This window comes from Glycomyces buryatensis, from assembly GCF_004912275.1.
GTDB lineage: Bacteria > Actinomycetota > Actinomycetes > Mycobacteriales > Micromonosporaceae > Glycomyces > Glycomyces buryatensis.
The window spans coordinates 1-57,302 of record NZ_STGY01000005.1 but is presented as its reverse complement, the minus strand read 5'-3'; the positions used below and the strand labels follow the sequence as shown (position 1 = coordinate 57,302).

Genomic DNA, 57,302 nt, shown 5'->3' with positions numbered 1-57,302 from the left:
GCGCAGCTCGGCGACCGGGTGGCCGAGCTGGCGGTGCGGGTGGCCGACGGCGAGCGGTGCCACGCCGTCGAGTGGCTGCACGCGTTCGACAACCGGCCCACGCTCCAGTTCGATCCGGTGAAGCCGCCGCCGGAGCGCGGGCAGCCGGGACCCCGGAAAGGCCCCGACCGCCCGACGCTGGACTTCGGTTAGCGGGCGCCGGCGCCTCCGCTCACGATGGAGGCGACGTTGGCGGGCGTGTCCAGCGAGAAGCTGTACGGGACGCTCCCGACCGACCCTCGGGAGGTCGGGGTCGGGGAGCTGACGACGTGGTTGTTGCGGGAGACGACGTTGCCCGCCGGCGAGGACCCCTGGCCGAGGTCGACAGTGCGGTTGCAGTTCTCGAAGTAGTTGCCTTCGACGATGACGCCGGCCTCCTGCGTGGTCGCCACGCAGTACGAGCCGATGTTCCGGTAGTAGTTGTTGTAGACGTGCACCGGGTTGCCGAAGCGGACGCGCGGCGTGCGCTGGTTGGTGCCGTTGAAGTAGTTGTGGTGGTAGGTCACCCGCAGGTGGCCCCGGTCCTGGCTGCCGTTGTCGTCGGAGTGGCCGAGCAGGCAGGTCTTGTCGGTGCCGTTGAACCGGTTCCACGAGACGGTGACGAAGTCCGAGCCGCGCTTGATGTCGCACGCGCCGTCGTATCCGGTGCCGAAGGTGTTGTGGTCGATCCAGATGCGGGTCGACCCGTCCTGGATGTTGATCGCGTCGTCGCCCCAGTTGTCGAACGTGAGGTTCTCGATGATGACATTGCTGACGCCGTCGACGTCGAGGCCGCCGCCGGTGATCCTCGCGCCGGAGTTGCCGATGATCGTGGTGTTGGAACCGACGTCGTTCATGCCGGACAGGTTGATGGTGCCGCTGACCCGGATGACTTTGGCGGAGTTGCCGCTCATCGCCGAGACCAGCGCCGAGGCCGAGGAGACCGTCTGCGCTGAAGCGTTGCCGCCGCCGGTGGTGCCGCCGTTCTGCGTGGCCCAGCCGACCAGGCCGGTCTGGGCGGTGCCGACCGGGACCAGCTGCCACTGCTGGTTCCAGCCGCCGGCCGGGTCGTACTGGGAGATGCGCGAACCGGCCGAGGTCGACCACTCCCACACGTCGAGCGCCTTGCCCGAGAAGCGGTTGACGAAGGTCGCGTAGCCGCCCGACTCGCTGACCTGCCACTGCTGGTTGGTGGCGTTGAGGTCGGTGTACTGGGCGATGACGGCCCCGTTCTCGGCGTTCCACTCCCAGACGTCGAGCACCTGGTTCGAGTGCCGGGCCTGGATGCGGTAGTAGCCGCCGCCGGAGTCGACGAAGCGGAACTGCTGGTTGGTCGCACCGGAGTTGGCGTACTGCACGATCTCCGTGCCGAGAGCGGTCCGCGACCCGTAGACGTCCAGGACGAGGCCGGAGTGGCGGGAGTGGATGAAGTACCAGGTGCCGGGGGTGACCGCCTGCGCCGGGGCGGCGGCCCACAGTCCGGCCGAGGCCGCCACCGGCACCGCCGCGGTGAGTCCGGCGACCTTCCAGAGGCGCCGCCGTGAGTACTTGGCGCCGAAGAGATTCGACATGATCGCACTGATCCTTTCGGAGGGAGGGGGAGTTAGGTCGACGTATCGACATAACTCGATATCAGCAGAGTAGACCCACCATCCGAATCTGTGCAAGCCTTTGCCTAGCGGTGCCTCAAAAAAGTCTCCAAAGTAGATACGAACGGGGCCGACGATGTCTCGTCGGCCCCGTCTGACGTCAGACGCCTTCAGTGTCCAGAGTGGCTAGGAGGCTCCCGCACCGCCGGAGACGGTATCGGCGATCCCCTCTGCCGATTCGACCGGGAAGTCGTAGGGCAGGTCGGTCGAGACCTCGCCCGCGGTCTCCGGCTCGCCGGAGTTGACGAGGAAGTTGTCGATCGCCACCAGGCGGCCGGGCTCCGAGTCGCCCTCGCCGATGTGAACCGGCTCGGCGACGTTCTCGAAGTAGTTGGCCTCCAGGATGACCCCGGCGTCCATCGTGGTCGCGACACCGTAGGAGCCGATGTCGAGGTAGTAGTTGTTGACCACGTGCACGCCGTCGCCGAAGCGGACCCGCGGGTTGCGCTGGTTCGTGCCGTTGAAGAAATTGTGGTGGTAGGTCACCAGCAGGTGGCCGGTGTCCTCGTCGCCGTTGTCGTCCGAGTGGCCGAGCAGCATGTTCTTGTCGTGCCCGTTGAAGACGTTCCACGACACGGTGACGAAGTCCGAGCCGTGCTTGATGTCGACGCAGCCGTCGTAGCCGACGCCGAAGGTGTTGTGGTCGATCCAGACGTTGGACGACTGCGACTGGACGTTGATGGCGTCGTCGTCCCAGTCGTCGAAGGTCAGGTTCTGGATGATGACGTTCGAAGCGCCGGAGACATTGAGGCCCCCGCCGGTGATCGTCGCGCCGGAGTCGCCGATGACGGTGGTGTCCGAGGCTACGTCGTTCATCCCGGAGATGGAGATCGAGCCGCTGAGTCGGACGATGAGGCCGCCTTCGCTGATGGCGGCCAGGAATTCGTCGGCGCTGGAGACCGGGGTCTCGGTGGAACCGCCGGTGACGCCGCCGTTCTGGCTGCCCCAGCCCAGCGGGCCTTCCTGCTGAACGCCTACATCGCTCTGAGTGGCGTCCGATTCCGTGGCGCCGGCCTCGTCGGCGCCGGCGTTCTGGGTGGCCCAGATGCCGATGCCGCTGGCTGCCGCCGCGGCGCCCGCACTGGAAGCAAGGAGCACGCGCCGCTTCATGCGCGGAACTGCCGGGTTGGTGCTCACGTTTCCGTTCCTCTCGTAGATGGACTAAATCTATTGAATTGTGTCGATATGTTACCGACGCCATCCATGAGATGCAAGCGGTTGCGCGAACTAATCGCCCGAAGGCATGCAAAATGGTTTGAACCGTATTGCCGCCCTTGGCGATCGCCCGCGGAGGTCCGTGCCGGGATGGCTCCGCAAGGGACATGTCGCTGACATATCGATCTCCTGTCTATCACATAACGCACAAACGTCACTTTTGCACACAGGGTGACGACGATCGGTGTTCATCGCTGTGGACGCCTTTGTTGGATCGTGATACAAACTCGACATGGCTCTTTTCGACCTCCCCCTTGAGGCCCTGCGCGAATACCGTCCTGACGTGCCCGAACCCGCCGACTTCGACGAGTTCTGGAAGCGGACCGTCGCGGAGTCCGGATCGCACGATCTCGCCGTGAAGCTCGAACCGTTCGAGACGCACCTGCCGACGATCGACGTCTTCGACCTCGAATTCGCCGGCTTCGGCGGCCACCCCATCAAGGGCTGGTTCCTGCGGCCCAAGGGAATCGAGGGCCCCCTGCCGTGCGTGGTCGAGTACATCGGCTACTCGGGCGGCCGCTCCTACCCGTGGGCGCACACCGCCGTTCCCGCGGCCGGCTGGGCCAAGCTGGTCATGGACACGCGGGGCCAGGGCTACGGCAACTGGCAGCCCGGCGACACCGCCGACCCGTACGGGACCACCGGCCCCACCAACAAGGGCTGGATGACCCAGGGCCTCGAATCGCCCGAGCACTACTACTACCGGCGGGTGTTCACCGACGCCTACCGCGCGGTCGACGTCGCCAAGGGCCTGGACGGGATCGACCCCGACCGGATCGTCATCGCCGGCGGCAGCCAGGGCGGCGGCATCACCCAGGCGGTCGGCGGCCTGCGCGACGACGTGGCGGGCGCGATCATCGACGTGCCGTTCCTGACGCACTTCCAGCGGGCGGTCGTGATCACCGATTCGTTCCCGTACCAGGAGATCGTGGAGTTCCTCTCCGGCCAGCGGCTGCGCGAGGACCGGGTCTTCGAGACGCTGAACTACTTCGACGGGCTGCACTTCGCCGCGCGCGGCACGGCTCCGGCGCTGTACTCGGTGGGCCTGATGGACGACGTCTGCCCGCCGTCGACGGTGTTCGCGGCCTACAACCGCTGGCAGGGCGACAAGCGGATCACCGTGTGGCCGTGGAACAAGCACGAGGGCGGCGGCGTCCACCAGCTCGGCGAGCACCTGAAGTTCCTCGCGGAGCGCTAGAGACGACGAAGACGAGCCGGACCGAGATGGTCCGGCTCGTCTTCGCGTTCGCAGGTTCTAGCGGATGCCGATCCGGTCGAGGACCGGTTCGTGGAGCAGTCCGTTCGTGGCGACCGCGGTGCCGCCGTCCGGTCCGGGCCGTCCCTTCAGATCGGTGAAGGTGCCGCCGGCCTCCTCGACGATGAGCGCCAGCGGGGCCAGGTCCCACAGGGCCACTTCGGGTTCGGCGACGATGTCGACGCAGCCCTCGGCGAGCAGGCAGTAGGAGTAGAAGTCGCCGAAGCCGCGCTCGCGCCAGACCTCGTGGAGCAGGCCGAGCATGGCGCCTTGGCGGTCGACCTTGTTCCAGTTGGTGATCGAGGAGTAGCTGACGGAGGCGTCGGCGAGCTTGGAGACGCGCGAGACCTGGATCTTCTTGCCTCCGCGCTGATCGCGTCCGGCCCAGGCCCCCGCGCCCTTCATGGCCCACCAGCGCCGGTTCAGGGCGGGGGCGCTGACGACGCCGACGACGGGTTCGCCGCGTTCGAACAGGGCGATGAGCGTGGCCCACACCGGGACGCCGCGGACGTAGTTGCGGGTGGCGTCGATCGGGTCGATGACCCATTTGCGGCCCGAGGCGCCCGGGTTGTCCCCGAACTCCTCGCCGTAGACGCCGTCGCGGGGACGGGCGCGCGACAGGGTCGAGCGGAGGACCTCCTCGATGGTGGTGTCGGCGTCGGAGACCTCGGTCATGTCGGGCTTGGTGGAGACGCGGAGGTCCGAGGAACGAAACCTGGCGTTGCCGATCTGGGCCGCCGAGTCGGCCAGCAGATGCGCCAGACCCAGGTCGTCGTTATAAGAGGAGGACATGCGCCCATCCTAATCAAGTCTTGCCGTCGGCCTCCGCCAGTGAGGCGAGCATGCGTCGGAACGAGGCGAGGCGTCCGGCCCGCGGGTCGTCGGGACCGATCGCCGCGTCGAGGGCGCAGTCGCCGATCTCGGGCGTGTGCGTGCAGCCCCTGGGACAGTCCTCGGCGATGGCCTTGAGCTCGGGGAAGGCCTTGAGGATCGAGTCGGGCGTGACGTGGGCGAGGCCGAAGGAGCGGACGCCGGGGGTGTCGATGACCCAGCCGCCGGCGGGCAGTTCCAGGGCGACGGTGCTGGTCGAGGTGTGGCTGCCCTTGCCGATGGAGCGGACCTCGGCGACGGCGCGGCCCGCGCCGGGCACGAGCCGGTTGATGAGCGTGGACTTGCCGACGCCGGAGTGGCCGAAGAACACGTTCTCCTTGCCGGCCAACAGGGCCAGCAGTTCATCGAGCGGCTCGTCGGGGCGGGTGGTGACGATGGTCAGGTCGAGCTGGGAGTAGTAGGAGCGGGCCTCGTCCACGATCTCGGGTGCGAGGTCGTTCTTGGTCAGGCACAGCACCGGGGCGACCCCGGCGTCGAAGGCGGCCACCAGGCAGCGGTCCACGAAGCCGTAGCGCAGGGGCGGGTCGATGACGCTGGCGACGATCACGAGCCGGTCGACATTGGCGACGACGACGCGCTCATGGGCGTTCTCGTCGTCGGCGGAGCGGCGCAGCTCGCCGCTGCGGGGCTCGATGCGGACGATCCGGGCGAGCGTGCCCGGGGCCCCGGACAGGTCGCCGACGAGGCCGGCGCGGTCACCGACGACGATCGACTGCTTGCCGAGCTCGCGGGCCTTCATGGCGGTGACCGGGTCGCCCTCGACTCGGCAGGTGTAGCGGCCGCGGTCGACGGCGGTGACGAGGCCCTCGCGCGCGTTCGCGTGCTTGGGCCGGATCTTGGTCCGGGGGCGGGACCGGCGCGAGGCCCGGACCCGTACGTCCTCCTCGTCCCAGTCCTGCTCTTCGTCCGCTTCGTCCCAGCCCTGCACCGGCACTAGGCCTCGGCCTCCTCGGCGTTGCCGCCGCCGCGGATCGTCTGCTCCCAGACCTCGGCGAAGTCAGGCCAGGTCTTGGACACGCAGGCGACGTCGGAGAGCGCGAGGCCGGGGGTGACCAGGCCGACGATGGCGCCGGCGTGGGCCATGCGGTGGTCGGCGTAGGTCTCCCAGGTCATGGGGCGCGTCTCGCGGCCGGTGATCGCCAGGCCGTCCTCGCGCTCGTCGACCTCGGCGCCGAGCTTGCCCAGCTCGGTCGCCAGCGCCGAGATCCGGTCGGACTCGTGGCCGCGGATGTGCGCGACGCCCGAGATGGAGGAGGTGCCGCGCGAGACGCCGAAGAGGGCGGCCAGGGACGGCGTGAGCTCGGAGGCGTCGGCCAGATCCAGGTCCACTTCGAGCGTGGAGGGCGCGCCGATGACGGTGAGGCCGTCGCGGCTCCACTCAACGCGCGAGCCCAGCTCGGTGAGGACGTCGCGGATGCGGTCGCCGGCCTGGGTGGTCCGGGTGGGCCAGTCGGCGATGGTGATCCGGCCGCCGACGACGACCGCCGCGCACAGGAACGGGGCGGCGTTCTGCAGGTCGGGCTCGATGACCCATTCGCGACCGTCGAGGGTGCCGGGGGCGACGCGCCAGCGGTTCTCCTCGGAGTCGTCCACGTCGGCGCCGGCCTGGCGGAGCATCTGGACGACCATGTCGAGGTAGGGGCGGCTGGGGACGGGCTTGTCGCCGGTGTGGCGCAGGTCGAGGCCGCGCTCGAAGCGGGGAGCGGCCAGGAGCAGGGCGCTGACCAGCTGGGAGGTCTTGGAGGCGTCCACTTCGAGGGCGCCCCCGGTGACCGAGCCGGTGGCGTTCACGGTGAAGGGGAGGGCCGGGGTGCCGCCGTCGTCCACCTCGACGCCGAGGTCCCGCAGGGCCTTGATGACGCCGTCGTTGGGGCGCTTGCGCGCGTGGGGATCGCCGTCGAAGGCGACCGGGCCGTCGGCGAGGGCCGCGATCGGCGGGAGGAAGCGCATGACGGTGCCGGCGAGGCCGCAGTCGACGTCGGCGCCGCCGCGGAGGGGACCGGGGGTGACCGTCCACTGTTCTGGGTCGCCGGTGTCGATGTCGGCGCCGAGCGAGCGCAGCGCGTCGACCATGAGGAGGGTGTCGCGCGCGACCAGGGGCCGCCGAATGGTCGAGGGGCCGTCTGAGATCGCGGAGAGGACGAGGGCGCGCGCGGTCTGCGACTTGGATCCGGGCACGCGCACGACGGCGTCGAGCGCGCGCTCGGCGAAGGGCGGCGTCCAACGGCGTTGCTTGGGAGCGGCGGTTGCGTTCACCCCGCCAGTCTAGTTTGCGGACCGTCCGGACCCGGAGACACGACCGGCCGGTACCTCATTCGCAACAGGAACGGTGCGGTGTCCCAGATTGGGGGTACGGAATGTCGGGGGTCGGGGTTAGCGTGGGGCCATGTGTGGGAGGTACGCCAACAGCAAGTCGGGCGCCGACATGGCCGCCCTGTTCGACGCGGACGACCTGATCGCCGGGGCATGGACGCCGAGCTACAACATCGCGCCCACGGTGCAGGCGCCGGTGGTGCGCCGCTCGGGGAGCCGGGAGTCCCGCGTGGTCGAGCTGGCCCGGTGGGGCCTGGTGCCGCCGTGGGCCTCCGATCCGTCGGTCGGCACCCGGATGTTCAACGCCCGCATCGAGACCGTCGCGACCTCGCGGGCCTACAAGCGCCCATTCGCCTCGCGGCGGGCCCTGATTCCGGCCGACGGCTGGTACGAGTGGCGGAAGCTCCCCGGCGGCGGCAAGCAGCCCTATTTCTTCACCCAACCGGGTGGAGTGGTGTTCGCGGGCCTGTGGGACACCTGGTCCCAGGGGGACGTCAGCATGCTGAGCTTCACCGTCCTCACCTGCCCGGCGCTGAACGAGGCGGTCGAGACCGTGCACGACCGGATGCCGTATGTCCTTCCGCCCGAACGGTTCGGCGCCTGGCTGGGTGAGGAGGACGCCGACGAGGGCGAGCTGCTGGCCGGCCCCGAGACGGCGCTGGAGGACCGGCTGGAGATCCGAAAGGTCGGTCGCGCCGTCGGCCGCACCGGCAACGACGGGCCCGAGCTCGTGCGTCCCATTGCTGAGCAAATGCCTGGCTCGCAAGCTTCGCCAGGTGGCGATTCGGGGTCTTCGACCATCCCAGGATTGTGAATTCAATCACCCCTACTGAACGGTATCTGTACCCACGCGCGTCGTTCTTTCGTGTACAAGCCGCCGACGGAGGTAAAGCAGCGCTCCATCCCCCGATTGAGGAACCCAGCTTGACGGGGTCGGACGGTGAAAGGAAGAGGAGGCAGTGATGCGGCGTATCCGCCCCGAAGAAGTTGACCGAGCCCGGATGGACCCCCGGTTGCTCGATGCCAGCGAATACCGCAATGAGATCCAAGGGAACTACCGCATGAGCGCGGACGACTGGCTGCGCGAAGGCAACTGCGCCGACGCCGAGCCCGACCTCATGTACCCCGAGCCCCGGGAACCCGTGGACGAGGCGCTGGCCCTGTGCGCTTCGTGCCCGGTCCGGACTCCGTGCCTGGTGCGGGCCCTGGAAGCGCGCGACCGGCACGGCGTGTGGGGTGCCACGGCGCCCCGCGAGCGTCGGGCGATGATGGAGGTCTGGAAGGACATGGCGCCCATCGACCCGCTGGCCGTGAGTGCGTAAGCGCGAGACAACTGAACCGAGTGCCCGGAAAACCGCGACGCGAGCCCGAAGGCGCCGCGGTTTTTCTGTGCCCGGAACGGGTCGGCGTTCAGCGGAACCGGTCGCCGGGGCGGATCAGGACGGCGATTCGCGGGACCGATCCGGTGGGGGAGTGGACCTCCCCGGGCCGACGGCGGTGTCAAGTCCGCCGACCCGGGGCAGGTACTGGGAGTTCACGCATCGAGTGTCCGACGCGATCAGGACCCTCGCGGGTCCACCCACGATAACGACCTCGGGCACCGAAAGTTACTAGTTCGCTCCATAAGGTAGCAAATTAGTACGAATACCCGAATTTCTCGCACTTCCCCCGCTTCGTGACCGACGTCGTGGGGCGCGCCGCGCGACGTCGAAATGTCGCACCGCGCGGGCACTGTTGCCGTTGGGGGGAGCGCAATCGCAACACGCCCGACCCCGGATACGGCGGGTGTGGCGAGGGCGACTGGGAGTCTTGGCGCCGACGCGGAATGAACCCGGGGCGGGCGGCGTTGTGAGGTTCGAGTCTCCCGGGAAGGAGAGCACCCGCATGATGATGACCGTTCGGCAACCCCGCGACGATGAGCGCGTGGCCGCGCTGCTGCGTGGGCCGGAATGGGCCCTTGACGCCAATGGCGAGACCTCCGCCGACGTCACTGCCGGAGGTATTTCCCCCGCCCTCTCGAACACCGCTGCCGTAGTCTCGGAAGTGATGCTCAACGAGAGGGAGACGGTGACAGAGCCAGGCGAGGAGACGGCCCAGGTGCGGCGCGAGCGCTTCGAGCGCGACGCGATGCCCCTGCTCGACCAGCTCTACGGCGCCGCTCTGCGCATGACCCGCAACCCCGCCGACGCCGAGGACCTGGTCCAGGAGACCTACCTCAAGGCCTACTCGAAGTTCCACCAGTTCCGCGAGGGCACCAACCTCAAGGCGTGGCTGTACCGGATCCTCACCAATACGTACATCAACACGTACCGCAAGAAGAAGCGCCAGCCGCAGACCTCGCCGACCGACGAGATCACCGACTGGCAGCTCGCCGACGCGGAATCGCACAGCCCCACGGGCCTGCGCTCGGCCGAGACCGAGGCGCTGGACCACCTTCCCGACTCCGATGTCAAAGAGGCCCTCCAGCGGCTCGGCGAGGACTTCCGCCTGACGGTCTACCTCGCCGACGTCGAAGGCTTCTCCTACAAGGAGATCGCCGACATCATGGGCACCCCGATCGGAACCGTCATGTCGCGGCTGCACCGGGGACGCCGGCAGCTGCGCCAGATGCTGAGCTCGTACGCCGCCGACCGCGGCCTGTCGCCTGCACAGGAGGGATAACGGTGACCAGCCCAGAATCGGACATGCCCGACCTCGACTGTCGTGAAGTGCTCGAGGAGGTCTACCTCTACATCGACGACGAGTGTTCCGAGGCTCGCCGCACCGTCATCAAGTCGCACCTGAACGAGTGCTCGCCGTGCCTGGCCGAATACGGCATCGAGCAGGAGGTGCGCGCGATCGTGCACCGCTGCTGCAGCGGCGAGCGGGCCCCTGACGAGGTCAAGGATCGCCTGCGCCGCAAGCTCAGTGCCATCGAGCAGGTCAGCGAGGTCTTCACCGAGGTCGCCGAGCGCGAACGCTAGTCCGGCATCGGGCCGTGCTCGGCCCGGCCGGCGCCGCGAGCGGCGACGCTCGCGCTCGCGCCCGGCTCGCTCGCACCCGAACGAAAAACCGCCCGGCAATGTCCCGGGCGGTTTCGCTTGTTCCCCTTTAGCTTTGGTGCTGCTCGCGCTGTTCCCGCGCGTTCGCCTCCAGCAGGCGGATCGAGATCGTCAGCGCCGATTCGCGCAGCTCCTGATCGGTGTCCCCGGACCTGGGGAAGGTGATCCAGTTGCTGTACAGCGTCGTGATCGCGTCCCAGGCCCGCATGCGGTGCAGCAGCAGGTCGTCCTCGTCGGCCAGGAGCGCGAAGAGCCGCAGCCTGCGTCGACTGAAGATCGAGCCGCGGTCCAGTCGCGTCAGCGCGGCCTGGTTGTACTGCTGGAATCGCAGGACCGGGACGTGCGCGCGAATGACCTCGGCATAGCGGCGCATCAGTTCGGTCCTGGTCTCCAGGCTCCGGGGCTGCGCCTCGCCCCAATCGCAGATGCGGTCGACGTCCTCGGCGTAGGAGTCGAAAAAGCTCGCCGCGATGTCTTCTTTGGTTTTGAAGTGGTAGTACAGGGCGGCCTTGGTGACGCCGAGGTGCTCGGCGATCTCACGCAGAGAGGTGTGCTCGTAGCCGTGCTCGCTGAACAGCGCGATCGCGGTCTGCTGGATGCGCTCGCGGGTGCTCGGCTGCGGCTGCTGTTCCGTTTCGCGCGCTTCGCGCGGCGGTTCGGTCATATGGGCAAGTCTCGTTCTTGTCCTGGTTCGACCAGTGCGATAGCGGGGCAGGTGCTCCTGCCCCGCAGGACGCTAGCTGTTCGGCCGCTTCCCGTGGTTCGCGGACTTCTTCTTGCGCGACTTGCGCTTGCGGGCTGCCTTAGCCACGGCATCCTCCTAGGTCGGTCTGAATATCCGCTCAACCATACCGGCATCATCCCCGTGGGTCAGAGGGCGTTGACTGGGAACACAGAGGTAGATGGGTGGACGCCGCGGGCCGGGGTCGACTAGGCTCATTATGAAGGTTTATTTAATATTTCGAGGCAACCGCGCATTAGGAGCGTCACGTGAACCAACCCCACGCCGGCGAAGCCGACGAGGCCACCCCGGCCGACCGGCCGGAGTCGTCCGCCCGACCCGGGCAGGGCATGGCCGCCGACATCGCCGAGCAGCCCGACGTCCTGGCGGGCCTGCTCGACCACGGCGCCGCCGACATCGCCTCGGTCGCCGCCCGCATCGCCGAGTACAAGCCCCGCTCCATCGTCTTCACCGCGCGCGGCACCTCCGACCACGCCGCCCTGTACGCCGCCTACCTCACCGAGATCCGGCTCGGCATTCCCACGAGCCTGGCCAGCCCATCGGTCGTCACCGTTTACGACTCGCGGCCCGACTGGTCCGACTGCCTGGTCATCGCCGTCAGCCAATCCGGCGGCTCCCCCGACCTCTCGCAGGTCATCGCGGCCGCTCGCGCCTCGGGCGCGCTCACCCTGGCCGTCACCAACAACCCCGCCTCGCGTCTGGCCGGCGAGGCCGAACTGCAGATCGACATCCGCGCCGGACACGAGCGGGCCGTCGCCGCCACCAAGACCTACACGGCCGAACTGCTCACCCTGCTGCTGCTCATCGAGGGCATCCGCACCGGCACCGGCCGGCTCGAAGCGGCCGAGAGCGCCATGCTCGACAAGCTCCCCGAGCTCGCAAGCGACGTCCTCGACGGCTCCACCTCCGCCGAACTGGCCGGGCGCTACCGCTTCGCCGAGCGCTTCGTGACCACCGGGCGCGGTTACGCCTACCCCACCGCCCGTGAGACCGCGCTGAAGTTGATGGAGACCTCGTACCTTCCCTCGCTTGCATTCTCGGGAGCCGACCTGCTGCACGGACCGCTCGCCATGACCGATGCGGGCGTGCCGGTGCTCGCCGTCGTCGGCGCAGGCCCCGGCGGGCACGCGATGTGGAACGTGCTGACTCAGCTGGGCCGCCAACGGGCCGACGTGGTCGTGGTCGGCGCGGCCGACCTCCCTGGTCAGACCGCTAGGCTCCGTACGCCCGCAGTGGACGAGCGCATGGCCGCTATCCTCGACATCCTTCCCCTGCAGCAACTCGCGCTCCACTTGGCGATCGGGCGGGGCGAGAACCCGGACGCGCCACGCGGTCTCAAAAAAGTCACTGAGACTACGTGAGCGCGCGGAGCCGTGCCCATCTGTAGTTGTTCACTTTTGATTCACCTCGGCGTTCCCCGATCTCGGTAGGCTCCGCTTATGCATGCCCCCCCGGCTACCTCGACCGGCACCACCGAGATTGTCTGGCACGAACGGCGTTACCGAGCGCGCTCGATCGCGGGCGGGGCGGCATTCGAGCTCTATTCGGACACCCAGGAACACGGGTTCCAACCCAGCGGCAAATCCTTCCACCGCTATGTGCACGCCTCCGAAGTCGAAAGCGGCGGAGGGGAACTGCTCCGGGCGGGAGTCGCACCGTTGTCGGTCCCGGTCATGCCCGGGGCCGACGCGCAGATCGTCCACCAGTACAGCCAGAACCCGCGTATCGACGCCTCCGAGCGGGCGCTGGTCTCGGCGGTGCGCGCCACCGCCTTCGTCACCGTCGGCACCCGCATGACCAAGCCGCTCAGCCGAAACCAAGTGGCCCGGCAACTCACCTCGGCGCCACTGGTCAGCGGGGTCTGCTTCCGCGAATTCGACGTCGCACACCTGCGGACCCCCGCCGACCGGGTGGTCCTCAACGGCGACCCCGAGAACGACCACGAGGTCACCTTCGCACTGCGGTGGAAGGCGATCTGCGCCCGCGACTACGTGAGCACCGAGGCCCAGCAATTCCCCGGGCTGGTCGCCATGCCCGGGCGCGAGCGGCGCGGATCGATGATCCTGGGAACCGGATTCGTCCCCAGCGGAAGCCATCTCCTCCCCGAATTCGCGACCGCCGACCTCGCCGACCTTCCGCTGACGGCGCGGGCCGAGATTCTGGCCTATACCGCCGACGGCAATGAGATCTCGCTGTTCCAATACCAACCCCAGACGAACGTGTGGGACCGCATGGCCGGCGCCCGGCACCGCGAACTGATCAGCCGGATTCCCGGCCTGGAGACGGGGCGGGCCCTGTTCAGGGTCGACCCGTCCGTGCACGCCGGCCTGGTGGGCCGGCACGAGGGCGAGCAGATCACGGTCACGGCCGATCCGGGACACGGATACAGCGCTTATGTGCGAGGCGCCGTAAGCCGCAGTCCGGTGACCGCGCCGCAGCGGTATTACACGAAGGCACGCTGGCGGGACACGGACATGCTGGTGCTGGGCCGCAACGAGGACTGGGTGCGGCTGCGCCTGGCCTCTCCGGACGTGGAATCGGTGGCGAACACCGGGGCGGCCTGCATCGAACGAGCGGTGTATGAATGCTGGGCCCCCAGGGCCGAACTCCAAGATCCCCAAACGATCTGGGTCGACTACCCGACCGCGACCACCAACTGCTAATCGCCCCAAGCCATTCGAGGCTGGGGGGCTCCCCGAATCGGCTCGGCTTCGGCTTGACCGTTGGGCGCCTTCGGCTTTGCTCGACCAGCGGCTATGCGACTCCTCCCCTCGATAGGCGCCACCTTCCCTCCATGAGCTCCACCCATCCGGCTTTTCGAAGGCTCCGGAGGGTTTCTGTCGCCGTCTCCACCGGGACTCCCGCCGCTGCCGCGAGTTGGGCCTCCTCGACCACGTAGCCCCTCGGCAGCGACTCCACCAGCCTCGCCTCGACCTCGTTCAGCCGGTCGAACGGCCGCTTCGGGATCGGCGGTGGCGCGGCCATTGGGCCGCCGATGCCGGTCAGGTCCTCGATCACCTCCTCCGCACGCGTCACCAGGCGCGCCTCCCACCCCTCCCGCGCCAGCTGGTGCACGCCCACCGACTGTGAAGACGTCACCGGTCCCGGCGTGAACATGAGGACCCGGCCGAGTTCGGCCGCGTGGCGGGCGGTGTTCCGGGCGCCCGACCTGCTGCCAGCCTCGATGACCACCGTTCCGGCCGACAGCGCCGCGATCACTCGATTCCTCGTCAAGAAGCGGTGCCGCATGGTCGCCGACCCGGGCGGCCACTCGCTCAAGATGAGCCCCCTCTCGAGCACCAGGTCGAACATGGACCGATTGGCCTTCGGATACGGCCGGTCCACCCCGCAGGCCAGCACCGCCACGGTCGGACCGCCGCGGGCCATCGCGCCCAGGTGAGCGGAGCGGTCGATGCCCAGGGCTCCACCTGAAATGACGGTCCACCCGGCTTCGGTGAGGTCGGCGGACAGGTCGTCGGCGAGGTGTTGGCCGTATTCGCTGGCGGCGCGTGCCCCGACGACGGCCACCGAGCGGCGGCAGATCGCGGCGAGCTCTCCGGTTCCTCGGATCCACAGGCAGCGCGGCGGGCGCAGATGCGGTTCGTCGGCGTCGCAGACCAGATGCAGGTCGCGGAGTTGTTCGGGCCAGGCCGGATCGCCGGGGATGAGGAAGCGTGCGCCGCAGGACTCGGTGGCGGAGGCGATCTGGTCGGCTCGGTCGGCGGGATCGGGAGTGCACGCGACCTGAGCACTGGTGAGGCGCCGCAGACGTTCGGGCACGTCTCCCTCCCAGATGCGCCCCACGACCTCGACGGGCCCGACCTCGCCGAGCAGCTCATCGAGCTCCGCGTCGCCGGGTTCGACGATCGAGGAAAGGAGCATGAGCGCCAGGCGCGGGTCATCGGGAAGCTGAAACACGGTTCCTCCAAAGGTGAACGGTCGGACGGTCGGACAAAACTGATGGGGCCGCGGCGGGATTGACGGTCGGTGGTCGGGCGGAGAAACTGCCCCGGTCCGGACCGGTGCGGTGCGGTGCGGTGCGGTTCCTCCCTTGGCGGTCACGTCATCGTGTAGCCGATCCTCAGTTGGCTGGCCGCCGCCACGTCCTCCTCCCGCGGTCCGTCGTGCTCCGCCAGATCGGCGATCGTCCACGACAGCTTCAGGATCCGGTCGTACCCTCGAGCGGTAATACGCTCCTTCAGCAGGAGCTCATCGGCGCTCCTAGTCACCTTCGGGGACAACCTCCACTCCGGCGACCGCAGCGCCGGGCCCGGCACCTCGCTATTGAGCCGCCAGCCCTGGCCCGCCTCCGCCCAGCGGGCCGCGGCCGCCTCCCTCGCCCGGGCCACCCGCTTCGCCACCGTCTCCGACGGTTCGGCCTTCGACTGGTCGGTCAAGATCACCGAAGCCGGCGGCGTCGAGACCTCGACCCGCAGATCGATTCGGTCGAGCAGTGGTCGGGAGAGGCGACTGAAGTAGCGCTTCTTGTCCCCTGAAGGGCACTTGCAATCGATTGGTCGATTAGGGGCGCATGGACAGGGGTTTGCCGCCATCACCAGCAGCACCTGAGCCGGGTATCGCACCGTGTTTTCCGCGCGGCGGACTAGAACCTGCCAGCTCTCCAGTGGCTGTCGCAGTGAATCAAGGACTTCTCGGCGCCATTCTGGAGCTTCGTCGATGAATAGGATTCCCTTATGCGCCAGAGCCAATGAGCCTGGTCCGGCGATGCGTCCTCCGCCGATGAGCGCTTGGATCGTCATAGAATGGTGGGGTGCCTCGAACGGGGGGGTGGCGGATCAGTGAAGCGGCCCCGCCAGTGAATCGTCCTCGAATCGAGTGCAGCGAGGTCACCTCCACCGCCTCGGCGTCGGTCAGCGGCGGCAGGATCGACGGCAGCCGTTCGGCCAGCATCGTCTTTCCGGCGCCGGGAGGGCCGATCATCAACATGTGGTGTCCTCCGGCCGCCGCGATCTCCAAGGCGTGCTTGGCCCCCGCCTGCCCGACCACATCCGCCAGGTCGGGCAGCGGCGGCCCGGGGGCGGCGGGCGTGCGCGCGGCCGGTTCCAGGGCGGTTTGTCCGTACATCCACGCCACCAGTTCGGCCAGGTTCCTTGGGGCCAGGACCGTGAGGCCGTCGACCAGCACCGCTTCGGCCGCGTTCGCGGGGGAGACGATCGCCGTCGTCATGCCCGCCCGGCGGGCCTCCATGAGGGCGGGCAGGGTGCCCGGCACCGCCCGGAGGCTGCCGTCGAGACCGAGCTCGGCGAGGAGGACGGTATCGGCCAGCCGCTCCGCGGGGAGGGTCTCGTCGGCGCACATGATGGTGATCGCGAGCGCCAGGTCCGCCGCCGAACCGGTGGTGGGCACCGAGGCCGGCCCGAAGTTGACGGAGATCGAGCGGTCTGGGAACTTCAACGCGGAGTTGGCCATCGCGGAGCGGACGCGGGTCTGGGCCTGGTTGACGACATTGTCGGGGAGGCCGGACATCCGGACCGTGTCGGCGCCCTTGGACGAGGACTTGAAGACCGATGCCTCGACGGTGACGATGGTGCCGACGGCGCCGATCATGCAGACGGTGAAGGTGCGGCTGTAACCCATGGCGGGTCCCCCAATGGTGTTCGAGTGCGATGCGGGCGGTGCCGGTGACGGTCAGGGCGAGCCGGTCGACCCGCCAGGGCTGGTCATGGCGGCAGTGCTCGTGCAGCCAGGCCCGGGCGAGGCGTTCGACGCGGTGGAGTTTCTCGCCGTCGACGGCACCGAGCGGGCCGCCGTGCCGCTCGGAACGGCGGGTCTTGACCTCGCAGAAGACCACCGTGTCGCCTTGGCGGGCAATGAGGTCGATCTCGCCGCGCCGATGGCGCCAGTTGCGGGCGAGGACCTGCATCCGGTCCCGCTGGAGGTGGGCGGCGGCGAACAGTTCGCCGATCCGTCCGAGCTGGTGCGGGCGGAGCCGTCGCAGGTTCACGGGTGCCCCCGCAGTAACGCGATGGGCCCGGCCCCGATCGAGCCGGCCGGAGCCGCGCGTCCCGGGTTGCGGCGAGGACTGGGGAGGCCGTTCGCGGCACCGGCGGTTCACGGCGCGGCCTCCGCTCGTCCCGGCCGGGGGAGTAGTCGCACCTGGCCTTGTCCGAATAGGAGTAGCGGGTCGAGGTAGAGCGGGCCGCGCTTGAGGCCGAGATGAAGGCAGATCGCGCCGGGGCAGGAGGCGTGTCCCGCTTGGAGCCGGCCGATGACCTTGCCCGCGGCGACGGCGTCGCCCGGCGCGACGAGCGCGTCGACCGGTTCATAGGTGGTGCGCAGGCCGCCCGCGTGGTCGATGCTCACCACGCCCCTCCCGGCGAGATCGCCGGCGAAGACGACGGTCCCCGCTCCGGCGGCCCGGACCGATCCGTCCGCGGCGGCCCCGAGGTCGACGCCGCGGTGCCCGGGCATCCAGGGCAACGGCGGTGGATCGAAGCGCGTCTCGACGTCGATCGGTCCGATCGGAGGACGCCACGAACCGCCGGGGGCGGCCGCGGGAACGTCGGCCCGGATTCGGGTCACAGGACCGCCGGGTCCGGCCGGGGTCGTGACGGTCAGGGCACTCGCCTCTGCCGCGGACGGTGCGGCCCGGGCCATCGTCGGGGCCGCGATCGACAGGGCCGCCAGCAGGCTCCCCGCAGTGAGAACAATTACCAGGACTCGGTGTAGTCGTTGCATGACTCAATGGTCGGCGGCTGTCCAGTCTCGGCCAAAAAAAGTTTTCCGCCTGTGGATAACCCCGATCGCACCCTGTGGACAACTTTGAGATGTGCCGTATCGACTGAGGCATTCATCCGCCGTTCGGGGGAGCCGAATCCGGGACCCCTCATTGCATCTGTCACTGCGGTGCACCGGCCTGGAAGCCCGGCCCGCGCACTGAGTACACTGATCGGAGCGGTACAGCGCCATTGCGCACTGAACCGACTTCGCGCGCTCGCCGCGGCCAAGACTCCATGCCATTCCCAAATGGGTGAGGTCTGGCCACCGCGATCTCCCAGGTCCGGGGTACTTCCCGGTTGAATGATCGCCGTTGGTGAGCGCCAGGAGCGGGGGCTCGGACTTCGAGCACCTCCCCGCTATAAACCAGGGAACGAAAGGACTACAACCGTGTCGGTTGTCACCATGAGGCAGCTGCTGGAAAGCGGCGTGCACTTCGGGCACCAGACCCGTCGCTGGAACCCGAAGATGAAGCGGTTCATCCTCACCGACCGCAATGGCATCTACGTCATCGACCTGCGCCAGACGGTCGACTACGCCTCCAAGGCCCACGACTTCGTCAAGAACGTCGTGGCCGAAGGCGGCGCCGTCCTCTTCGTCGGCACCAAGAAGCAGGCCCAGGAAGCCGTGGCCGAGCAGGCCCAGCGCGTCGGCATGCCCTTCGTCAACCACCGTTGGCTCGGCGGCATGCTCACCAACTTCCAGACCATCCAGAAGCGCCTGATGCGCCTCAAGGAACTCGAGATCATCGAGGCCAACGGTGCGGCCAACCGCACCAAGAAGGAAATGCTCCAGCTCATGCGCGAGAAGGACAAGCTCGAGCGCACGCTCGGCGGCCTCCGCGACATGGACCGGGTCCCCCAGGCGATCTGGATCGTCGACACCAAGAAAGAGCACATCGCCGTCGACGAGGCCCGCAAGCTCGGCATCCCCGTCGTCGCGATCCTCGACACCAACTGCGACCCCGACGAGGTCGACCACCCGGTCCCCGGCAACGACGACGCGATCCGCTCCGTCGCCCTGCTGACGAAGATCATCGCCGACGGCGCCGCCGAAGGCCTCCTGGCCCGCTCCGGCGGAACCGAGGCCAAGGCCGGCAAGACCGACGGCGAGCCCCTGGCCGAGTGGGAGAAGGAACTCCTCGACGCCGAGAAGACCGAAGACACCGAGAAGGTCGTCGAGCCGTCTGGCGAGAAGACCGTCGAAGAAGCCGACAAGTAAGAAGGGGAGCAATGGCCAACTTCACGATGGCTGACGTCAAGAAGCTCCGGGAAGCCACGGGCTCCGGAATGATGGACGTCAAGAAGGCCCTTGAAGAGGCAGAAGGCGACTACGATGCCGCGCTTGAAGCGCTGCGCATCAAGGGCGCCAAGGATGTCGGCAAGCGGGCCGAGCGCACCACCGCCCAGGGCCTCGTCGCCCAGGCCGGCGGCACGATCCTCGAGCTGCTGTGCGAGACCGACTTCGTTGCCAAGAGCGGTTCCTTCATCGAGCTCGCCCAGAGCCTGGTCGAACTCGCCGATGAGGTCCGCCCCGCCGACGCCTCCGCGCTGGCCGACGCCAAGCTGAGCGGCAAGACCGTCTCGGAGCTCATCTCCGAGGAATCGGTCAAGCTCGGCGAGAAGATCGTCCTCGGCCGCATCGGCTCGCTCGACGGAGACATCGCGGTCTACATGCACCGCAAGTCCGCCGACCTGCCGCCCGCCGTCGGCATCATCGTCTCCTACACCGGCGACGCCGAAGCCGCCCGCCAGGTCGGCATGCAGGCCGCCGCGATGCGCCCGCGCTACCTCACCCGCGATGAGGTCCCCACGGACCTCATCGAGGCCGAGAAGCGCGTCGCCCTCGAAACCGCCAAGGAAGAGGGCAAGCCCGAGCGCGCCTGGGACAAGATCGTGGAGGGCAAGGTCGGGGCGTACTACCGCGACTTCGTCCTGCTCGAGCAGAACTCGGTCATCGAGAACAAGAAGACCGTCCAGGCCGTCCTCAAGGAGGCCGGCACCGAGGTGACGGGCTTCATCCGTTTCGAGGTCGGTCAGGAGTAGTCTCCGGTCTGAGACCGCCGACTACACTGGCTTCAGCCGTATAGCGACGGAACGAGGCGGCGGCGCAGGCCGCCGCCTCGTTCCATGCCTGGAGTGCCGTGTCTTGAATGAACACGGCGGCCGCAAGGAGTCCCGCTCCGCGGCCCACCAGGGCATGGAGCCGGTTATACATCCGAGCCAGAGCAGGGGAGCGTCATGAGCCAAACCACGAACCGCCGGGTCGTACTGAAACTGTCCGGTGAGTCCTTCGGCGGCGGCGCCGTCGGCGTCGACCCCGACGTCGTGCAGGGCGTGGCCCGCGAGATCGCGGCCGGAGTCGCCGCGGGCGTCCAGGTGGCGGTCGTCGTCGGTGGAGGCAACTTCTTCCGCGGCGCCGAACTCCAGCGGCGCGGCATGGACCGCGCCCGCGCCGACTACATGGGCATGCTCGGCACCGTCATGAACTGCCTCGCCCTCCAGGACTTCCTGGAGAAGGAAGGCGTCGACACCCGAGTCCAGACCGCCATCTCCATGGCCCAGGTCGCCGAGGCCTACCTCCCCCTGCGGGCCATCCGGCACCTCGAGAAGGGCCGCGTCGTCATCTTCGGCGCCGGCGCCGGGCTCCCGTACTTCTCCACCGACACCGTCGCGGCCCAGCGCGCCCTTGAGATTCGCGCCCAAGAGGTCCTGGTCTCGAAGAACGGCGTCGACGCCGTCTACACCGCGGACCCGCGCACCGACCCGTCCGCGCAGCGCCTCGAGGACATCACCTTCGACGAGGCCCTCAAGCGCGAGCTCATGGTCGTCGACCAGACCGCCTTCAGCCTCTGCAAGGACAACGCCCTCCCGATGCGCGTCTTCGGCGCCGATGACGACGGCAACCTGCGCCGCGCCATCATCGGGGAAAAGCTCGGGACCTTGATCCACGCCGCCGACGTGTAACAGCGGCGCGGTACGGTCAGAGTTGCTGTCAGGCTGCAAAAGAATGTGAGAAAGCCGTGATTGACGACACCCTCCTCGAAGCCGAGGAGAAGATGGAGCGGGCCATCGAGCACGCCAAAGAGGAATTCGGCGCGATCCGCACCGGCCGCGCCTCCTCCGCCATGTTCAACCGGGTCACTGTCGAGTACTACGGCGCCCAGACGCCGATCTCGCAGGTCGCCTCGATCGGCATTCCCGAGCCCCGCATGGTGCTCATCAAGCCGTTCGACGTCTCGCAGATCAAGGACATCGAAGACGCCATCCGCAACTCGGACCTCGGCGTCAACCCGTCCAATGAGGGCACCCAGCTGCGGCTCAACCTGCCGGCCATGACCGAGGAGCGCCGCCGCGAAATGATCAAGGTCGCGCGCGGCAAGGGTGAGGACACCAAGGTCGCCATCCGCAATATCCGCCGCAAGGCCAAGGATGAGATCGGCAAGATCGTCAAGGACGGCGAGGCCGGCGAGGACGAGGGCCACGCCGCCGAGAAGGAGCTCGACGACCTGACCGGTCGGTTCACCGGTCACGTCGACGAAATGGTGAGCGCCAAAGAGAACGAACTGCTCGAGATCTGATGAGCGCGCTCCCCGACGGTCCCCCCGACCGTCGTCCAGGCCCGTCGGAAGACGGGGATGGACGAGGGTCTGACACCGCCGAGACCGGCTCCGAGGGCCGACGCAAGCCCTCGGCCGGACGCAATCTGCCCGTCGCCATCGGCGTCGGGCTCGGCCTCTCCGCAGTCGTCATCGCCTCCCTGGTGATCAATCCGATCGCCTTCCTCGTCCTGGCCGCCATCGCCGTCGCCGTCGCCTGCTGGGAGACCGGCAATGCGATGCGCCAGGGCGGCAAGAACGTCCCGGTGATCCCGCTGGCCGCCGCCGGCGCGCTCATCGTGGTCCTGGCCTGGTTCGGCGGCGCCACCGGGTTGCTACTCGGCACCGCCGTCGGCGTGGCCGCCCTGTTCGTGTGGCGACTCTCCGAGGGCGCCACCGGATACCGGGCCGACGTCCCCGCTGCCGCCCTGGTGCTCATCCAGATCCCGTTCCTGGCCGGTTTCGTGCTGCTCCTGGCGACCTCCACCGAGGGCTCGTCCAAGCTCATCGAGACCGGCGCGGCGCAGGTGCTGATCATGCTGTTCACCGTGGTCCTGTCCGACACCGGCGGCTACACCGCCGGAGTGCTGTTGGGGCGCCACCAGATGACGCCGAAGATCAGCCCCAAGAAGTCCTGGGAGGGACTGGCCGGCTCGATCGTGGCCGCCGCCCTGGGCGGTTCGGTGACGCTGTACTTCTTCTTCGAGGTTCAATTCGCCTTGGGCGTGGCGTTCGGCGTCTGCGTGGCGCTCGCCGCTACGTTGGGGGACCTGTCCGTCTCGCTGCTGAAGCGGGACCTCGGCATCAAGGACATGAGCAACCTCATCCCCGGACACGGCGGGGTGATGGACCGACTTGACTCCATTTTGATGGTGGCCCCTGTGGCCTATGTGTGGTTCCGTTACCTGCTCGGGTGATCTGTCCTGATTGGTTCGCGCGTAGAAGGAGGGCCCGGGTTGAAAACCACTATCTGGGGTTGGCGGGCCCATGCCCTGTCATGCGAGACTAGGTCGTGACATGTCTGTAGCACTCACGTTGACCGAGCCGCGCCCTCGCAAGGCGGCGCCGCGACACCTCGCCGATCTCGATCTGGCGGGGTGCCAGTCCGTCCTGTCCGAGATAGGACAGCCCGCCTTCCGCGCCAAGCAGTTGCGCAACCAGTACTTCGGGCGCCACGTCGGCGACGCGAACCTCATGACCGACCTGCCCGCGTCCGCGCGGGAGGCCATCGGCGAGGCGCTGCTGCCTCGGCTCCTCGAGCCGGTCCGCATCGACTCGTGCGACAACGGCCGGACCGTCAAGGCGGTGTGGCGCCTGCACGACGGCGCCCTGGTCGAGAGCGTCATCATGGCCTATCCCGATCGGGTGACCGCTTGCGTGTCCTCCCAGGCCGGGTGCGGCATGGCCTGCCCATTCTGCGCCACCGGCCAAGGCGGGCTGACGCGGAACCTCACCACGGCCGAGATCGTCGACCAGGTCGTCGCCTGCTCCCGCATCGCGGCCGAGAACGGTCTGGGCCGCGTCTCGAACCTGGTGTTCATGGGCATGGGCGAGCCGCTCGCGAACTGGGCGCGCCTCAAGGCGGCGCTGCACCTGATCACCGACCCGGTCCCCGACGGGATCGGCATGTCGGCCAGACATGTCACCGTCTCCACCGTCGGCCTGGTCCCGGCCATCAAGAAGCTGGCGGACGAGGGCCTGCCGGTGACGCTTGCGGTATCGCTGCACGCCCCCGACGACGAGCTCCGCGACGAGCTCGTCCCCGTCAACACCCGCTGGAAGGTCGCCGAGGTCCTGGGGGCGGCCTGGGAGTACGCTTCCTTGACGAAGCGTCGCGTTTCGATCGAGTACGCGATGATTCGAGATGTCAATGATCAGCCTTGGCGGGCTGACCTATTGGGAAAGCTACTCGCGGGGAAGTTGACCCATGTCAATTTGATTCCGCTCAACCCCACGCCGGGGAGCCGCTGGGACGCCAGTCCCAAGCCGGTCGAGGCGGAGTTCGTGCGTCGACTGCGAGCCGCTGGTGTGTCCACTACGGTGCGGGACACGCGTGGCCAAGAGATCGATGGCGCCTGTGGGCAGCTGGCCGCTTCAGTTCGGGAGGCCGGTCCTGCCGGTTCTGCCGACGTGAAGTCCGGCGAGCAGCCCTCGGGTGCTGCGAGTTAGGCGGAGAAGGGTGGCTTGGTAGTGGCGAGTCATGGAGATCGATTCAGGCGCCGAGCGTTGAGCAGGGGCTACAAGGTCGACGAAGTGGACGCCTTCTTGGACCGTGTCGAGGCCACGCTCGCCGGAGAACCCGTCGGCAGCCCGGTCACGGCCGATGAGGTCGACGACGTCGTCTTCCGTGTCCGATTCGGCGGTTACGACGAATGGCAGGTCGACGTCTATCTCGACCGGGTGGCAAGACAGCTCGCCGAGCTCGAAGAGCGCGGTGTGCTCGGCAGCGCCCCCGCCCCCGATTACGGCAAGCCCGACACCGGCGCCGCGCAGGCGGCCCCGGCCCAGGCACCGGCTGCTCCCACGCCCGCGCCCGGTCAGCGGCGCGCCAGCGAACCCCAGGCCACGCAGGTCATCCCCGCTGCGACGCAAGCGATTCCGGCTCATGAGGTGATGGCGGCCCGCGAGATGGCCCCGCCGCCTCCCGCGCCGGCGCCCGTCGCCCGCGGCGGCAGGGCGGCACCCGCTCCCGCCCCCCGTGACGCCGACGGCTTCGGCGACCTTCGCGGTGACGACGACGAGGGCTTCGGCTTCCTCGCTGGTCCTCCCGGCGAGGACTACGACGACCCGTTCGCCAAGCGCAATGGCGCGGACCCCGGGATGGCCCCGCCGCCAGGCGGCGCCGAGCCCGGCTTCGGGACGCCTCGCGGCATGCCCGAGCCCGCTCCCGCCGCTCAGGCTCCCGCAGGTGACTTCGGGGCCCCTCGCGGTCCCGAACCGGTCGGTCCTCGCGGCGACTTCGGTCCGCCTCCCCGCGGCGCCGGCGCTCCGCCGCAACGCGCGGGAATGCCCGGGCCCCAAGCGGGTTCATCCCCGCATGGGAACACCGAGCAGCTGCCGCTCCAGTCCGATCCGCGCCGTGGCGGCTTCGGGCCACCGGAACAGGCTCAGGGCTACGGTCCCGAGCAGGCTCAGGGCTACGGTCCGCCGCAGGGCCGCGGGCCCGAGCGGCCGGCCCCGGGATTCGGTGCGGCCTACGAGGACGAGTTCAGCGACACCGGGAGCCGCCGGGCGGCCGTGCCGCCGCAGCAGGCCCCGTCGCCGGCTCCGCCCGCGCCGCAGGCGTACCCGGGCGCGCCGACCGGTGCGATCCCGCAGGCGGGATACGGCCAGCAGGCCCCGCCCGAGCGCGAGCCGATGCCGCCCGCACCACCGACGCAGGCGATTCCTTCGCACCTCGTACCCGGTCAGCAGACCCAGGGCATGCCCGCGGCCCAGCCGCAGGAACCCCCGTACGGGGCCCAGCGCGGTCGTGGGTTCACCCCCGAGCCGCAGGGTCAGGAGGACACCGGATACGGCCGTCGTGCGGCCGCCCCGAGCCCGCCGATGCCGGGTGGTTACGGTGCGCCGCAGGACAATCAGGGCGGTTTTGGTGGTCCGGCCGACAACCAGGGCGGCTTTGGCGGGCCTCCGGATAACCAGGGTGGCTTCGGCGGCCCGGCCGACAACCAGGGTGGTTTCGGTGCGCCGCAGGACAATCAAGGGGGATTCGGCGCACCGCCGGAGAACCAGGGCGGTTTCGGTCCTCCCGACAATCAGGGTGGCTTCGGCGGCCCGGCCGACAGCCAAGGCGGTTTCGGTGCGCCTCCCGCTCCTCCCGTCTCCCCCCCTCCGCAGCAGCCGCGAGGCGCGGCCACGCCGCCGGACTTCGGGCGCCGCAACCCCTACGAGGGACGCGGCCAGTTCGAGCAGCCCGGCCGGCACGGCCGGGAGGAGATGACCACCGAGATGCGGGCGACGGACTCCCCGTTCACGTCCGACGACGTCCAGCGGCTCGAGCAGCTGCGCCGGGCCTTCCAGCCCCGCCGCTTCGGTTCGGGTTACGACCCGGGCCAGGTCGACCAGATGTTCGACGCCGTCTCGGCCGCGATGACCGGGCGCAACCCGGTGCCGCTGTCGGACCGGGAGCTCGACACGAGCCAGTTCTCGCTGGTGCAGGGCGGCTACTTCGAAGCCGAAGTGGACTCGGCATTGCGCGAGGTGCGGGAGCTGTTCGCCCGTCGCGGGATGATGCACTGACGTAGGCGAAGACGAACTGAAGGGCGGGTCGCCCAATGCGACCCGCCCTCAGTTTTACGAAGTGTCGTACCCGCCCGGTATTTTTGAGCCAGGGGTCCCTTAAGGGGGATTTATCGGGATAAATGTGGATCCGTGGCTTATCGGAGTCCCGTCCGGCGCAGCCAGGCGTCGAAAACCACGATGCCGATGAGCACTGCGGCAGTGGTGCCGATGAAGACGTCCTCGACATACCCCAGGTGGTTGCCGAACAGGAACGACAGCAGCACGGCGGCCCCGATGAGCAGCGCGGAATACAGGCCCTTGCGGCTGGTGGGCTTGCGCTGATCGGGCGAGAGAATCTGCTCTTCGGCGGACATGGGAGTTCCTCCAACCAATTCGATATCGCACATAGTCTTACACGCGGCAAGACCCGTCACGACCTAAGGCCACCGGGCGGCGGCCGGACCGAGTCTTACACGCCACAAGGACTAACGTCTCCAGACCGCCCTGCTTGTGACCTGTAAAGTTGAGCCTCTGTCGTCCTGAATTCCGGAAGGTTATCCGTGCGAATTACCGGTACTGGCCACGCCAGCATGTTCATCGAGACCGCCGCAGGTTCCATCCTTTGTGACCCCTGGGTGAATCCCGCATACTTCGCCTCGTGGTTCCCGTTCCCGGACAACTCGCAGCTGGATTGGGACACCCTCGGCCAAGCCGACTACCTCTACGTCTCGCACCTCCACCGCGACCACTTCGACGAGCAGAACCTCCGCGACCACATCAGCAAGGACACCACAGTCCTGCTGCCGGAGTACCCCACCGACGAACTGGAGTCGGAGCTGCGCGCCCTCGGCTTCCACAAGTTCATCAAGACCGTCTCGGAGGAGATCGTCGAGCTCCCCGGCGGCGTCAAGGTCATGATCCAGGCGCTCACCAGCCCCACCGACGGCCCCATCGGCGACTCCTCCCTCTGGGTCGAGGACGCCGACGGCACTCGCATGCTCAACCAGAACGACGCGCGCCCCACCGACATGAGCGTCTTCCTCCAGCACGGCAAGATCCACGCCCACCTGCTCCAGTTCTCCGGCGCCATCTGGTTCCCGATGGTGTACGAGCTGCCCGACAACGCCAAGCGCGCCTTCGGGAAGCAAAAGCGCGAGCGCGGCTTCGACCGCTCGCTGCGTTACATTGACGACGTCGCCGGCGACTGGGTCTTCCCCATCGCGGGCCCGCCCTGCTTCCTGGACGACGAGCTCTACCAGTTCAATGACGTCTTCGGCGACGAGGGCAATATCTTCCCCGACCAGCTCACCTACACCGATTGGCTCGAAGAGCAGGGCCACAAGCAGAACCTCATCCTGCTGCCCGGCTCGGTCGCCGAGATTAACTCGGAGGGTGCCGCCAGCGTCACCCACCCCGTGGACGACGTCCGCGAGTGGTTCGCGAACAAGAAGCAGCACCTCGACGCCTTCAAGGAACGCCAGCGGGGCCGCCTCGCAGCCGAGAAGGCCTCCTGGTCGCACCCGGAGATCAATGTCCTGGAGACCCTGCGCGAGCGCATCGAGCCGCTCATGGAATCGGCCGAGCACATCGCCACCGGCGTCGGCGGCCCCGTCAGGTTCGACCTGACCGCGCCCGACTCCGACGAGGTCGTCGAGTCGATCATCTTCGACTTCCTGGAGCGCAAGATCTACCCGGACGACGGCGCGAAGGTCCGCTACCGCTTCCGCACCGAGCGTCGTCTCATCGAGCACCTGCTCTACATCCGCGAGGTCGACTGGGTCAACTCGCTGTTCTTGTCCTGCCGCTTCACCGCCGCGCGGATCGGCCAGTACAACGAGTACGTCTACGCGTTCTTCAAGTGCCTCTCCGAGGAACGCCTCCAGTACGCCGAGGGCTGGTACGCCGAGCAGCGCCCCGACGACGAGGACATCACCATGCAGGGCTGGCAGGTCCAGCGCCGCTGCCCGCACCTGAAGGCCGACCTGTCGGTGTTCGGGAAGATCGAGGACGGCGTGCTCACCTGCCAGATGCACGGCTGGAAGTGGAACCTGAAGTCCGGCAAGTGCATGACGAGCGTCGGACATGACATTCGGAGCTGTCCCGCAGACACGGCGCCCGCCGAAGCGGCTTCCGAGTAGCCGAGAACGAGCGAACGAGGGCCGGACCGCTCGCGCGGTCCGGCCCTCGTCGCATTACCGCCGTCTACTCATCGAGCACCGTGCAAGCGCCCGCCACGAATCCGGACTGGCCGTTCCAGTTCACCTGATCCCAGTAGTCCCAGTTGGTCACGCCGCAGGCGGTGTAGGTGCCGCCGTAGACGATCCCGCACCAGGGCACCGAGGCGCCGGCCGGGATGATCCCGTCGATGTGCTCTGGTCATGCTCCGTCGCATGATGAGTTCCCTCCTGTTGAGCGCCGGTTGCGAACCGGCCTCTCCTCATGATCGGAACTCACGTTCAACGCCGCAGCTGCGGTGTCCGATATTTGACTCCGCTCAAGGGCTGATTCCGAAGTCCTTCATCATCGACTGGATCTGCGCCGTGTAGAACTCGTCCACATATTCCTGCACCGGAAGTGACCCGAAGGCCTCCATCACGACCAGGCCGAAGACCCGCACCCACCCGGAGACGAAGTTGTAGGCCCAGGTCAATGGGACCTCATCCCCGATAATGAGCCCGGCGCAGGTCCCCATGATCTCCGCTTGCAGCCCTTCGGAAATCTCGGGCATCGTGGCACCGTCGAAGTCGAAGCCCTTCCCCTCGGTCTCCCGGTAGAACGCGGCCAGCTCGCCCCCGCACATCTGCGAGTGCTCGATCGATTTCCGGTACACCGGGTCCAGGTCTTCCAGCGACTGTCCCACCGGATCCGGGCCGAGCGACAACGCGCTGTCGCCGCCCGGGAGGCTGAGCATGAGCTCGAACTCGCGGCGATTCGACACCGCCCATGACCGGAACGACCAGATCCAGGCCTTCATCCGCTCCAGGTGGCACGACTTCGAACCTTCGACGGAACACGCCTGGGCCGCGGCGTCCATGGCCTGGCGGCTCTCCTCGATAAGCTCGTCGTAGAAGTCGCAGCACAGGTCCGTGAGCAGCGCTTCCAGGTTGTCGAAGTACCGATACAGGGCCGCCGGCGTCACGCCGACCTCGCGGGCGATCGCTCGCAGCGAGACGCCGCTGGGGCCGTGCTCCAGCAGCTGGCGTCGGGCGCTCGCCTTGATCTCGCCGATCGTCTCGGCGCGCATCCGCTCACGACGGCTCGGTCCCGCGGTGTTCGAAGTCACTGCACTCCCTCGGATAAATTTTTGTTAACGGCGTTGACTCCGCAATTATTGCTCACTAACGTAAACAGTGTTAGCAAACTTGTCACTGCTCACCATCCTATAGCCGACCCGGCCGACACCACCACCGGCCGGGATCGCTTCAAGAGGAGAAGCATATGTATTCCCTGCTAGGCCGCGCGGTCATCAAGGCCCGCTGGCTCATCATCGTCGGGATCGCGGGCGTCTTCGCCATCGGTTCGACGTGGGGCCTGGGGGTCTTCGACGAGTTCACCGACGGCGGCTACGTCTCCCAGGACGCCCGCTCGGTGACCGATGCCGAGGCGATCGAGGCCGAGTTCGGTTCTACGGGAGCGGACGCCATCGTCCTCTACACCTCTCCCGACCAGACCGCCGACGATGAGTCCTTCGCCGCCGCCGTCACCTCCGCCGAGGCCGAGATCGAGGCCTTCCCCGAGGTCGACGACGTCGTCTCCTACTACGACACCGATCTGCCCTCCTTCGTGTCCGAGGACGGGCACGCCACCTACCTCGCGGTCTCCCTGGCCGGAGGCTCGTCGGACGAGGCGCTCGGCGACGCCTTCGCCGCGATCGAGGAGGACCTGCGCGAGGCCGGCGACACCGGCGACCTGGAGGTCACCCTCGGCGGCGGCGCCGCGGTCTTCGCCGACCTCAACGAGCAGGTCCAGGAGGACCTGGAGATCGCCGAGATGATCTCCATGCCGATCCTGCTGGTCATCATGGTGATCGTCTTCGGCGCGCTGGTCGCGGCCTCGCTGCCGCTGCTCGTCGGCGGCATGTCGATCCTCGGCGGCTTCGCCGTCACCCGCGTCATCACCGAGTTCACCGACGTCTCGGTGTTCGCCGCCAACGTCATCACCATCATCGGCCTGGGCATGTCCATCGACTACTCCCTGTTCGTGCTGAGGAGGTTCAGGGAGGAATTGGCCGCCGGCCGCGACAAGCGGGCCGCCGTGATGAATACCGTCGCGACCGCCGGGCGCACCGTCATGGTCTCCGGGCTCATCATCGTGCTGTCGATGGTCGGGCTGCTCCTGGTCGACGTGCCGTTCCTGCACGGCATCGCCTACGGCGTCATGTCGGCCGTCGGCGTGGCCATGATCGCCGCGCTGGTGGCCCTCCCCGCGATGCTCTACCTGCTCGGGCACCGCGTCGACAAGGGCCGGCTCCCTTGGGCCAAGAACCGGAGGCCGAAGACCGACGCCGGATTCTGGCACGGCCTGGCCGCCGGCGTCATGCGCCGCCCGGTGCTGGTGGTCATCCCGGTGCTGGCCGGCCTCGCGATCCTGGCCACCCCCATCTTCGACATGCAGTTCGGCGGCGTCGACGAGCGCGACATGCCCGCCGACGCCGAATCCAGGGTGGTCACCGAGACCGTCGCCGCCGACTTCCCCGGCGGAGACGCCGAGACCTTCGACGTCATGGTCTCCGGTGGGGGAGAAGCCCAGGCGGCCGAGACCACCGCCGAGATCGAAGGCCTGGACCTGGTCGAGGACGTCACGCCGGTCGACCAGTCCGGCGACGCGGTCCTGCTCCAGGTCGCCTACGACGCCGACCCGTTCAGCTCCGAGGCCCGCGAACTCATCGAACAGGTCCGAGACCTGGACGCCGGGTCCGCCGAGCTTTACGTCACCGGCGGGGCCTCCGACCGGGTTGACATGCTCGACGCCATCGCCGACGGCCTGCCCTACATGCTCGGATACATCGTCATCGTGACCATGGTGGTGCTGTTCCTGGCCTTCGGGTCGATCGTGCTGCCGATCAAGGCGGTCCTGATGAACGGCGTGTCCCTGGCGGCGGCGCTCGGCGTGGTCGTGTGGATCTTCGGCGAGGGGCACCTGCACGAGTTCCTCGACTTCACGCCCTCCGGCTACATCGACCCGTCGAACATCCTGCTCATGGTGGCGTTGCTGTTCGCCCTGTCGACCGACTACGAGGTGTTCCTGCTGTCGCGGGTGCGCGAGGAGTGGGACCGCGGCGCGGACAACCGGACCGCCGTCATGCGCGGCATGCAGCAGACCGGTTCGATCATCACCGCCGCCGCGGCGATCCTCATCGTCGTGGTCGGGGCGTTCGCCTTCGGCGGCATCACGTTCATGAAGATGATCGGCCTCGGCATGGCCGTGGCAATCCTCCTCGACGCCACCGTGGTGCGGATGCTGCTGGTGCCGGCCACGATGCGGCTGCTCGGCAGCGCGAACTGGTGGGTCCCGGGGCCGTTCGCGAAGCTGTACTCCAAGTACGGCATCAAGGAGTCCGACGAGACCGCCGAAGCCCCGTCAGCGAAGATCCGCGCCGAGGTCTGAGCCGGATCCGACGCTGCGAGAAGTCCCGAAATAGGCGTCGCCGACCACTTTGGCGACGTCCGACCACATAGGAATAGACGGCCCGTTCCGGCCTCCCCGGGACGGGCCGATTCGCGTGTCCAATGAGATTGATGTTGTGAAAGTTTCCAATGAGTCATTTGTGGCAGGAAGATGCCAAAGATATTGAGGAATTTAAGTTGACCCATTGACAACGAAGCAAGCGGTTGCATAGCCTGGGTTCAACTGGAGCCGACCCCCTCCGAAAGGCCTCAACACTCAATGACCGACAACGATGTCGCCGTGGTGCCGGTGCGACCGCGCAGCCCGGACGACGACCTGAACACCTCGAAACCGCCATCCGCGCGAACGCGGCGGCGCACCGGCAACACCATTCGCAGCCGCGAACGCTGGGCCGCGCTGAGCTTCATGGCCCCCTGGCTGATCGGCCTGGCGGTCATCACCATCGGTCCGATGGTGTACTCCTTCTACCTGTCCTTCACCGATTACAGCCTCGGCTACGGCGAGTGGACCGGTATGGAGAACTACCGGCGGATGGCCGACGACAGCCGCCTGGCCCAGTCGGTCAAGGTCACCGCTATCTACACCTTCGTCTCGGTGCCGCTGCAACTCGCCATGGCGCTGCTGCTGGCGATCGTGCTCGACCGCGGCCTGCGCGGCATGGCGTTCTACCGCTCGGTGTTCTACCTGCCGTCCCTGCTGGGCTCCTCGGTGGCCATCGCCATCATGTGGCGCCAGATCTTCGGCACCGAGGGACTGGTCAACCAGTTCCTGGCACTCTTCGGTATCGAGGGCCAAGGCTGGGTCTCCAGCCCCGACACGGCTCTGGGGACCCTGATCATCCTGCACGTGTGGACCTTCGGCTCCCCGATGATCATCTTCCTCGCCGGGCTCCGCCAGATCCCGACGATGTACTACGAGGCGGCCAAGGTCGACGGCGCCGGCCCGTTGCGCAGGTTCCGCAGCGTCACCCTGCCGCTGCTGACCCCCATCATCTTCTTCAACCTGGTACTCCAGGTCATCCAGTCGTTCCAGTCGTTCACGCAGGCGTTCATCGTCTCCGGCGGCAAGGGCGGCCCGGCCGACTCCACGCTGTTCTTGACGCTGTACCTGTACGACCAGGGCTTCACCCAGTTCAACATGGGCTACGCCTCTGCCATCGCCTGGCTCCTGCTGGCGATCATCGCGATCTTCACCGCTCTCAACTTCCTCATGTCGAAATTCTGGGTGTTCTATGGCGACAATGACTAAGGCCCCCGCCCCGGAGCGTCCGGACAACCGCACCGAGGTGCGAGCCGCCTCCGGCGCCATCAAGAAGCTGATCTTCCACCTGCTGCTCATCGCGGCCGGGATGGTCATGATCTACCCGCTGCTGTGGATGCTCTCGGCCTCGTTCAAGCCGATCGAGGAGATCTTCTCCGACCCCGGCCTGATCCCGACCCAGTGGGAGTGGAGCAACTACTCCGAGGGCTGGAACGCCCTGCCCCACCCGTTCCACAAGTACATCTTCAACTCGCTGATCATCGTGGCCGGGTGCATCCTCGGCAACCTGGTGTCCTGCTCGATGGCCGCCTACGCGTTCGCACGGCTGCGCTTCCCGTTCCGGGGCATGTTCTTCGCGATCATGCTCGGCACCATCATGCTGCCGATCCACGTCATCATCATTCCGCAGTACATCCTGTTCAACAACATCGGCTGGGTCGACACCTTCTGGCCCCTCCTCGTCCCGAAGCTGCTGGCCACCGACGCGTTCTTCGTGTTCCTCATGGTCCAGTTCATTCGCGGCCTGCCCAAGGAACTCGACGAGGCCGCCTCGATCGACGGCTGCGGCTACTGGGGGACCTATCTGCGCGTCATCATGCCGTTGTGCATGCCCGCGCTGGCCACCACCGCCATCTTCACGTTCATCTGGACGTGGAACGACTTCTACTCGCAGCTGATCTACCTCCGCGATCCCGACATGCAGACCGTGCCCCTGGCACTGCGGCTGTTCATGGACAGCCAGGGCCAGACCTCTTGGGGCGCGCTGTTCGCCATGTCGATCGTCGCATTGGGCCCGATCTTCGGGTTCTTCCTCGCCGGCCAGCGGTACCTCGTCAGGGGCATCGCGACCACCGGCATCAAATAACACGGCAAACCACCCTCACAAAGTCCTGAAAGGACGGAGACAATGAAGTCATCCAACCCCTCCGGAGTGTCCAGGCGGACGCTCACCAAGGTCGGCATCTTCGGCTTCGCGGCCAGCCCCCTCCTCGCCGCCTGCGGCAATGAGAGCGGCGGCGGCGGCGGAGAAGGCGACGGCGAGCTGGACGTGTGGTGGTGGGGCTCCGAGCCCCGCCACGCGTACACCCAGGAGATCCTCGACGCCTTCAAGGCCGAGAACGACGACGTCACCCTCAAGCCCAGCCCCGCCGACTTCTCCGGTTACTGGGACGCGTTGAACATCTCGGTCTCGGGCGGCAACGCGCCCGACGTGATGCAGCAGGACGAGCGGTACCTGCGCGACTACGCCGACAAGAACGCCCTGATCGCCTTGGACGACCTCGACATCGATCTGTCCCAGATCGAGGAGGACACCCTCAAGAGCGGCCAGCTCGAGGGCAAGACCTACGGCATCGCCACCGGCGTCAACGCGCTGTGCCTGCTGGTCAACCCGGCGCTGGTGGAGGCCGCGGGTATGGAGATGCCCGACGACACGACCTGGACCTGGGCGGACTTCGCCCAGTTCACCACCGACCTGTCGGCCGGCGGCGACGCGATCGGCAACTCCGGGCTGTCGTTCAACAACGAGTCGCTGTTCAACGTGTTCGCGCGCCAGCGCGGCGAGAGCCTCTTCACCGAGGACGGGCAGCTCGGGTTCACCGAAGCGACCATGAACGAGTGGTGGCAGATGGTGATCGACCTGCGCGAAGCGGGCGCGATCTCCGCGGCCGACAAGATCGTCGAGTCCGTCGCGGCCGGCCAGGACCAGGCCCCCCTGGCCACCGGCACCGGCGTCACGGAGTTCTACTGGACCAACCAGATCGGGGCGATCCAGACCGTTCTCGGCTCCGACCTGGTGCTGCTCCGCGTCCCGGGCGAATCCGAGGGTTCACCGGGCATGTTCCTCAAGTCGGCCATGTACTGGTCGATCGCCCGCGACACCTCGGACCAGGCCGCCGCCGCAAAGCTGGTGGACTACCTGCTCAACAGCGACGAGGCGATCGACCTCACGCTCGGCGACCGTGGCCTCCCGTCCAACCTGGCGCAGCGCGAGCGGATCCTGCCGGACATGCCGGCGGACCAGAAGCTCGGCGCCGACTTCGTCGCCGCGATCACCCCTGAGCTGGCCGCGGGCCCGCCGGTGCCGCCGATCGGCGCGGGCGGCGTGGCCGACATCATGCTGGGCATCTACGAGGCCCTGCTGTTCGACCAGGCCACCGTGGAGGAGACCACGGCGGCGTTCATCGAGCAGACGAACTCGGCCATCGGAGCCTGACCCGGACGGGCAATAGAAAACGAATAGCAACGAATGGCCAGGGGCGGGACCGGTCGGTCCCGCCCCTAGCGCCGACGGAAGCGGGGCGCCACCTGAAGGGAAGCTGAAGGCGATTGGCACCTCCCCCGTGCTCCCCGTACCATTAACGGGATGACCAGCCAGTTCGTACTCACACTCTCGTGCCCCGACCGTCTCGGCATCGTCTATGCCGTCTCGGGGTTCCTGACCCGCCGGAACGCCAATATCGAGGACTCCCAGCAGTTCTCCGAGCACGGCTCCGGACGGTTCTTCATGCGGGTTGAGTTCACCTCTGATGGCGCCCGGGACGAGATGGCCGTCGGCTTCGCCGAGGTCGCCCGCGAGTTCGACATGGACTGGCAGTTGCACGACCGCGCCGTCAAGCGCCGCGTGCTGATCATGGCCTCCAAGCAGGGGCACTGCCTCAACGACCTGCTGTACCGCTTCCGCATCGGCGCACTCCACGGGGAGGCCGCCGCCGTCGTCTCCAACCACCCCGACTGGGCCGACCTGGCCGCCTCCTCGGGCGTCCCGTTCCACTACCTGCCCGTCGGCCCCGACGGCAAGGCCGCCCAGGAGCAGCGCCTGCTCGACCTCATCGAGACCGAGCGCATCGACACGGTGGTCCTGGCCCGCTACATGCAGATCCTCTCCTCCGACTTCTGCTCCAAGCTGCCGGGGAAGATCCTCAACATCCACCACTCGTTCCTGCCGAGCTTCAAGGGCGCCAAGCCCTACCACCAGGCCCACGCCCGCGGGGTCAAGCTCATCGGCGCGACCTGCCACTACGTCACCGCCGACCTCGACGAGGGCCCCATCATCGACCAGGAGGTCGCCCGGGTCGACCACGCCTCCGGCCCCGACGACCTCGTCGCCGCCGGACGCGACCTGGAATCGACCTGCCTGGCCCGCGGACTCGCGGCCCACCTGGACGACCGCATCCTGTTGAACGGGTCCAAGACCGTCGTTTTCCGCTAGACGGGTGCTCCTCCCCAATCGACGCCCACCCATCAGGCTGGATAATGACCCTGTGACCGAATTCCGCGAGATCGTGCTTCTGGGCTCCACCGGCTCCATCGGCACCCAGGCCATTGACATCGTCAAAGCCAATCCCGACCGCTTCCGCGTCGTCGCCATCGGCGCCGGGGGCTCGAACCCGGCCCTGCTCGCCGAGCAGGCGATCGAACTGGGCGTCGAGGCCGTCGCCGTCGCCAATGCGACCGCCGCCGAAGCCGTCCAGCTGCGCCTGTTCGCCGCCGCCACCAAACGCGGCTGGACCTCCGGCGACGCCCGGATCCCCAAGCTCATCGCCGGTCCGGGCGCCATGAACGAGATCGCCGCCTGGGACGCGGACACGGTCCTGAACGGCATGACCGGCTCCATCGGCCTGGGGCCGACGCTCGCGGCCCTCAAGGCGGGACGCACGCTCGCCTTGGCCAACAAGGAATCCCTGATCGCCGGGGGCCCCCTCGTCCGCGAGGCCGCCGCACCCGGCCAGCTCGTCCCGGTCGACTCCGAGCACTCCGCGCTGGCGCAGTGCCTGCGTTCGGGAACCGCCGAGCGCGTCGCGAAACTCGTCGTCACCGCCTCCGGCGGCCCCTTCCGGGGCAGGACCCGCGACGAGCTCGGCGAGGTCACGCTCGAACAGGCCCTGGCCCACCCCACGTGGGCCATGGGCCCGGTCGTCACCATCAACTCCGCCACCATGGTGAACAAGTCCCTCGAGGTCATCGAGGCGCACGAGCTGTTCGACATCGCTTACGACGACATCGAAGTGGTCGTCCACCCCCAGTCGGTGATCCATTCGATGGTCGAGTTCGTCGACGGCTCCACCATCGCCCAGGCCTCCCCGCCGGACATGCGCCTGCCGATCGCCCACGCCCTCGCCTGGCCCGACCGCGTCCCGGACGCGGCCCGCCCGGTCGACTGGAGCAAGGCCCACGACTGGCATTTCGAGCCGCTGGACGAGACTGCCTTCCCGGCGGTCGCCCTGGCCAAGGACGCCGGCCGCGCGGGGGGCGTGCTGCCCGCGATCTACAACGCCGCCAACGAGGAAGCCGTCGCGGCCTTCCGGGCGGGGGCGCTGCCGTTCCTCGGCATCGTCGACACCATTGCCGCGGTCTTGGACCAAGCGCCGGAATTCGGCCGACCTGAAAGTGTCGCAGACATACTCGAAGCCGAGACCTGGGCGCGCTCGAGCGCCCGGCGGCTAGGGTTGGACGCGTCGGAGCGATAGAAGGAGTCAAGACTTGCTGGCGTACACCACCGGGATCGTCCTGTTCGCTCTCGCGATCCTCATCTCCGTGAGTTTGCACGAGTTCGGCCACATGCTCACGGCCAAGGCCTTCAAGATGAAGGTGACCCGCTACTTCGTCGGGTTCGGCCCCACCCTGTGGTCGTTCCGCAAGGGCGAGACCGAATACGGCCTCAAGGGCATCCCCCTGGGCGGCTTCGTCAAGATCGTCGGCATGACCCCCCTCGAAGAGGAGGAGGAAGAGCTCGACGAGAAGGACCAGAAGCGCGTCTTCTGGCGCAAACCGCTGTGGCAGCGCACGATCGTGCTCGCGGCCGGCTCGGTCACCCACTTCATCCTGGGCTTCGTGGTCCTGTGGATCCTGGTCTCCTTCATCGGCGTCACGCAGAACCCCGCCTACGCCGAGTCGGTGGAGCACGCGCAGGAGACCGCGACGGTCGCCGTCGCCGAGTGCATCCCGCCCGCCGACGCCACCGCCGACTTCGAGTGCTCCTCCGCCGACCAGCCCAGCCCCGCCCACGAGGCCGGCATCCGCTCGGGCGACCAGATCACCTCCGTCGCCGGGCAGCCCGTCACCGACTGGGAATCGCTCGTCGGCACCGTCTCGGAGCTGACCCCCGAGGAGCCGGTCGACGTCACCATCGAGCGCGACGGCACCCCGCAGGATCTCTCGATCACCCCGTACCCCGCCGAGGTCGTGACCGAGGGCGGCACCACCGAGACCGTCGCCCCCCTCGGCGTCACCGCCTATGTCGACCCGACGATTCCGATCACCGTCGCGGCCGGGCCGATCGACGGCGTCGGCGAGACCGTGTCCTTCACCGGCGACATGTTCCGTGAGACCTTCATCGCCCTCGGCCAGCTGCCGAGCAAGATCCCGCCGCTGTGGGACTCGATCTTCGGCGCCGAGCGCGCCGACGACACCCCCGTCAGCGTCGTGGGCGCCTCGCGCCTCGGCGGCGAGATGGTGCAGTACGACCAGTGGGCCATGTTCTTCATGCTGCTGGTGGTCCTGAACTACTTCATCGGGGTGTTCAACCTGCTCCCGCTGCTGCCGATGGACGGCGGGCACATCGCCATCGCCTGGTTCGAGAAGGCCCGTTCGGCGATCGCCGCCAAACGTGGCAAGCCCGACCCGGGCCGAGTGGACTACTTGAAGTTGATGCCGCTGACCTACGCTGTGATCGTCGTGCTGGGCGGCTTCATGCTGTTGACGATCACCGCGGATATCGTCAATCCCATCACTCTCTTCAATTAGCCTGCGTCAGTTAGGTGGAAACTAGTCGCATGACTGCTGTGAACCTCGGAATTCCTTCGAAGCGCCACGAGATCGAACCGCTCGCCGAGCGGCGGAAGACCCGCCAGCTCAATGTCGGCGGCGTCCTCGTCGGCGGCGGCGCCCCCGTCAGTGTCCAATCGATGACGACCACGAAGACCTCCGACATCGGGCCGACGCTCCAGCAGATCGCCGAGCTGACCGCCTCGGGCTGCCAGATCGTGCGCGTGGCCTGTCCGACCCAGGACGATGCCGACGCGCTGCCGATCATCGCGCGCAAGTCGCAGATCCCGGTCATCGCCGACATTCACTTCCAGCCGAAGTACGTCTTCGCGGCCATCGACGCCGGTTGCGCCGCCGTCCGCGTGAACCCGGGCAATATCAAGAAGTTCGACGACAAGGTCGGGGACATCGCCAAGGCGGCCAAGGCCGCCGGCACCCCGATCCGCATCGGCGTCAACGCCGGTTCGCTCGACAAGCGCCTGCTCGCCAAGTACGGCAAGGCCACGCCCGAAGCGCTGGTCGAGTCCGCGCTGTGGGAGGCCTCGCTGTTCGAGGAGCACGACTTCCGCGACATCAAGATCTCGGTCAAGCACAATGACCCGGTCGTGATGATCAAGGCCTACCGGTTGCTGTCCCAGCAGTGCGACTACCCGCTGCACCTCGGCGTCACCGAGGCCGGGCCCGCCTTCCAGGGCACCATCAAGTCCGCCGCGGCCTTCGGCGTGCTCCTGGCCGACGGCATCGGCGACACCATCCGGGTGTCGCTGTCGGCGCCGCCGGTCGAGGAGGTCAAGGTCGGCAACCAGATCCTGGAGTCCCTGGGCCTGAAGGAACGCGGCCTGGAGATCGTCTCCTGCCCTTCGTGCGGGCGGGCGCAGGTCGACGTCTACACCCTGGCCGAGCAGGTCACCGCCGCGTTGGAGGGCATGCCGGTCCCGCTGCGCGTGGCCGTCATGGGCTGCGTCGTCAACGGCCCCGGTGAGGCCCGCGAGGCCGACCTGGGCGTCGCCAGCGGCAACGGCAGGGGCCAGATCTTCGTCAAGGGCGAGGTCATCCGCACCGTGCCCGAGTCGCAGATCGTGGAGACCCTCGTCGAAGAGGCCATCCGCCTCGCCGAGCAGATGGGCGCCGACCTCCCCGACGAGCTCAAGGAGCTGGCCGGGCCGGTCGTCCAGGTCCACTGACTGTCGGATAGGTGACTTACCTGTCCTGGGCTCGCAGTTACGCTGAACTGTGGACCCAGGTAGGCGCCGCCTCACGCAACCGTAAAACCGACAATACGGTCATCTTGGGTTGTATTTCACAAAGGTGACTAGACGGATTTAGTTATCCCGTCCCGCGCGAGCGCCGATAATGACAATCGTGCCGAAAGCGGCGCGGGCCTTTGTCGCCACCCGCGAAGGGGGAGCCACCGTCATGGGGAAGATCGAACGACAGATATCCGAGGGCGTCACCAAGTACTACTGGTACCCAGGTGAAAAAGCCGACTACATCAGGGGCGTGCTCACGCTCGCCGGAGGCGGCCTGCTGTTCGCCCTCATCTATGTGGTGACCAAGAACAGCCTCATCGCCGCCGTCGTCTCCGGTACCGCTGTGCAGGCCGTCGTCGGCGCCTACCTCGGACGCCGGGACGCCGCCGGACTCTCCGAATTCCACGACCCGAACACCGAGCGCCGCGAGGCCATAGCCGACGGCTCCCGCGCCGCCTGGCGCGGCACCCTCCAGGGACTGCTGTGCGCCGGTACGGCGATGCTCGTGCTCAACGTCCCCCACTCGGGCTTCCTGGCCGACTGGATCCTGCCGTTCGTGCCCGCCGTGGTCGGCGCGCTGGCGCACTCGGGCGGGATGCTGTGGGAGCGGATGGCGCAGGAGGTCGTCGCCGAGGCGCCGGCCGCCGACGAGCCCGAGGAGGAGCCCACCAAGGAGCTCGAGGCCGCTTAGGGCCTGTCCCACGGCCTGAAGGGCCGCGGGGAAGAGATGGTGAGCCGGCGCGGAGCGACTGCCGCGGGCCAGGGTTGGACTGGCCGGGCGCTCGACCGCGGGAGGTGTCGTACGCCGCGGTCCCGTGGGACGGGACCGCGGCTCTTCCGTGAGAGCGCGCCCCGCACCGGCTCGATTGAGGAGAGGCCGTGTGACGTCCAGGTCGGACATCGATGACCTTTAGGATGCGGCGAAAACGCCGGAAACGCAAGACATTTTCTGGTCACGGACCACCGAATCCGGTCCGCGTTCGCCAGCCGATGTCGCAGAGGTCTCTTAGATGGGTGAGCGTCGATTGGGCAGGAGCATTGCCCGGTCTATTTTCCCGCTCCCGTTGTTATCGAACGTCCGCTTACCACTTTCGGTAGGCGGACATTCGGCCGCCTAGGGAGCGGAAAAATATCCTCGGGCACTGCGGACCTCCCCAATCGACGCTCACCCATCTGGCCCCCACTGGCTCAGAAGCTAGGCTTGACCGATGAGTGTTCGTCCCGTTCTGCACCCAGGCAAGCAGAGTCCCCGCCGCCCCGTTCCCGAGTCGATCGAGCGGCCCGAGTACGTCGGCAAGCCCGCGCCGAGTCCGTACCGCGGCTCGGAGGTCAAGGACGCCGAGACCATCGAGAAGATGCGCGTCGCCGGCCGCGTCGCCGCCGACGCACTGGTCGAGGCCGGCAAGTCCGTGGCGCCGGGCGTGACCACCGACGAGCTGGACCGGATCGTCCACGAGTACCTGTGCGACCTGGACGCCTACCCGTCCACGCTGGGCTACCGGGGCTACCCGAAGTCGTGCTGCACCTCGCTCAACGAGGTGATCTGCCACGGTATCCCCGACTCGACTGTCGTCCAGGACGGCGACATCGTCAATATCGACATCACCGCCTTCATCGGCGGCGTCCACGGCGACTGCAACGCCACCTTCCTGGCCGGAAACGTCTCGCAGGAGGCGCGCGACCTGGTCGAGCGCACCTGGAAGGCCACGATGCGCGGCATCAAGACCGTCAAGCCCGGCCGCCAGCTCAATGCGGTCGGCAAGGTCATCGAGGCCTACGCCCAGCGCTTCGGCTACGGGGTGGTCCGCCAGTTCACCGGCCATGGCATCGGGACCGCGTTCCACTCCGGCCTCTATGTGCCCCATTACGACCACCCGGGCCTGACCGTCGAGATCGAGACCGGCATGACCTTCACGATCGAGCCGATGATCAACCTCGGAACCGCCGAGCACGAGATGTGGGACGACGGCTGGACGGCCGTGACGCGCGACCGGAAGTGGTCCGCCCAGTTCGAGCACACGCTCCTGGTCACCGACGACGGCTACGAGATCCTGACCCTGCCCTCGGGCGGCATCCCGGCGGCCGGCACTCCCGGCACCTGAGCCCGGTCCGTCCAGGCCGCCTTGTTTGCACCTGCTTTGTAGCCTGACGACGGCGGCGCCGGTCCGAGAGACGTCAATGTCTCCGAGGGGTTGAGCCGGCGCCGCCGTTCGCGTTCTTACCTCTTACCTCTTACGTCGCGCGTCGCTCCGAAGGGAGCTTGGAGCGCGTGAACAGCGCCGCCCCCGCCATTGCGATCGCCGGAACCGCGATGAGCGTGATCAGCAGGTTCGTCCAGGGCATCTCAAAGCTGTAGAGCTGCACCAGCGGATACTCCCACTTCAGGTTCTGATTCAGGGCCGCGGCGATGCCGGCGTAGCTGGCCAGCCCGACCGCCGTGCCGAGCACGGCGCCCAGCAAGGAGATCACCGCCGCCTGCCACATCGACAGCCGCCGCCGCAGACCCGGCGTCGCCCCGACCGCCCCGAGGGTGGTCAGGTCCTTGCGGGTCTCGGTGACGACCAGCCCGGTGGCGACCGCGGTCGCCCCGAGCGCCACGATCCCGGTGAGCCCGGCCGCGATGAGCGCGATATAGGCCCCGAAGCGGTTGTCGCCGGTCGACTGCCAGAGGTAGGCGTGGACCCCCTCGTCGGCTCCGGAGAGACCGGCCTCCAGCAGCGCCTCGTCGACGGCCTGGATGTCCTCCGCCGTAAGCGGGGTCGCGGCCGAAACCAGGTACCGCTGCGACGCCGGGTCGGCGGCCGACCCCATGGCGGCCATCGCCTCCGGACCCATGACCAGATCGGCTTGAGTCATCCGCGGCGCGTCGGGAACCATCGCCGGGAAGGAGAACTCCTCCGTCACACTGGACGTCTCCTCTTCCCCGCCTTCCTCGGTGGTGGCCTCCATCAGCCGTGAGACCGTCACGGTGCCGTCGTCGGTCACGGCCATCGGGTCGTCGGTGAGGACGCCGCCGTCCCCGAGGAAGGCCATCGCCTCATCGAGGTCGCCGCCCTGCAGGCCCGTGTAGGAGGAGACGACGAACGGATCGTCGGTGACGAGCGCTCCATTGTTCCAGGATTGCCACATGCCGTTGTTATACGCGCACCGTTCGTCCTCTACGGCGGCGCGCTGATCTGCTTCGCTCAAGTCGAAGGACCCCTCGCCCACCGGGTCGTAGGGGCACACGTTCGCCTCGGGACGCACGGCCCTGACCTCGCAGTAGGCGTCCGGACCGCACCGGTTGGCGGTCGTGTACCCGTGCATCTCGGGATCGTCGAGCTCCCGCTCCAGCACCGAGAACACCTCCGCGGTGCCCGCGGCGAGTTCGTCAGCGCTCGGCGCCTCGGCGTTCTCGTCGCTGGACCAGTAGCTGACGTCGACCTCCACCATGCCCTCGGGAGTGGAGAACATGGTCGTCTCGTCCCACCGGTCGCCGTCGGCGACCCAGAACATGGTGATGGAGAGTCCGCCCGCCACCACCGCCATGATCGCCGCGACGGCCGGCGCGGCCGCGCTGCGATTGCGACCGGCCTCGCGCAGCGCCATACGCGGCGCCAGTCCGAGCCTCCGGCCGAGCTTCGAGATGGCCGCGACCAGGCCGGTAGTACAGCACACCAATCCGATCTGCAAGGCCGCCAACCCGACGACCATGCCGATGGTCGTCTCGGTGATCACTCCGGCGATACCGGCGAGTGTCCCCACCGCGATGAGCCCGAGTCCGATGAAGGTCCATCGTTTCTTCGCCCGCGGCTGCGCTCGGCGGCCCGCCAGGGCGGCGCACACGTTGACCTTCGACGCCGCGATGGCGGCGGCCAGCGCCGACGCCAGACCCGTGACGATCGCGAACACGGCGACCAGGAGCTGCAACTGGGGCCAGATCTCGAAGCCCATGGACCGGTGGTCGTTCAGGCGCTCCAGGAGCGGCAGCGCGAGCCACGTGCCGAGGATGCCGATCGAGATGCCGATGCCGGCGGCGATGATCCCGAACAGCAGCCCTCCCGCCAGGACGGTGGAGCGGATCTGGGCGGGATTCGCGCCGGCTGCGCTCATGAGCGCGAACTCGCGGGTCCGCTGCTTGACGCTGATGGCGAAGGCCGGTCCGGCCAGCAGCACCACTTCGAGCACGACGAGCGTCACCAGCAGCGCGAAGATGGCGATGGCGTTGGCGTCCGTCCCCGAGCCACCGGCCTCATTGGAACCTTGGCTTTCAGTGGGCGGATCGGCCGCCATGGCCCGCGACCACACGGCGAGGCCCATTTCGTTGAGCGCCAGGGCCTGTTCACCGGTGAGTTCGTCGGGCACGTCCACCAGCCAACCGGCCGCGGGGTACTCGTCCGTGAAATCGGGGCCGATGGCGAACCACGACCGGAGCTGGCTGGGCCGTTCGACGATCGCGGTGATCTCGTAGGCGACGTCGTCCTCGCCCTCGACCACCTGGAGGTCGTCGCCGATCTCCGCATTCAGGTATCTGGCCATCTCGACGGAGATGGCGACCTCGCCGCGACCCGGCACCTCGCCCTCGACGGTGAGCAGGTTGCCGGTCTCATAGAGCGGGTCGGTGAGGTCGTGGTCCATGAAGTTGGCGCCGGCGATGCCGTCGGGCGTCCTGACCTGGTATGACATGCCGGTCATGTACTCCGAGAACGGTACGACGCGGCTGCCTTCGGGGAGCGCTGCGAGGATGTCGTCCGCCTCCGGTGTGGGGGCCTCCTCGTCGGCCTCCCAGTCGAATTCGGGGTAGAGACCGGTCCAGGAGGTCTGGGTGACCGGACCGTTGCCGTAGGACTCGATGTAGGCGTCGGCGTCGCCGGTCAACTGCTCCAACTGCTGGTCGGGGGAGAGGCTGATGGTGTCGATGGCCGTGACGGCCGCCGCCGCGCCGAGCAGCGGCAGGCCCAGCAGTGTGATCGACAGGATCGACCGACCCTTGTGGCGCAGCGCTTCGCGCCGCGCGATCCTGAAGGTCAGCCCGAGGCTGCGCAGCATCAGGAGGCCTCCTTGAGCAGCAGGTCGGGCTCGGCGAGCGGTTCGGAGGAGTCGACGATGCGGCCGTCGCGCAGGAACACGATCCGGTCGGCCCAGCCGGCGTGGCGGGCGTCGTGGGTGACCAGCAGCCCGGCGGCGCCTTCGTTGCAGCGCTTGCGGAGCAGCTTGAGGACGTCCTCGCCGGTGGCGGAGTCGAGTGCGCCGGTGGGTTCGTCGGCGAGCACCAGGCGGCGCTCCCCGATGAGGGCGCGGGCGATGGCGGTGCGCTGGGCCTGGCCGCCGGAGATCTCGTCGGGGAAGCGGTCGGTAACGGCCCCGTCGAGGCCGACCTCGGCGAGGGCCTCCAGGGCCGCCTTGCGGGCCTTGCCGACGCCCACGCCGTCGAGTTCGAGCGGCAGGGCCGCGTTCTCGGCGGCGGTCAGGCTGGGCACGAGGTTGTAGTCCTGGAAGACGTAGCCGACGCTGCGCCTGCGCAGCGCGGCCAGCTTCTTCCGGTTGAGGGAGGCCAGGACGGTGCCCTCGACCAGGACCTCGCCGGACGTGGGGGCGTCGAGGCCCCCGGCGAGGTTGAGCAGAGTGGACTTGCCGGAGCCGGAGGGGCCCATGATGGCCACCAGTTCTCCGGCGGCGATGGTGAGGTTGGCGTCGAGGAGGGCGTGGACGGCGTTCTCGCCGTTGCCGTGGACACGGCTCACGCCCCGCAGTTGCAGGACGGTCATGGTGGGCTTCTACCGCTTCTCTTGGAGGGCTTCGGTTTCAGGAGTGGGTTCGGTGACGTCGAAAGGGGACGGTGCGGGGAGCTCCGCGCGGGCGACGACGGCCTCGGTGTGGTCGAGCCAGCGGATCTCGGCCTCGGCGCGGAAGATCATGGACTCCAGCACCAGCTTCCAGGCGAGGTCGGCGTTCTCGTCGGCCTTGAGCCGGGTGTATTCCTGGAGGACCCGGAGGGTGGCGGCCCGCTGGCGCTGGATCACCTCGGTGACATTGACGCCGGGGGTGGTGACGGCGAGCGCCAGTTTGATGGTGAGCTCGTCGCGGGGGCGGTCGGCGGCCTTGACGGGGGAGGCGAACCAGCTCGCGAGGTGGCGCTTGCCGGTCTCGGTGATGCGGTAGGGGCGCTGGCCGGATTCGTTCTCGGGGAGCGCCTCGACCATCTCGTCGCGTTCGAGCCGCGAGAGCGTGGTGTAGACCTGGCCGATATTGAGCGGCCAGGTGTTGCCGGTGGCGCTTTCGAAGGCGGACCGCAGTTGGTAGCCGTATGCGGGCCCGCGCTCCAATAGCGCCAGCAGGCTGTGTTTGACACTCATGTCTACCTCGCAAACCGTTCGGGTATACCGAGTATCGCATATCGGGTATGTGTGCACGGGCCGGGTCGCTCCCCGCGCCGGCTAGTGGCCGGTGCCCCCAGGACCTGCGCTACACGGGGCGGCCCGGCCAGGGATCGGCGTAGCTCTGGCCGATCGCGATCTTCCAGCGCGCCAAGGCCTTCGCCGAGTCGGTGTACATGTTCAGGCAGATCTCGCGCTCGTCCGGATCGTCGGAGGCCAGGCCGGCCCGCCAGGTCGTGGCCACGCGGGTCTCGACGTCGAGCAGCAGCGCCTCGACCTCGTCCGCCTCGGTGACGCGCTCAAGAGAGTAACCGGGCTCGGCTGGGGTCGACTCCAGTCCATGCGCGTCGTAGTAGTCCAGCAGCGCATCGCGGCGGTCCCGGTGCTCTGACTCCAGGGACTCGGCCAGCTCCCGCGGCTCTCCGTCCAGGTGCACCGTGGCCTCGCTGTAGGCGTAGATGGCGGCGAATTCGGCCGCCAGGCCCGTGTCGACGACGGTCATGCGAGGACCGCCGCGTGGGCGGCGCGGCAGGCCGCTATCTCCCCGAGCAGGAGCGCGTAGTCGGTGTCGGTCGCCAGGCACGACTCGGCGGCCTCGGTGCTCCCGGCCGTCTCGGCGTCGGCCAAGGCGGCCGGATCGGACGGATCGGCGCCCTCCGCGTCCTCTTGGGGAAGCACGTTCGGAAGCAGGATTTTCTCGATGGTCTCGACGTGGGCCGAATGGTCGTTCGCGATGTCGCTGTACCCCAGTGATTCTGAGGCCCGGGCGAGGCTCCGGGCGGTGCGAAGCGCGGCCGTGAGGTCCGCATTGGGCGTGATTATCTGCGCTGGTGTCTCGGTGCATCCGGCGGCCGCGAGAATGGCGGCGCCGACGAGGAGTCCGCGTCGGGTCGTGAACACCCACCCAGTTTCCCAGGCTGCCTTTCGGTTCTGTCTCCGGGCGGTTAATCTCGGCGAAATAGGCGGAGAGGGAGAGCCAATGGGTGTCGAGAAGCGCAATGAAATCGAGGCCATCGTCAAGCCGGCGGTCGAGAAGGCCGGGTTCGACCTGGAGGGACTCCAGGTCACTAAGGCCGGACGCCGGCTCCTGGTGCGGGTGCAGGTCGATAAGGACGGCGGTATCAGCCTCGACGATGTGGCCGTCGCCTCGAAGGCGTGCTCGGGAGCACTGGACGCGGCGGAGACTACGGGTGGGCCCTTTGCGGACGATGCCTATACCCTGGAAGTGTCCTCTCCCGGCGTCGACCGTCCGCTGACCGAGCCTCGGCACTGGCGGCGTAATATTGGGCGCTTGGTGGCCGTGCACATCGGGGAGGAGCCCGTAACCGGGCGAGTCGTGGCCGCCAGCGAGCGGGGGATTGAACTAGAAGTCGACGGCGAAAGCCGTTCGGCGACCTATGCCGAGCTGGGGTCCGGCAAGGTGCAGATTGAGCTGAAGTGAGCATCGACCCTTCGATGTGAGCTCGCCGCCTTGCGAGCCCCGGCGAGGATAATTCAAGACTTAAGGAGTACGGGTGCATATCGACCTGGCCGCGCTGCGGTCGTTGGAACGCGAGCGCGACATCCCTTTCGAGACAATCCTCGGCGCTATCGAGTCGGCGCTGTTGACCGCCTACCGGCACACCCCGGGTGCCGACGAGCGCGCACGCGTGGTCGTGGACCGGAGTACGGGCGACGCCAATGTCTTGGTGCCAGTGTTGAACGATGAGGAGGAGATCGTCTCCGAGCGAGACGACACCCCTGAAGGATTCGGTCGCATTGCGGCGCAGACGGCCAAGCAGGTCATCCTCCAGCGGCTGCGCGAGGCGGCCGACGAAGTGAACTACGGTGAGTACTCCGGCAAGGAGGGCGACATCGTCACCGGTGTCGTTCAGGCGCATGGGGAACGGAACGAACGCGGGATCATCACTGTGGACCTCGGCAAGATCGAGGCCACCCTGCCGCTCAACGAGCAGGTGCCCGGCGAGAACTACGACCACGGCAAGCGGATCCGCGCCATCGTCATTCAAGTGAATCGCACGGCCCGCGGCCCCCAGGTGACGCTGTCGCGCACCCACCCCGCGCTGGTCAAGAAGCTCTTCGCCTTCGAAGTGCCCGAGATCGACGAGGGCGCCGTGGAGATCCCGGCGATCGCACGTGAGGCGGGTCACCGATCCAAGATCGCGGTCCGCGCCACAACGAAGGACGTCAATGCCAAGGGTGCCTGCATCGGCCCGATGGGCTCGCGGGTCCGGGCGGTCATGAGCGAGCTGGGCGGCGAGAAGATCGACATCGTCGACTGGGACGCCGACCCCGCACGTTTCGTCGCGAATGCCCTCTCGCCTGCGAAGACGCTGTCGGTGCGGGTCATCGACGAGGCCACGCGCTCGACCGAGGTAGTCGTGCCCGACTACCAGTTGTCGCTGGCGATCGGACGCGAGGGGCAGAACGCCCGGTTGGCCGCCCGGCTCACCGGCTGGCGCATCGACATCAAGTCCGATGCGCACGTTGCCAGTGGGGCGAAGGAGCAGACCGGCCCGGCCGGTGGCGGTCGTCCGTCCGGGAGGTAGACTGAATATCGGATCGCAACGTGACGCAGCGGTAATCCGCACCTGTGTGGGATGCCGTGGACGCGCCGCCGCTCTTGAGCTGCTGCGCGTCGTCGTTCAACGCTCTGAGGGTTCGGTGAACCGCCTAGTTCCCGACCCGAAGCGCCGCCTCAGCGGCCGCGGAGCACATGTGCACCACGATTTGAACTGCCTTGACCAGGCAGTTCGTAAGCGTGCGTTCTCCCGAGCCCTCAGAGTCGAGGGACCGGTGGACGATGCGGCGGTGCGAGCCCTTGTCGAGTCGGAGTCGGCCGAGAGGTCGGCTCCCGCACACGAAGCAGGTAGAGGCCGAATGAAGACCACGCGATGAAGTTCCGCGAATGAACTGGTTGCTAGTGGAGAGATGAGGTCGGCGGGCGCTGCCCGTGCGACCTCGAAGTGAGGAGAGCAGTGGCAGCAAAGCCCCGCGTACATGAGCTTGCGAAGGAACTGGGTACGACGAGCAAGGAAGTGCTCGCCAAACTCAGTGACATGGGCGAGTTCGTGAAATCGGCGTCGAGCACGGTCGAGGCGCCAGTGGCGCGTCGGCTGCGGCAGCAGTACGTCGATGGCAAGGGTGCCCCAGCAGCGCCGGCCGAGGCGGCCGCGCCGGCGGAAGACCAGCCGAAGGCCGCGGCCAAGCCGCGCCCGGCAGCGCCGAGCCCCGCCAAGGTCGCCCAGACCAAGACTGACGTCAAGGCCAAGAAGGTCCCGGCGAAGAAGAAGGCCGCGGCGCCTGCGCCCGGCCCGGCGGCCCCTGCCGTGGCGAAAGCCGCGCAGCCGGTCGCACCCAAGGTGGAAGAGCCCAAGCCGGCGAGCGCCCGAGACATCGAGGTCGCCGCCGAGCAGAAGCGCGCCGAGGAGATGCTGAAGCGCCAGCAGGAGGACGCGGCCAAGCGCGCCGCCCAGCCTCCGGCCCCGAAGCCCGGCCCCAAGCCGGTCGTTCGCGGCAACGCGCCCAAGCCGGGCGGTCCCAAGCCCGGCCCCAAGAACCCGTTCGGTGTCGGAGGCGGCACCGGCGCGAAGCCTCGCCCCGCCGCTGAAGGCGGCGGCGAGCGCCCGGGCGGTCCCCGTCCGAGCCCGCGCATGATGCCTCCGCGCCCGAACCCGGGCATGATGCCCGGTCGTCCCGCCGGTGGCCCTGGTGGCGCCGCTCGCGGTGGTCGCGGCGGAGGCCGCGGCGCCGGTGGCGGTCGTCCTGGCGGCGGCGGCGGTCGCGGCGGAGCCGGAGGCGGCGGTAACTACCGCGGCAACTTCGGCGGCGCAGGCGGCGGCACCGGTGGTCCCGGGACCGGCGGTTCCGGTCCTTCGACCGGCGCTCCCGCTCCGTACCGGGGTGGCGGCGGTCGCGCGGGCGGCGGCGGCAAGGCCCGTGGCGGCGGAGCGGCCGGCGCGTTCGGTCGCGGCGGTCCCCGCGGCAAGAGCCGCAAGTCGCGTCGTCAGAGGCGTCAGGAGTTCGACAACCTGTCGGCTCCGAAGATGCAGTCGGGCGCTCCCCGAGGCAACGGCGAAGCCATTCGCCTGCCCCGCGGCGCCTCGCTGTCGGACTTCGCCGACAAGATCGGCACCCTGCCGGGCACGCTCGTTCAGGAGCTGTTCGGCCTGGGCGAGATGGTCACGGCGACCCAGTCGGTTCCCGACGAGACGCTGGAACTGCTCGGCACGCACCTGGACTGGGACATCAAGATCGTGTCCCCCGAAGAGGAAGACAAGGAACTGCTCGCGCAGTTCGGCATCGACCTCGACGAGGAGGGCAAGGCCGAACAGCTGCCCCGTCCGCCGGTCGTGACCGTCATGGGCCACGTCGACCACGGTAAGACGAAGCTGCTGGACGCGATCCGGTCCTCGAACGTGGTGGCCGGCGAAGCCGGCGGCATCACCCAGCACATCGGCGCCTACCAGGTGTCGGTCGAGCACGAGGGCGAAGACCGCGCCATCACCTTCATCGACACCCCGGGCCACGAGGCGTTCACCGCCATGCGTGCTCGCGGTGCGAACGTCACCGACATCGTGGTGCTGGTGGTCGCGGCCGACGACGGCGTCATGCCGCAGACGGTCGAGGCCCTCAACCACGCCGCGGCGGCCAACGCCCCGGTCGTGGTCGCGGTCAACAAGACCGACCTGCCCGACGCCAACCCGGACAAGGTCCGCCAGCAGCTGACCGAGTACGGACTGGTCGCCGAGGAGTACGGCGGCGACACCATGTTCGTGAACGTGGCCGCCAAGCCGCGCATCGGCATTCCCGAGCTGCTCGAAGCGGTCCTGCTGACCGCCGATGCCTCGCTCCAGCTGGCGGCCCCGGTCACCGGCAACGCGCAGGGCATCGCGATCGAGGCGCACCTCGACAAGGGCCGCGGCCCCGTCGCCAGCGTCCTGGTCCAGAAGGGCACGCTGCGCGTCGGCGACTCGATCGTCGCGGGCGGGGCCCACGGCCGCGTCCGTGCGATGCTCGACGCCGAAGGCAACCGAGTCAGCGAGGCGACGCCCTCGTACCCGGTGCAGGTGCAGGGTCTGGCCTCGGTTCCGATGGCCGGGGACGTGTTCCTGTCCGCCGACGACGACCGCACGGTCCGCCAGATCGCCGAGCAGCGGCAGGCTCGCCGCCGCGCGGCGCAGCAGGCGGCCCGGGCCTCGCGCACCACGCTCGAGAACCTCATGGACAAGATCGCCGAGGGCGAGCGCACCACGCTCTCGCTCATCATCAAGGGCGATGGCGCCGGTTCGGTCGAGGCCTTGGAAGAGGCCCTGGTCGCGCTGGAGATCCCCGAGGAAGTGCAGCTGCGGGTCATCCACCGCGGCGTCGGTCCTGTCACGGAGAACGACGTCAACCTGGCTGCGGCCGGCGACGGCGAGTCGGCGACGATCATCGCCTTCAACGTCCGAGCCGAAGGCCGCGTCCGGGACATGGCCGAGCGCGAGAACGTGGACATCCGGTACTACACGGTCATCTACCAGGCGATCGAGGAAATCGAGACCGCCCTCAAGGGGATGCTCAAGCCGGAGTACGAGGAAGTGGAGCTCGGTTCCGCCGAGATCCGCGAGGTGTTCCGCTCCTCCAAGTTCGGCAACATCGGTGGCTGCCTCGTCCACAAGGGCGTCATCAAGCGCAATGCGAAGGTGCGGCTCATGCGCGACGGCAAGGTCGTCACCGAGACCACCGTGGCCACGCTGCGCCGGTTCAAGGACGACGCGACCGAGGTCCGCGAGGGCTTCGAATGCGGTATCACCTTGAAGAACTACAACAACATCGAAGAGGGCGACGTCATCGAAGCCTTCGAAATGCGAGAGAAGCCGCGCGACTAAGTGCGACTGCTCGAAGCTGAAGCCGCAGCGCGGCTCGGTGCAGCCCTCCGCAATGGGGGCTACCACCGGGCCGCGCTGCGGTCTGCCTATGGCGAGAACGCCATGACCGCGGCCGACCGCGCCGACTACCGGGCGCTCCTCGCCGCCTGCGGCGACGACCCACTCGGGGTGTGGACCAGGCTGTTCACGATCGGCGTGCCGGTCGCCCAGGGCCCAGCCGAGAAGGCGCTCGCGCCCCTCGGCCTCGATGAGGCGCTCGAATGCGGCCTGCTGGTCCGGACCCCGGGCGGCCTCGCGGCCGGCTGGGGCCTGCAAAGCTCGGGCGAGCGCCTGCTGTTCTCCGACCAGCTGCCGAACACCACCGGCGGGCGCGGGCGCGAACACGTCCTGGGCATCGCAGGCGCCTCCGAACTCCTGCTCGACGCCACCCTCCGATCCGGCGTCGAGAGCGCGCTCGACCTGGGCACCGGCTGTGGCGTGCAGGCGCTCGCCTTGGCCGACCACGCCGAATGCGTGACCGCGACGGACCTGAGCGAACGCGCCATCGCCTTCGCCGCCTTGAACGCCGCCGTCAACGGCATCGACATCGAACTGGTCCAAGGCGACCTGCTCGAACCCGTGGCGGGCCGCCGCTTCGACCTCGTCGTGGCGAACCCGCCGTTCGTGATCGCCACGCCCGGGAGCGGCTGGACCTACCGCGACGGCGGCCGCGAGGCCGACGGCATCGCCGCCGAACTCGCCGCCGCCTCCACGAGTCTCTTGAACCCGAACGGCACCATGCAGTTCCTGGCGAACTGGCTGCACGTGGCGGGCCAGGACTGGTCCGAACGGGTCGCCGGATGGCTTTCGGGCGAAGGCGCCCGCGTCTGGGCCGTCGAGCGCGAACTGCTCGACCCGCTCGATTACGTCCGCACCTGGCAGCGCGACTCGGGCGAGGACGGCAATGCCGAACAGGCCGCCGCCTGGCTCGACTGGTTCGATGACAATCAGGTCGACGGGGTCGGTTTCGGCTTCGTCAGTTTCCGCCGCGTCGCAGGCCCGACCGAAGTGGTGTGCGAGGAGGCTCGCCACTCGGTCGAGACCCCGTGGTCCGGCCGCGTCTCGGACTGGTTCGCGGTGCGAGAGAAGGACCTCGAACCGGAGGCGCTGTGGGAGTCAAAGCTCCGCGTGGCGCCGGGCGTCGCCCTCCAGCAGGCCGCCGAACTGGGGGCCGAAGGCTGGGACGTCGACCGACAGTGGCTCCAGCAGTCCGGCGGCATGCGCTACGCCGAGCAGATCGATCCGCTCCTGGTGGCCTTCCTCGGCGCCTGCGACGGCGAGACGGAAGTGCGTCTCCAGGTCCAGCTGCTGGCCGACACGTACGGCGCCGAGACGGCCCTGCTCTACGCGCAGCTCTACCCGATCCTCCGCCGCCTCATCGAACGCGGTTTCTTGGCATAGCGGAAGTCGGCATGGATCTCGGCGGGTAGGCGTACTCGCCGCGCTTCGACGTGCCGGCGCCCATGCGCACCAGTCCGGAGACCAGTCCGACCGATGCGGCGACTCCGTCGAGCACCGGCACGCCGAGGCGCGCTTCGAGCGTGCGGCACAGACCGGCCATGCCCGCGCAACCCAGCACGATCGCGTCGGCCCGGTCCTCCTCGACCGCCCGCAGCGCCTCGGCCGCAATGGCGTCGACCGCCTCCGATGAAGGATCCTCCAGCGCCAGCACGGGCACGTCCGCGGCGCGCAGCGAGACGCAGGCGGTCTCGAATCCGTAGCGGCGCACCAGGTCCTCGGCCCGCCCGAGGGTGCGCGGGAGCGTCGTGACGACCCCGAAGTGCCGCCCTACGAGCGTCGCCGCGTGCATGGCCGCCTCGGCGATGCCGACGACCGGTACGCTGGCGACCTCGCGCGCCGCGTCCAGTCCCGGGTCGCCGAAGCAGGCGATGACGAAGCCGTCGATGCGCCGCCCGGCGGACTGGGCGCGTTCGATTTCCGCCACGACCGCGGCGGCGGCGAGGATCTCCTCTGTGTGGGACTCGATGCTCGCCGCGCCCTCGCTGGGGCACACCGCCGAGATCTCGATGTCCGGAGCCGAGGCGCGCCAGGCGGCGACCTCGATCTGCTCGGTCATCGGCACGGACGTGTTGGGGTTGATCAGTCGCAGGTGCATCCGCTCCCTCAGGCTTCCTCGTGCTCGAGGCTCGGCACCCGGGGGTAGGCCCGCTCCAGCAGGACGAACGCCCCGAATCCGAGCGCGCAGCCGATGAACCAGGTGAAGTTGCCGATCCACGACATGTCCGGGCCGCCGGCGCCTGAGATGACGCGGGGGAGCGTCGCGAGCAGGATCGTCGGCACCCCGGCGATGAGCATCGCCCAGATCGCGTTCGGGTTGTACCCCTTGGCGTACCAGTACGGTCCGGCCGTGTCCCGGGTGTACATGGCGTCGGTGAGGATCTTCTGGCGGGCGACCACGTAGTACCCGGCGATGAGGATACCGAAGAGCGGGCCGATGAGCGCCGAGAGGATCCCCAGCGTGTAGTGGATGGCGAGGTCGTTGCCGTACCAGTTCCACGGCGTGAGAAGCACCGAGCCGACGGCGGCGATCATGCCGCCCATTCGCCAGCTGATCTTGCTCGGTGCGACGTTGGAGAAGTCGAAGGCCGGGGAGATGAAGTTGGCGACGATATTGATGCCGACGGTCGCGGTTACGAAGGTGAGGCCGCCGAGGATGATCGCGAATCCGGTGTCGATGCGCTCGACGGTGTGGATGGGGTCGGTGATGAGCTCGCCGAACACCGGCACCGTCGCGGAGGCGGTGATGACCGTCAGCAGCGAGAAGAACAGGAAGTTGACCGGCAGTCCCCAGAAATTCCCCCGCTTGACGGCCTCGAAGGTCTTGGCATAGCGGGCGAAGTCGCCGAAGTTCAGCATCGGTCCGGCGAAGTAGGACACGACGATGCCGACCGCGGAGGCCATGACGCCGAGCGAGCCCCAGAATCCGAGGCCGCCGTCGCCCGAGGAGATGCCGAAGGCGATATTGCCGATGCCGGCCTGCGCGACGAGGTAGACCGTCAGGGCGATCATGACGACGTAGACGGCCGGGCCGGCCCAGTCGATGAACCGACGGATCGTCTCCATCCCGTTCCAGAACACGGCGGCCTGGGCGAACCACAGGATCGCGTAGGAGATCCAGCCGAGCGCGGGGAGCCCGAGGAAGGCGTAGTCGGTCTGGAGGACCGCGGCCCAGCCGAAGAACTTGAGAAAGATGATGTTCAGCGCCTCTGCGGCCAGGAACGTCTGCACGCCGTACCAGGCGATGGCGATGGCGCCGCGGATGATCGCCGGGATATTGGCGCCCCGGACGCCGAATACGAAGCGGTTGACGACCGGGTAGGGGACGCCGGTCTTCTGGCTCGGCTTCGCGACGAGGTTGGCGAAGAACTGCACGATGCAGATGCCGACGACCAGGGAGACGAGCACCTGCCAGGACTGGATGCCCAGCGCGAAGAGGCTGCCGGCGGTCACGTACCCGCCGACGGAGTGCACATCGGACATCCAGAAGGCGAAGATGTTGTAGGAGTTCCAGCGCTGCTTGCGAAGGGGCGCCAGATCCTCGTTGGCGAGCGCGGGGTCGTAGCCGGATTTCATATTGCCGTCGCCGACGGGCTGGCCCGCCGCCTCGACGATGTCGTGGGGTCGTGTGGCGGTCTCGGTCTGGTCAGTGCTCGGTGTCGGTGTCATCGCCATCCCTTTCGGCTGACCCGTCGCGCCGCGTTCGGACGCGAGTGGGTGTTTGTGAAGGTATGGCTTTACGTGAGGCGTCTGGTTTCTGGTCCGTAACAGAATCGTGAAGTGATGACTGGTTCGGAGTCGGGGCGGGGTCCGCCTAGAATTGCGGAATGGTCTCGGTACAGCAGCCAGGTGGCGCGGCGGTCCAGGGCGCGGTCGGGCCGCGCATTCGCGAGCTGCGGAAGCGGCGCGGGCTCACGGTGCGGGAACTCGGGACGCTGCTTGGGATCTCGGGCAGCGCGGTGTCGCAGATCGAACGGGAGGTCATGCGCCCGTCGGTGTCTCGGCTCATCGAGATCGCGAATGCGCTCGGCACACCGCTGGCGGCGCTGTTCGATGACGAGGGCGAGCCGAATCCGGACTCGGGTCACTTCGACCGGCTGCCGAGCGGGGGTTTCACGCTGCGGCGGGCGGAGCAGTCGCGGCCGGTGACGCTCGCCGGCGGGGTGCAGTTCCGCAGGCTCTCACCGAGTTCGGTGGCGGGGCTTGACTTCTTCGAGTCGCTCTACCCGCCGGGCGCGACGGCCACACTGGACGACGAACTCTTCCGGCACGAGGGCTACGAGACCGGCACGGTGACCGAGGGCGAGCTGACGATCGAGTTCGAGCGCGAGCGCGTCGTCCTGGGAAGGGGCGATTCGATCGGGTACCCCTGCGAGACCTCGCACCGGATCATCAATCGCTCGTCGGAGCGGGCCGTGGCGGTCTGGCTGATTTTGCACCCGTGACGGTGAGCACGGGGTCGTTAGTCTCGCCGTCGTGGACGCAGCTGAACTTGCACGACAGGACAGCCCCTGGAGCCAGGGGTGGATCGCAAAACGGTTGGTGTCGTTGATGATCGAGCGTGGTCATGGCGACGAGGTGGAGCGACAGGCCCGCAACGGCGACTGGAATTGCGCGCAGGCGTTCGCACGGGAGCTGATCGAACAGGACCGCTTGGATGCGGCGATGGAGCTACTCACTCCATTCGTTGATTCCGGTTGGTGGCCGGCGGCCTCAGTGGCCGCCGGGTACCTCGATGAGGGCGGACGCATGCACGACGCGATCGCCCTGGTCCGCCCGCACGCGGAGGCGGGCAAGCGACCCGCCGTGCACCGCATGGGAAGCCTGCTCGCTGAGTGCGGCCGGGGTGAGGCGGCGTTCGAGCTGCTGCTTCCGCATGCGCAGGACTGGTACCTCGCGAAGTTGCTGGTGAAGGTGTCCGTCGGTCTGGGCAGGGACGACGAGGTGACCGCATTGCTGCTGCCGCAGGTCGAAGCCTGGCTCGAATTGGGCGAATGGCGATTCCATCAATCCTTGGGATTGGTGGCGGCAGTGTACGAACGGCAGGGTCGCCTTGATGAGGCCCTGGACCTGTTGCTCACCAAGTCGGCGTCGAGCGTCAACTATCGGGAGCAGCTGGCGGATCTGCTGGCCGAGCACGGCCGCCTGGAGGAGTTGCGGGAGTACATCGCCGGAGAAGGCGGCTCCTACGCCGCCTGGAGCCTGGTCAAGTTGCTCGAGTCCCGGGGCGACATCGAGGGCGCCATTGCGGTGCTCCGCCCGCTCGCAGCGGACGACCCGCACCACGCGGCGATCTACTTGGCCGAACTTCTGGAACGGCACGGCCGCACCGACGAGGCCATCGCGGTCCTGGTGCCGATCATCGGATCCCTGGCCGAACCCGGGTCGGTGCAGACGTTTCTATGTCTGTCAAGTCGGTGTCGGTGTGTCCTGT

General features: G+C 68.2%; 53 protein-coding genes and 2 pseudogenes (1 of these 55 running past the window's edge). 33 read left to right on the top strand and 22 right to left on the bottom strand.

Annotated elements, in window-relative coordinates; genetic code table 11:
- On the top strand, positions 1–192 hold the end of the coding sequence (locus FAB82_RS02085) for a hypothetical protein (protein WP_136532882.1). Its footprint begins 738 nt before the window's first position; only the last 192 of its 930 coding nucleotides appear in the window; its start codon lies off the left edge, out of view; its stop codon occupies positions 190–192.
- Here FAB82_RS02085 and FAB82_RS02080 read toward each other — a convergent pair.
- On the bottom strand, positions 189–1,589 hold the full coding sequence (locus FAB82_RS02080; protein WP_136532881.1) for a pectate lyase family protein: 1,401 nt from the start codon (positions 1,587–1,589) through the stop codon (positions 189–191). The two genes, FAB82_RS02085 and FAB82_RS02080, sit on opposite strands and share 4 nt — an antisense overlap.
- Before the next feature lie 204 nt (positions 1,590–1,793).
- The gene (locus FAB82_RS02075) at positions 1,794–2,777 is read right to left on the bottom strand and encodes a pectate lyase family protein (protein WP_136532906.1); all 984 of its coding nucleotides are present in this window, start codon (positions 2,775–2,777) and stop codon (positions 1,794–1,796) included.
- Positions 2,778–3,114: 337 nt separating this feature from the next.
- Between FAB82_RS02075 and FAB82_RS02070 the strand changes: the two genes are divergently transcribed.
- Positions 3,115–4,080 (top strand): acetylxylan esterase, encoded by a 966-nt coding sequence (locus FAB82_RS02070; protein ID WP_136532880.1) that lies wholly within the window; start codon positions 3,115–3,117, stop codon positions 4,078–4,080.
- 57 nt (positions 4,081–4,137) lie between these two features.
- On the opposite strand, the gene hisN is transcribed toward FAB82_RS02070, so the two are convergent.
- Genes hisN through aroA form a run of 3 tightly spaced genes read right to left on the bottom strand, consistent with a single transcriptional unit; the run spans position 4,138 to position 7,284 of the window.
- A complete protein-coding gene (gene hisN / locus FAB82_RS02065; RefSeq protein WP_136532879.1) occupies positions 4,138–4,929 on the bottom strand; it encodes a histidinol-phosphatase in 792 nt (263 codons plus the stop codon).
- Positions 4,930–4,942: 13 nt separating this feature from the next.
- On the bottom strand, positions 4,943–5,962 hold the full coding sequence (gene rsgA / locus FAB82_RS02060; RefSeq protein WP_136532878.1) for a ribosome small subunit-dependent GTPase A: 1,020 nt from the start codon (positions 5,960–5,962) through the stop codon (positions 4,943–4,945).
- Positions 5,962–7,284: a 3-phosphoshikimate 1-carboxyvinyltransferase gene (gene aroA / locus FAB82_RS02055; protein ID WP_136532877.1), complete on the bottom strand. Its 1,323-nt coding sequence runs from the start codon at positions 7,282–7,284 to the stop codon at positions 5,962–5,964. The genes rsgA and aroA overlap by 1 nt, the downstream gene beginning before the upstream one ends.
- A gap of 130 nt (positions 7,285–7,414) precedes the next feature.
- Between aroA and FAB82_RS02050 the strand changes: the two genes are divergently transcribed.
- From FAB82_RS02050 to rsrA, 4 genes are all read left to right on the top strand, one after another.
- Positions 7,415–8,155 (top strand): SOS response-associated peptidase, encoded by a 741-nt coding sequence (locus tag FAB82_RS02050; protein ID WP_136532876.1) that lies wholly within the window; start codon positions 7,415–7,417, stop codon positions 8,153–8,155.
- Between the two features lie 148 nt (positions 8,156–8,303).
- Complete coding sequence (locus tag FAB82_RS02045) at positions 8,304–8,663, top strand: WhiB family transcriptional regulator (RefSeq protein WP_136532875.1); 360 nt, start codon at positions 8,304–8,306, stop codon at positions 8,661–8,663.
- Between the two features lie 562 nt (positions 8,664–9,225).
- Positions 9,226–10,002 carry a sigma-70 family RNA polymerase sigma factor gene (locus FAB82_RS02040; protein ID WP_281276836.1) on the top strand — a complete coding sequence of 259 codons (777 nt, stop codon included), beginning with the start codon at positions 9,226–9,228 and terminating at the stop codon, positions 10,000–10,002.
- 23 nt (positions 10,003–10,025) lie between these two features.
- On the top strand, positions 10,026–10,304 hold the full coding sequence (gene rsrA / locus FAB82_RS02035) for a mycothiol system anti-sigma-R factor (RefSeq protein WP_136532904.1): 279 nt from the start codon (positions 10,026–10,028) through the stop codon (positions 10,302–10,304).
- A 127-nt stretch (positions 10,305–10,431) separates the two neighbouring features.
- Here the strand turns inward: rsrA and FAB82_RS28280 are convergent, their stop codons facing one another.
- Positions 10,432–11,046: a TetR/AcrR family transcriptional regulator gene (locus tag FAB82_RS28280; protein ID WP_136532874.1), complete on the bottom strand. Its 615-nt coding sequence runs from the start codon at positions 11,044–11,046 to the stop codon at positions 10,432–10,434.
- A gap of 72 nt (positions 11,047–11,118) precedes the next feature.
- Positions 11,119–11,193, bottom strand: a complete 75-nt coding sequence (locus tag FAB82_RS28765) for a 50S ribosomal protein bL37 (protein ID WP_373897052.1) — start codon at positions 11,191–11,193, stop codon at positions 11,119–11,121.
- 260 nt (positions 11,194–11,453) lie between these two features.
- Here FAB82_RS28765 and FAB82_RS02025 point away from each other — a divergent pair, with 260 nt between their 5' ends.
- Together FAB82_RS02025 and FAB82_RS02020 are read left to right on the top strand one after the other, a co-directional pair.
- Positions 11,454–12,485: an SIS domain-containing protein gene (locus tag FAB82_RS02025; RefSeq protein ID WP_136532903.1), complete on the top strand. Its 1,032-nt coding sequence runs from the start codon at positions 11,454–11,456 to the stop codon at positions 12,483–12,485.
- Between the two features lie 78 nt (positions 12,486–12,563).
- Positions 12,564–13,787: a hypothetical protein gene (locus tag FAB82_RS02020; protein WP_136532873.1), complete on the top strand. Its 1,224-nt coding sequence runs from the start codon at positions 12,564–12,566 to the stop codon at positions 13,785–13,787.
- Positions 13,788–13,878: 91 nt separating this feature from the next.
- On the opposite strand, the gene dprA is transcribed toward FAB82_RS02020, so the two are convergent.
- From dprA to FAB82_RS02000, 5 genes and pseudogenes are all read right to left on the bottom strand, one after another.
- Entirely contained in the window at positions 13,879–15,042 is a 1,164-nt protein-coding gene (gene dprA, locus FAB82_RS02015; protein WP_136532872.1) for a DNA-processing protein DprA, read from the bottom strand.
- Positions 15,043–15,182: 140 nt separating this feature from the next.
- A complete protein-coding gene (locus FAB82_RS28275; RefSeq protein WP_281276835.1) occupies positions 15,183–15,884 on the bottom strand; it encodes an ATP-binding protein in 702 nt (233 codons plus the stop codon).
- Positions 15,817–16,722, bottom strand: a complete 906-nt coding sequence (locus FAB82_RS02010; protein ID WP_281276834.1) for a magnesium chelatase domain-containing protein — start codon at positions 16,720–16,722, stop codon at positions 15,817–15,819. The genes FAB82_RS28275 and FAB82_RS02010 overlap by 68 nt, the downstream gene beginning before the upstream one ends.
- A 25-nt stretch (positions 16,723–16,747) precedes the next feature.
- Positions 16,748–17,089 (bottom strand): annotated as a pseudogene (locus tag FAB82_RS28505) (YraN family protein); the annotation flags it as partial.
- Between the two features lie 107 nt (positions 17,090–17,196).
- A complete protein-coding gene (locus tag FAB82_RS02000; protein WP_211116318.1) occupies positions 17,197–17,823 on the bottom strand; it encodes a murein hydrolase activator EnvC family protein in 627 nt (208 codons plus the stop codon).
- A 429-nt stretch (positions 17,824–18,252) separates the two neighbouring features.
- On the opposite strand from FAB82_RS02000, the gene rpsB reads away from it, so the two are divergent.
- The 7 genes and pseudogenes from rpsB to FAB82_RS28760 all read left to right on the top strand — a co-directional run.
- Positions 18,253–19,083: a 30S ribosomal protein S2 gene (rpsB, locus tag FAB82_RS01995; RefSeq protein ID WP_136532871.1), complete on the top strand. Its 831-nt coding sequence runs from the start codon at positions 18,253–18,255 to the stop codon at positions 19,081–19,083.
- A gap of 11 nt (positions 19,084–19,094) precedes the next feature.
- The gene (gene tsf, locus FAB82_RS01990; protein ID WP_136532870.1) at positions 19,095–19,907 is read left to right on the top strand and encodes a translation elongation factor Ts; all 813 of its coding nucleotides are present in this window, start codon (positions 19,095–19,097) and stop codon (positions 19,905–19,907) included.
- Between the two features lie 195 nt (positions 19,908–20,102).
- Positions 20,103–20,828, top strand: coding sequence for a UMP kinase (gene pyrH / locus FAB82_RS01985; protein WP_136532869.1), 726 nt, complete (start codon positions 20,103–20,105; stop codon positions 20,826–20,828).
- Positions 20,829–20,884: 56 nt separating this feature from the next.
- A complete protein-coding gene (gene frr, locus FAB82_RS01980) occupies positions 20,885–21,442 on the top strand; it encodes a ribosome recycling factor (protein WP_136532868.1) in 558 nt (185 codons plus the stop codon).
- On the top strand, positions 21,442–22,377 hold the full coding sequence (locus FAB82_RS01975) for a phosphatidate cytidylyltransferase (protein WP_136532867.1): 936 nt from the start codon (positions 21,442–21,444) through the stop codon (positions 22,375–22,377). Before frr ends, FAB82_RS01975 begins: the two co-directional genes overlap by 1 nt.
- A 100-nt stretch (positions 22,378–22,477) precedes the next feature.
- A complete protein-coding gene (rlmN, locus tag FAB82_RS01970) occupies positions 22,478–23,629 on the top strand; it encodes a dual-specificity RNA methyltransferase RlmN (RefSeq protein ID WP_136532866.1) in 1,152 nt (383 codons plus the stop codon).
- A gap of 21 nt (positions 23,630–23,650) precedes the next feature.
- Positions 23,651–23,930: pseudogene (locus tag FAB82_RS28760) on the top strand (DivIVA domain-containing protein); the annotation flags it as partial.
- A gap of 1,906 nt (positions 23,931–25,836) precedes the next feature.
- On the opposite strand, the gene FAB82_RS01960 reads toward FAB82_RS28760, so the two are convergent.
- Positions 25,837–26,055 (bottom strand): DUF2631 domain-containing protein, encoded by a 219-nt coding sequence (locus tag FAB82_RS01960; RefSeq protein WP_136532865.1) that lies wholly within the window; start codon positions 26,053–26,055, stop codon positions 25,837–25,839.
- Between the two features lie 186 nt (positions 26,056–26,241).
- Between FAB82_RS01960 and FAB82_RS01955 the strand changes: the two genes are divergently transcribed.
- The gene (locus FAB82_RS01955; RefSeq protein ID WP_136532864.1) at positions 26,242–27,819 is read left to right on the top strand and encodes a Rieske 2Fe-2S domain-containing protein; all 1,578 of its coding nucleotides are present in this window, start codon (positions 26,242–26,244) and stop codon (positions 27,817–27,819) included.
- A 64-nt stretch (positions 27,820–27,883) separates the two neighbouring features.
- On the opposite strand, the gene FAB82_RS28270 is transcribed toward FAB82_RS01955, so the two are convergent.
- The gene (locus FAB82_RS28270; RefSeq protein ID WP_281276832.1) at positions 27,884–28,018 is read right to left on the bottom strand and encodes a hypothetical protein; all 135 of its coding nucleotides are present in this window, start codon (positions 28,016–28,018) and stop codon (positions 27,884–27,886) included.
- Positions 28,019–28,175: 157 nt separating this feature from the next.
- A complete protein-coding gene (locus FAB82_RS01950) occupies positions 28,176–28,964 on the bottom strand; it encodes a TetR/AcrR family transcriptional regulator (RefSeq protein ID WP_136532863.1) in 789 nt (262 codons plus the stop codon).
- Between the two features lie 155 nt (positions 28,965–29,119).
- Between FAB82_RS01950 and FAB82_RS01945 the strand changes: the two genes are divergently transcribed.
- From FAB82_RS01945 to map, 10 genes are all read left to right on the top strand, one after another.
- Positions 29,120–31,288 (top strand): MMPL family transporter, encoded by a 2,169-nt coding sequence (locus tag FAB82_RS01945; RefSeq protein ID WP_136532862.1) that lies wholly within the window; start codon positions 29,120–29,122, stop codon positions 31,286–31,288.
- Positions 31,289–31,567: 279 nt separating this feature from the next.
- A complete protein-coding gene (locus FAB82_RS01940; RefSeq protein WP_136532861.1) occupies positions 31,568–32,557 on the top strand; it encodes a carbohydrate ABC transporter permease in 990 nt (329 codons plus the stop codon).
- The gene (locus FAB82_RS01935) at positions 32,541–33,434 is read left to right on the top strand and encodes a carbohydrate ABC transporter permease (protein ID WP_136532860.1); all 894 of its coding nucleotides are present in this window, start codon (positions 32,541–32,543) and stop codon (positions 33,432–33,434) included. Before FAB82_RS01940 ends, FAB82_RS01935 begins: the two co-directional genes overlap by 17 nt.
- Before the next feature lie 42 nt (positions 33,435–33,476).
- Positions 33,477–34,784 carry an ABC transporter substrate-binding protein gene (locus tag FAB82_RS01930; RefSeq protein WP_136532859.1) on the top strand — a complete coding sequence of 436 codons (1,308 nt, stop codon included), beginning with the start codon at positions 33,477–33,479 and terminating at the stop codon, positions 34,782–34,784.
- A gap of 150 nt (positions 34,785–34,934) precedes the next feature.
- Positions 34,935–35,780, top strand: coding sequence for a formyltetrahydrofolate deformylase (gene purU, locus FAB82_RS01925; protein WP_136532858.1), 846 nt, complete (start codon positions 34,935–34,937; stop codon positions 35,778–35,780).
- A 52-nt stretch (positions 35,781–35,832) separates the two neighbouring features.
- Positions 35,833–37,038, top strand: coding sequence for a 1-deoxy-D-xylulose-5-phosphate reductoisomerase (dxr, locus tag FAB82_RS01920; protein ID WP_136532857.1), 1,206 nt, complete (start codon positions 35,833–35,835; stop codon positions 37,036–37,038).
- 16 nt (positions 37,039–37,054) lie between these two features.
- Positions 37,055–38,314, top strand: a complete 1,260-nt coding sequence (locus FAB82_RS01915) for a M50 family metallopeptidase (protein ID WP_136532901.1) — start codon at positions 37,055–37,057, stop codon at positions 38,312–38,314.
- A 29-nt stretch (positions 38,315–38,343) separates the two neighbouring features.
- On the top strand, positions 38,344–39,519 hold the full coding sequence (ispG, locus tag FAB82_RS01910; protein ID WP_136532856.1) for a flavodoxin-dependent (E)-4-hydroxy-3-methylbut-2-enyl-diphosphate synthase: 1,176 nt from the start codon (positions 38,344–38,346) through the stop codon (positions 39,517–39,519).
- A gap of 178 nt (positions 39,520–39,697) precedes the next feature.
- On the top strand, positions 39,698–40,276 hold the full coding sequence (locus tag FAB82_RS01905) for a hypothetical protein (protein WP_211116314.1): 579 nt from the start codon (positions 39,698–39,700) through the stop codon (positions 40,274–40,276).
- Between the two features lie 517 nt (positions 40,277–40,793).
- Complete coding sequence (gene map, locus FAB82_RS01900) at positions 40,794–41,687, top strand: type I methionyl aminopeptidase (RefSeq protein WP_136532855.1); 894 nt, start codon at positions 40,794–40,796, stop codon at positions 41,685–41,687.
- Between the two features lie 130 nt (positions 41,688–41,817).
- On the opposite strand, the gene FAB82_RS01895 is transcribed toward map, so the two are convergent.
- From FAB82_RS01895 to FAB82_RS01875, 5 genes are all read right to left on the bottom strand, one after another.
- Positions 41,818–44,613 (bottom strand): ABC transporter permease, encoded by a 2,796-nt coding sequence (locus FAB82_RS01895; RefSeq protein WP_136532854.1) that lies wholly within the window; start codon positions 44,611–44,613, stop codon positions 41,818–41,820.
- Positions 44,613–45,332: an ABC transporter ATP-binding protein gene (locus FAB82_RS01890; RefSeq protein WP_136532853.1), complete on the bottom strand. Its 720-nt coding sequence runs from the start codon at positions 45,330–45,332 to the stop codon at positions 44,613–44,615. The genes FAB82_RS01895 and FAB82_RS01890 overlap by 1 nt, the downstream gene beginning before the upstream one ends.
- Positions 45,333–45,341: 9 nt before the next feature.
- A complete protein-coding gene (locus FAB82_RS01885; protein ID WP_136532852.1) occupies positions 45,342–45,920 on the bottom strand; it encodes a PadR family transcriptional regulator in 579 nt (192 codons plus the stop codon).
- Positions 45,921–46,029: 109 nt separating this feature from the next.
- Positions 46,030–46,443, bottom strand: a complete 414-nt coding sequence (locus tag FAB82_RS01880; protein WP_136532851.1) for a ferritin-like domain-containing protein — start codon at positions 46,441–46,443, stop codon at positions 46,030–46,032.
- A complete protein-coding gene (locus FAB82_RS01875) occupies positions 46,440–46,841 on the bottom strand; it encodes a hypothetical protein (protein ID WP_136532850.1) in 402 nt (133 codons plus the stop codon). Before FAB82_RS01875 ends, FAB82_RS01880 begins: the two co-directional genes overlap by 4 nt.
- A gap of 79 nt (positions 46,842–46,920) precedes the next feature.
- On the opposite strand from FAB82_RS01875, the gene rimP reads away from it, so the two are divergent.
- The 5 genes from rimP to FAB82_RS01850 all read left to right on the top strand — a co-directional run bounded on the left by rimP (position 46,921) and on the right by FAB82_RS01850 (position 53,251).
- Positions 46,921–47,382, top strand: a complete 462-nt coding sequence (gene rimP / locus FAB82_RS01870) for a ribosome maturation factor RimP (RefSeq protein ID WP_136532849.1) — start codon at positions 46,921–46,923, stop codon at positions 47,380–47,382.
- A 73-nt stretch (positions 47,383–47,455) separates the two neighbouring features.
- Entirely contained in the window at positions 47,456–48,490 is a 1,035-nt protein-coding gene (gene nusA / locus FAB82_RS01865) for a transcription termination factor NusA (protein ID WP_136532848.1), read from the top strand.
- On the top strand, positions 48,420–48,839 hold the full coding sequence (locus FAB82_RS28500; RefSeq protein ID WP_136532847.1) for a YlxR family protein: 420 nt from the start codon (positions 48,420–48,422) through the stop codon (positions 48,837–48,839). The genes nusA and FAB82_RS28500 overlap by 71 nt, the downstream gene beginning before the upstream one ends.
- A gap of 80 nt (positions 48,840–48,919) precedes the next feature.
- Positions 48,920–51,811, top strand: a complete 2,892-nt coding sequence (infB, locus tag FAB82_RS28265; protein ID WP_136532846.1) for a translation initiation factor IF-2 — start codon at positions 48,920–48,922, stop codon at positions 51,809–51,811.
- Positions 51,812–53,251, top strand: coding sequence for a methyltransferase (locus tag FAB82_RS01850; protein ID WP_136532845.1), 1,440 nt, complete (start codon positions 51,812–51,814; stop codon positions 53,249–53,251).
- Here the strand turns inward: FAB82_RS01850 and FAB82_RS01845 are convergent.
- Both FAB82_RS01845 and FAB82_RS01840 read right to left on the bottom strand, forming a co-directional pair.
- Positions 53,226–53,966: an aspartate/glutamate racemase family protein gene (locus FAB82_RS01845; protein WP_136532844.1), complete on the bottom strand. Its 741-nt coding sequence runs from the start codon at positions 53,964–53,966 to the stop codon at positions 53,226–53,228. The two genes, FAB82_RS01850 and FAB82_RS01845, sit on opposite strands and share 26 nt — an antisense overlap.
- An 8-nt stretch (positions 53,967–53,974) precedes the next feature.
- Positions 53,975–55,537 carry an NCS1 family nucleobase:cation symporter-1 gene (locus FAB82_RS01840; RefSeq protein WP_136532843.1) on the bottom strand — a complete coding sequence of 521 codons (1,563 nt, stop codon included), beginning with the start codon at positions 55,535–55,537 and terminating at the stop codon, positions 53,975–53,977.
- 158 nt (positions 55,538–55,695) lie between these two features.
- Here FAB82_RS01840 and FAB82_RS01835 point away from each other — a divergent pair, with 158 nt between their 5' ends.
- Complete coding sequence (locus FAB82_RS01835; RefSeq protein WP_136532842.1) at positions 55,696–56,313, top strand: helix-turn-helix domain-containing protein; 618 nt, start codon at positions 55,696–55,698, stop codon at positions 56,311–56,313.
- Positions 56,314–56,419: 106 nt separating this feature from the next.
- On the top strand, positions 56,420–57,302 hold an 883-nt coding region (locus FAB82_RS01830; RefSeq protein WP_136532841.1), incomplete at its 3' end, for a tetratricopeptide repeat protein.

Excerpts from the sequence above, each read along its gene's own strand:
- FAB82_RS01835 (WP_136532842.1), top strand. The coding sequence starts at position 55,696 with ATGGTCTCGGTACAGCAGCCAGGTGGCGCGGCGGTCCAGGGCGCGGTC.
- FAB82_RS01885 (WP_136532852.1), bottom strand. The coding sequence starts at position 45,920 with ATGAGTGTCAAACACAGCCTGCTGGCGCTATTGGAGCGCGGGCCCGCA.
- FAB82_RS28500 (WP_136532847.1), top strand. The coding sequence starts at position 48,420 with ATGCGCACGTTGCCAGTGGGGCGAAGGAGCAGACCGGCCCGGCCGGTG.
- FAB82_RS02075 (WP_136532906.1), bottom strand. The coding sequence starts at position 2,777 with ATGAAGCGGCGCGTGCTCCTTGCTTCCAGTGCGGGCGCCGCGGCGGCA.
- FAB82_RS02000 (WP_211116318.1), bottom strand. The coding sequence starts at position 17,823 with ATGCAACGACTACACCGAGTCCTGGTAATTGTTCTCACTGCGGGGAGC.
- pyrH (WP_136532869.1), top strand. The coding sequence starts at position 20,103 with ATGAGCCAAACCACGAACCGCCGGGTCGTACTGAAACTGTCCGGTGAG.
- FAB82_RS01890 (WP_136532853.1), bottom strand. The coding sequence starts at position 45,332 with ATGACCGTCCTGCAACTGCGGGGCGTGAGCCGTGTCCACGGCAACGGC.
- FAB82_RS01940 (WP_136532861.1), top strand. The coding sequence starts at position 31,568 with ATGACCGACAACGATGTCGCCGTGGTGCCGGTGCGACCGCGCAGCCCG.
- FAB82_RS01880 (WP_136532851.1), bottom strand. The coding sequence starts at position 46,443 with ATGACCGTCGTCGACACGGGCCTGGCGGCCGAATTCGCCGCCATCTAC.
- FAB82_RS01945 (WP_136532862.1), top strand. The coding sequence starts at position 29,120 with ATGTATTCCCTGCTAGGCCGCGCGGTCATCAAGGCCCGCTGGCTCATC.
- map (WP_136532855.1), top strand. The coding sequence starts at position 40,794 with ATGAGTGTTCGTCCCGTTCTGCACCCAGGCAAGCAGAGTCCCCGCCGC.
- FAB82_RS02045 (WP_136532875.1), top strand. The coding sequence starts at position 8,304 with ATGCGGCGTATCCGCCCCGAAGAAGTTGACCGAGCCCGGATGGACCCC.
- FAB82_RS02020 (WP_136532873.1), top strand. The coding sequence starts at position 12,564 with ATGCATGCCCCCCCGGCTACCTCGACCGGCACCACCGAGATTGTCTGG.
- FAB82_RS02040 (WP_281276836.1), top strand. The coding sequence starts at position 9,226 with ATGATGATGACCGTTCGGCAACCCCGCGACGATGAGCGCGTGGCCGCG.
- FAB82_RS01895 (WP_136532854.1), bottom strand. The coding sequence starts at position 44,613 with ATGCTGCGCAGCCTCGGGCTGACCTTCAGGATCGCGCGGCGCGAAGCG.
- tsf (WP_136532870.1), top strand. The coding sequence starts at position 19,095 with ATGGCCAACTTCACGATGGCTGACGTCAAGAAGCTCCGGGAAGCCACG.
- FAB82_RS01935 (WP_136532860.1), top strand. The coding sequence starts at position 32,541 with ATGGCGACAATGACTAAGGCCCCCGCCCCGGAGCGTCCGGACAACCGC.
- FAB82_RS02080 (WP_136532881.1), bottom strand. The coding sequence starts at position 1,589 with ATGTCGAATCTCTTCGGCGCCAAGTACTCACGGCGGCGCCTCTGGAAG.
- FAB82_RS02070 (WP_136532880.1), top strand. The coding sequence starts at position 3,115 with ATGGCTCTTTTCGACCTCCCCCTTGAGGCCCTGCGCGAATACCGTCCT.
- purU (WP_136532858.1), top strand. The coding sequence starts at position 34,935 with ATGACCAGCCAGTTCGTACTCACACTCTCGTGCCCCGACCGTCTCGGC.
- FAB82_RS01960 (WP_136532865.1), bottom strand. The coding sequence starts at position 26,055 with ATGTCCGCCGAAGAGCAGATTCTCTCGCCCGATCAGCGCAAGCCCACC.
- FAB82_RS01840 (WP_136532843.1), bottom strand. The coding sequence starts at position 55,537 with ATGACACCGACACCGAGCACTGACCAGACCGAGACCGCCACACGACCC.
- rsrA (WP_136532904.1), top strand. The coding sequence starts at position 10,026 with ATGCCCGACCTCGACTGTCGTGAAGTGCTCGAGGAGGTCTACCTCTAC.
- hisN (WP_136532879.1), bottom strand. The coding sequence starts at position 4,929 with ATGTCCTCCTCTTATAACGACGACCTGGGTCTGGCGCATCTGCTGGCC.
- FAB82_RS28275 (WP_281276835.1), bottom strand. The coding sequence starts at position 15,884 with ATGACGATCCAAGCGCTCATCGGCGGAGGACGCATCGCCGGACCAGGC.
- ispG (WP_136532856.1), top strand. The coding sequence starts at position 38,344 with ATGACTGCTGTGAACCTCGGAATTCCTTCGAAGCGCCACGAGATCGAA.
- FAB82_RS02050 (WP_136532876.1), top strand. The coding sequence starts at position 7,415 with ATGTGTGGGAGGTACGCCAACAGCAAGTCGGGCGCCGACATGGCCGCC.
- FAB82_RS28280 (WP_136532874.1), bottom strand. The coding sequence starts at position 11,046 with ATGACCGAACCGCCGCGCGAAGCGCGCGAAACGGAACAGCAGCCGCAG.
- FAB82_RS01975 (WP_136532867.1), top strand. The coding sequence starts at position 21,442 with ATGAGCGCGCTCCCCGACGGTCCCCCCGACCGTCGTCCAGGCCCGTCG.
- FAB82_RS01930 (WP_136532859.1), top strand. The coding sequence starts at position 33,477 with ATGAAGTCATCCAACCCCTCCGGAGTGTCCAGGCGGACGCTCACCAAG.
- rlmN (WP_136532866.1), top strand. The coding sequence starts at position 22,478 with ATGTCTGTAGCACTCACGTTGACCGAGCCGCGCCCTCGCAAGGCGGCG.
- rimP (WP_136532849.1), top strand. The coding sequence starts at position 46,921 with ATGGGTGTCGAGAAGCGCAATGAAATCGAGGCCATCGTCAAGCCGGCG.
- FAB82_RS02025 (WP_136532903.1), top strand. The coding sequence starts at position 11,454 with ATGGCCGCCGACATCGCCGAGCAGCCCGACGTCCTGGCGGGCCTGCTC.
- FAB82_RS02010 (WP_281276834.1), bottom strand. The coding sequence starts at position 16,722 with ATGGGTTACAGCCGCACCTTCACCGTCTGCATGATCGGCGCCGTCGGC.
- FAB82_RS01845 (WP_136532844.1), bottom strand. The coding sequence starts at position 53,966 with ATGCACCTGCGACTGATCAACCCCAACACGTCCGTGCCGATGACCGAG.